The sequence below is a fragment of the Nocardia niigatensis NBRC 100131 genome (assembly GCF_000308655.1).
In the GTDB taxonomy this organism is placed as follows: Bacteria; Actinomycetota; Actinomycetes; order Mycobacteriales; family Mycobacteriaceae; genus Nocardia; species Nocardia niigatensis.
This window is the reverse complement of record NZ_BAGC01000043.1, coordinates 1-56312: the sequence shown is the minus strand read 5'-3', so window position 1 is coordinate 56312 and position 56312 is coordinate 1. Positions and strand designations below refer to the sequence as shown.

Below are 56312 nucleotides of genomic sequence, written 5' to 3'. Positions count from 1 at the left end.
CTGAGCCGCGGCCCGGCCCGCGGGGGCGTGCTGGGGCAGGGGGTGCGAAGTCGTCGTCGCGCGGGCCGTCCCGGCCGGGGCATGGCAAACTCGGTGGCGTGCGTGAGGTGGGACTGTGGCGATAACCGTGTTGATCGCCGACGACCAGGCGATGGTGCGGCAGGGGTTCGGGGCGTTGCTGGCGGCGCAGCCCGACATCAGCGTGGTCGGGGACGCGGCGGACGGGAAAATCGCTGTGGCCGAGGCGAAGCGGCTGCGCCCCGATGTGGTGCTGATGGATGTGCGCATGCCGGAGATGAACGGGCTCGACGCTGCCCGCTCGATCCTCTCCGCCGGTTTCGAACCGCCGGTGCGGGTGCTCATGCTCACCACCTTCGATATCGACGACTACGTCTATGAGGCCCTGACCATCGGGGCCAGCGGGTTCCTGCTCAAGGATGCGCCTGCCGAGGAACTGGTCCGCGCGGTGCGGGTGGTGGCCGCCGGTGACGCGCTGCTCGCCCCGACCGTGACACGCCGGCTGATCGCCGATGTCACGCGCCGCCGCGCCCGTCGTGCGCCCGCGCCGCAGCTGTCGGTGCTGACCCCGCGCGAGCGTGAGGTGCTGGAGCTGGTGGCGCGCGGCATGTCGAATGCCGAGATCGCCGAAAGCCTTTTTGTCGCAGAACAAACGGTCAAGACGCACGTGTCGAAGGTCTTCACCAAACTGAACCTGCGCGATCGTGCGCAGGCGGTGGTGCTGGCCTACGAATCCGGACTGGTGACCCCGGGCTGACCTGCCCGGACAGGGTTTCGACGGGTAGGCTCACGGACTTGTACGTCACCGGAAGGGGGTCGTAGCCAGTGCTGAATAGCGGTGACGTGTTCGCCGGGTTCACCATCGAACGACTGCTCGGTCAGGGCGGGATGGGTTCGGTCTATCTCGCCCGGCATCCCCGCCTGGGCAAGTTGACGGCACTGAAGCTGCTGAATCGGGAACTGTACGCGGACAGGGAGATTCGCGCCCGGTTCGAACGCGAGGCGGATCTGGTCGCGCGACTGGACCACCCCAATATCGTCGAGGTGTACGACCGCGGCACCGAGGACGAGATGCTGTGGATCTCCATGCAGTACGTGGACGGGGTGGACGCCGCCGGCATCAATGTCGCCACGCTGCCGCCCGAGCGCGCGGTGCAGGTGATCGAGGGGGTCGCCAGCGCGCTCGACTACGCGCACGGCATGGGCGTGCTGCACCGGGATGTGAAGCCCGCCAACATCATCCTGGCGCGGGCCGTGGCCGGTCACGGCGAGCGGGTCTTCCTCACCGACTTCGGCATCGCCCGGCTGCGCGAGGACTCCACCCACCTCACCCAGGCCGGCATGTTCACCGCCACCCTGGCCTATGCCTCGCCCGAGCAGATGACCGGCGCCCATCTCGACCCCGCCACCGACCAGTACTCCCTGGCCTGCGCCCTGTACTGGCTCCTCATCGGCGCGGGCCCCTACGACTCACCCCACCCCGCCGAACTGATCCGCGGCCACCTCCAGCTGCTTCCACCCCCGGTTTCTCTCCGCCGCCCCGGTCTCTCCCCGGCCATGGACGCCGTCCTCACCAAGGCCATGGCCAAGCGTCCCGCCGACCGCTTCCCCACCTGCACCGATTTCGCCAAGGCCGCGCGCCGAGCCCTCTCCGGCCCCCCGGCCCAGCATCCGGTCCACCAGCATCCCACCTACCCCAATCCCTCCGCCCCCCAGCCCAATTACGCCGCCCCCCAGCCCTACCCCGCCCCGGCGTACCCCGTTCCACCCCAGGGCTACCCGGCCACCGTCATCCCGCCCGGGTCCTACCCCCCGCCCCCGCACGCGCCCAATTACCCCGCACCGCAACCACAGTCCGCACCGCTGGGCGCCCAGCAGCCCGCCGCTCAGGGCTACCCGGCGCCCCCGCAGCAGCCCGCCGCACCGTCGGGCTATCCCGCGCCGCCGCCACAGCCCGCCGACGCCTCGGGTTACCCGACTCCGCAACCAGGCGCAGCGGTGCCCCCCACGCCACAGGACACCGATCGGGTCAGTTCCGGGCCGACCGTCCGGCCCTATCCATCGACTCAGGAACCCGCGCCCGCGGGTTACGCCGCACCGCCGCAGCCCCAGCTCGCCGGTGCGTCCGGCTACCCGTCTCGACCGCAGCAGCCGAACCCGATGGGGCATATCGGTTCCGGGCCGGTCGTCCGCGAGTTTCCGCAAACCGGCCAACCTGTGGCAGGCACCGGCTACCCTGCGCCGCAGGGACAGCCGGTGGCGACGGACGATGCGTCGCAGCGACCGACGGATATCGTGCCGCAGCCTGTGGTTTCAGCGCCCCGCCCGGATGAATCCCCCGCAGTGGAAAGGGGCGGGCTCGAAACGGCGCACGAGGCGTCGGCTACCGGCCGGCCAGAATGTGCGGGATCGGCAGCGCCGATGGAGGATTCGTCCGACCCGGCCGGAGCCGTCTCGCCAGGGGATTCGGATTCCGGTGAATCTGGCGACGCGGGCATGGCGAAGCCGAGTGGCGACGGGACTTCCGGGACACCCGGCTTCGAGGAGATCATCGCCGAGCCGGTGACGGTGCTCGCGCAGCCCGACGCGGTGGATGTTGCGCCGTCCGCTGCATCGGGTGAGGAGGCCGGGTCGACAGCGGTTGCGGCGGAAGCGGAGTCGGCTGGTACGCCACCCGGTGCAGCCGACGACGCGGGTCAGGTGGTTCCCGGTGGCGAAGCCTCTGGGTCCACGGGAGCGGAATCTGCTGCTGAGGGGGTACCGCCGGGCGCGGCTGCGGAGTCCGGTGCCGGCGCAGGGGCGGCGGATTCCGGTGGCGCCGAGGATGAATCGGGCGAGGTGTCGCGGCATCCGAATTCGGGGGCTTTCGTGCCCGGTGGGACCGAGATCGCCGGAGGGGCGGATGGCGTTGGCGGGCTGACGTTCGAGCCGGCCGCGCCGGATTTCGCTGTGTCCGAGCCGGTTTCGGGGGGTGAAATACCGGGATCCGGGGCGCCGATGTCGGGGATGCCGGGATACGCGAGTTATGGGGGTATGGCGCCGGGTGGGCCTGGGTACGGCGGTCCACCCTATCCGGGGAATCCGGTGCGGCCCGGGCTGATTCCGACGTCACAGCGGGCAGAGGCGTCGCAGTTGACCGCGTTGCTGGTACTGGGGCTGGCGGTGGCGGCGCTGGTGCTGATGGTGATCGTGGCCGTTGTCGTGGTGTCGGGGTAGGCAGGTCGGGGCTACGGGGCCCATTGGACTTCGGTCGCGGGCTCGGACCGGCCCGGTCGCCGAGGACCATTTGGTCCCGGTCGACCAGGATTTGGCGGGCGCGGCGGCGGACGAGGCAGTTGTCCACGGTGCGGAACTTGTGGATCTGCCTGGCCTGATGGGCCTGGGGCGGGAATTGGGTGCGCCCGGCTCGGGGACGAGTGGTCCAGAGATATCAGGGCTCCGGTTTCTCACCGGGCGCGCCTCCAGTCCAGCACCGTTTCGGCGAACCGGCAATCGAAGCCGCGGCGCGGTGGGAAACTTTCCGGAAGCGCCAGGTCAGCATTCATATCGCGTGGGAGCATCATTCGCAGTGAGCGAAAACCGTCTTCGTGGGGGAGGATTCGATGTCGGAGCATGGTTCGAGTCTGCCGCGTCGTCAACTGGGGCGATACCTGCGGGAAGGCCGGATGCAGTGCAATATGACGATCGCCGAGGCGGCGGCGCTGATGGAGTGGAGCGAATCGAAGCTGCAGCGCCTGGAAACCGGTAATGCCGAGAAGATCCGGGTGCTCGATGTCCGGGAATTGTGCCGGATCTACGACTTCGACGACGAGTTCAGTTCGGCGCTGACCGGCCTCGCGCAACAGGCCAGCGTCAAGTCCTGGTGGCACGAATACGACGATCTGATTCCCGAGGGTTTCAATGTGTATGTGGGCCTGGAGGCTTCGGCGCGAGCCCTCGTCTCCTATCAGCCGGAGATCATCCCCGGCCTGTTCCAGACCGCCGAGTACGCACGGGTGCTGATCAATGATTACTGGCCGGATGCTGCGCGGGACGAACTGGACCGCCGGGTGCAGTTGAAAACCCGTCGTCAAAGCCTCTTGACACGCAAGCGAAGTCCGGCCTCCTTTGACGTCGTGGTGCACGAAACCGCATTGCATCGCGTTGTCGGCGGCCCGCACGTGATGGCCGCGCAGCTGCGACGCGTCGCCGACATGTCGACACTGCCGTCGATCGCTGTTCGTGTACTACCCTTCTCGGCGGGCGTACCGATCGGCCACACCGTCGGCCCGTTCGTGATCCTGGACTTCGGCCGGGACGCGGGCAACCGGAGTGTCGAACCCACGGTCGTCTACCTGGAGAACTTCCTCGGCGACCTCTACCTGGAGAAGCGAGCCGCGGTCGACCGATACCGCGAGGCGTACCAAGCGATTCAGCGCGCCGCGCTGGACGAGACGACCAGCAGAGACCTCCTGCGGAGGGTAGCGAAGGAGTACGCGACGTGACCGTCGAACCCGGCGTCCGGTGGTTCAAGAGCGCCCGCAGCACCGGTGCGAAGGAATGCGTGGAAGTCGCCTTCCTGTCCGGTGGCGTCGGAGTCCGGGACAGCAAGAACCCCAGCGGTCCGGCGTTGATCTTCCCGCCGGCGGACTGGGATCGTTTCACCGCCGCCGTGTCCGCCGGGCGGTTCGACTACTGAACCTCGCCCGGCGGAGTCCGGTGGCGGCACAGGGGATTCAGGCCGCGCGCGCGGTGGCGGCGCGGGCGGAGTTGAGGGTGACGGCGGCGGCGTTCCAGATGGCGTAGATGCTCACCGAGTAGGGCACCCAGGTCGGGTGGTGGATGGCGAGCAGGACGATGGTGGCGACGGCCAGCGCCACCGCCCGGATGACGATGCCGTTGTGGAGCAGGCTGCGCAGCACCCGCGCGTCGACGAGGCTGGTGGTCTTGACGGCGTTCATGATTCCGACCTTAAGGATCCGCGCGGGGCTCCCGAGGGGGCCGACCACGCCAGGAATGAGACAGATTACGCGGCGGGCCAGTCGTTTTCGGTCTCGCCGACCTTGTTGACGTAGTTGGTCAGGGTCTGCAGGGCGACCAGGGCGACGATTTCGAGCACCTGCTCCTGCGTCCACCCCGCGGCCAGCGCGGCGGCCGGATCGGCCTTGCCCCGGCTCTCGGTCAGTTCGCGGGCGAAGGCCACGGCCGCAGCCTCTTTCGGGTCCGCGGAGGTGCCGCCCTTGGCAGCCTCCACCTCGGCGTCGCTGAGCTTGGCGACCCGCTTGCCGGTGAAGGTGTGCGCCGCGACGCAGTAGCCGCAGTCATTGGCCGCGCCGACGGTGAGGGCGATGCGCTCGGAGGTCTGGGCGGGCAGCGCGCCTTTCTTCAGCGCGCCGGACAGCCCGAGGTAACCCTCCAGTACCACGGGCGCGTTGGCCATCACCTTGGTCATGTTCGGGACCCGGCCCATCCGCTTCTTGACCTCGTCCAGCAGGGGTGCGTTCTCGATCGGGGTGATCATGGCGTCCTCATTTTTCTAACGGAAGATTGTGATTTCATACGTTAGAACATCATGGATTGAAAGCGCAATACCCGTTAGAATGTGGCTATGGTCGATCCCTTGGCGCTCCGTTTGGCGAACACCATCCGCGCCACCAGCCGTGGCCTGACGGACGCCTTCGGCACCCGCGAATCCACCCGGGAGTGGCTCGTCGCCAATGCCGCGAATGTCGGTGCGTACCTGGACCTCGAGGCCTACCTGCCCACCGAGGACGAGCGCGCCGCGCTGGTCGAGCTGCGCCAGCACGTGCGCGCGCTGTTCGCGGAATACGTTGCGCCCGAGCCGCCCAGCTCCGCCGACGCTGCCGTGCTGCCGCCCTTCCCGGACGCGCTGGCCGCCGTCAACCGCGCGGCCGCCCCCGCCCTGCGGCTGCTGGCCTGGGACGACACCGGCCCCCATGCCGAACCCCGGCTGCTGACCTCGGATGACCTGGGCACCGTCATGGCCGGACTGGCCGACGCCACCATCGAGTTCTTCTCCGGCCCGGAGGCCGCCCAGATTCGCACGTGTCCGGCCCCGCGCTGCGTGCGGTACTTCCTGAAATCGCATCCGCGCCAGGAGTGGTGCTCAGTGGCGTGCGGCAACCGCGCCCGCGCTGCCCGCCACTACGCCCAGCACCGCGAGGATTGAGCCCGGGCACCGGGAGGATTGAGCCCGGCACCGCGAGGACCGAGCCCAGCACCGCGAGGACCGAGCCCAGCACCGCGCGGGCCATCCCGGACCCGTGACGTGAAAAGGCCCCCGCACCAGCAGGTGCGAGGGCCGTATGCCGAAGGGTGTTCGGGCTCAGCCGAAGAAGGCGGCCCCCTCCCGGTACCGATCCGGCGGCACCAGCTTGAGCTGCTTGGTGGCCTCCGACAGCGCCACCAGCTCGATCTCGGTGCCGCGCAACGCCACCATCTGCCCGAATCGCGCGGCGTGCACGGCTTCCGCGGCATGCACGCCGAAACGCGTTGCCAGCACGCGGTCGTACGCGGTAGGTGTGCCGCCGCGTTGCACATGCCCGAGTACCGTCACCCGGACCTCCTTGCCGATGCGCCGCTCGATCTCCGGGGCGAGCTGCTGGGCCACCCCGGTGAACCGCACATGCCCGAATTCGTCGATGCCGCCGTCGCGCAGGGTCATGGAGCCGGGGTCGGGGTGCGCGCCCTCGGCCACCACGCAGATGAAGTGCGAATCCCCGCGCTGGAAGCGGCGTTTCACCATGGCGCAGACCTCGTCCACGTCGAACGGCACCTCGGGCACCAGGGTGAGATGCGCGCCGGAGGCGATGCCGGAGTTGATGGCTATCCAGCCGGCGTGCCGGCCCATCACCTCGACGAGCATGACGCGCTGGTGGGACTCGGCCGTGGTGTGGATCCGGTCGATGGCCTCGGTGGCGATGGAGACTGCGGTGTCGTGGCCGAATGTGGTGTCGGTGCAGTCGATGTCGTTGTCGATGGTCTTGGGCACGCCGACCACGGGCACGCCCTCGTCGGCCAGCCACGAGGCGGCCGTCAGGGTGCCCTCGCCGCCGATGGGGATGAGCGCGTCGATGCCGTTGTCGTCGAGGGTTTGCCTGATACGGGGGAGTCCGGCGCGCAGCACATCCGGGTTGGTGCGTGCGGTGCCGAGGATGGTGCCGCCCTTGGTGAGCAGGCGATCGGTGCGGTCGTTGTTGAGGATCTGGATCTTGCGATCCTCGAGTAGGCCGCGCCAGCCGTCCTGGAAGCCCACGATGGCATCCCCCCACCGACCGTTCGCGGTACGAACGACAGCACGGATCACGGCATTCAGGCCTGGGCAGTCTCCGCCTCCGGTCAAGACTCCGATGCGCATGATGCCCATCTTGCCCTGAGTTCGGCCGCCTGTGATCCCCGCCCCCGTGAACCCCGGGTTACGGTTTCCGCTAGCCGGCGGCGCAGGTACCGCCCTTGAGCTCGTCGAGGTGCTTGCCGATCAGGGTGGCGATCTTGGTGAGGATGACGGTGCCGTCATCGAAGGACCCCGAATTGGGCTGGGTGGCAACCGCGATCGCGATCTGGCCGCCGTCCACGGGGATCAGCCCGAACTGCCGGACCAGGTAGTTGCCGCTCGGATCGGGCCCCCAGCCGCCCTTGAAGATCGCGCCGTCCAGATTGCCCAGCCCCCAGCGCTGGGTGGAGCTGATCTTGCCCATCAGCGAGGTGACGACGTCGGATTGCGCCAGGCAGGGGAGTTTGGCGGCGAATTTCAGCTGATTCGCCAGCGACCAGTCGGCCTGACCGAAGGCGGAGTAGTCGGCGCGGGCGCGAGTGGCGGGCACCGTGGTGTCGGCGTCGCCGCCCTCGCGTAGCACGTCCTGGACGGTCTGGGCCGCGACCTCGGGGGTGCCCAGCGACTGCCAGAGGGTGTCGGCGGCGCTGTTGTCGGAGTACTCGATCGCGTTCACGGCCGCGACCTGATTGCCGGAGTTCTTGCGCAGCGCGGCCAGCGTCAGCGGGACCTTCATGGTCGACCAGCCGGGGCCCGTGCTCCAATCGCCCAGTGCCAGCACCCGATCGGTGCCCACCGGCATCACGGCCAGCCCGACCTTGCCGGTCAGTTCCGGCTTCAGGTCATTGGTGAAATCCCAGGCCAGGGTGCCGGGCAGGGCGAGGACCGTGGTGGCCGCGGGCGACGCGGGCGCCGCCACCATGGTCGTCTTGTCCGGGACCAGGACCGGTTGGCTGCTGCACGCGGTGAGCGTGCCGAACAGCAGCACCAGGGCGCCGCGACCGGCGGAACGGGCGAATCGCCGTCCGCGTGTAATCGGTGCCTGCACCAGTAACCTCCATCCGCCCCGGTTCCGGTGCGTTCCCTGTTCCTAGCGGACACACCTGGACCCGTCAATCGCAAGGATTGTTGTGCGTCGGGGCAGTGGGGGTCAAATGCGGTGGGTATGGGCCTTTTTCGCCACTATTTGCCCGATTCGGCGTGCGTACCGGGCATTTTGGCCCGGATTCGCGCCGAATGTGTTAGCGCGAGCAGAGTCCGCCGTGCAGGTCCGGTAGATGGTCGCCGACCAGCAGCGCGAGCTTGTCCATCATGTCGGTGGCGTCGTCGAAACTGCCCGAGGTGGGCTCGGCCGCCAGCGCCACCGCCACCGGTCCGTTCAGCGTCGGGACCAGCCCGAACTGGCGGACGGTGTACTTGCCGGTATCGTCGTCGGGACCCCAGCCGCCCTTGAATTCCGCGCCGATGAGCCGGCCCAGGCCCCAGCTCTGGCTGGGGGTGATCTCACTCATCAGCGAGACCACCGAATTGGCGCGCGGCAGGCAGGGCAGCCGCGACGCGAAATGCACCTGATCGGAAAGCGACCAGTCGGTGGCGCCGAAGGCGAGCAGATCGTCGGACTCCAGGGCGGCCAGCTTGGTGTGGCGAGCGGCGACGTCCGTGGTGGTGTCGCCGGCCTCGCGCAGCACCGCCTCGACCGCGTCGGCGGCCTCGCTGCCGGTGCCCAGCGAGGACCAGAGGGTCTGTGCCGCATCGTTGTCGGAGAAGGTGATGGCGGCCTCGGCGGTGGAGCGCATGCCCACCGGATCGTGGCGCAGCGCGGCGAGCGCCAGCGGCACCTTGATGGTGGACCAGGCGATGCCGGTGGTCCACTCACCCAGCTGGGTCACGTCGCCGCCGCCGACGGGCATGACGGCCACGCCGACGCGACCGTCCAGAGTGGCCTTCAGATCATTGAAATCCGCTGCGAACGCTACGGATTTCGGCAGCCCGAACAGCTCCGGCAGATCCGGGCCGATCATGCTCGGGACCGGCAGCGCGGCGCTGTCGCCGACCGGCCTGATCCCATCCGAATGCGCCGAAGCGCGATGTGCGGCACCGAGATTCGCGCTGCACGCCGAGACTGCCAGGACAGCCGCCAGCGCCAGCCCGTGCACGAATCTCTTGCGACAGGCCGGAATTGGATCAGTAGACATACACCACCGCGTTCTCACCGCCGACGCAGGTCACCAATTTGCCTGCGGCCGTACAGTTCATCGTGTAAGACCGGCCGGTCACCGGGCTCACTGCCACCACACTAACTGCCGAAGCCGGCCCGCCCGAAGTCGCGTCGGCATAAGCCCGGCGGACCGCTTCCGCGAAAGGACAAGTCGTGACGGTGTTTCCGATCGCGGAGTTGGCGTAGCCGCCGAGCGTCGCGTACACCGGTGGACACGACGTCGATCCGGCCGGCAGTTGCACAGTGGTGGGCGCCGGGGTCGCCGCGGCCGTGCTCGGCTGCTGCGAGCGCGGGGCGGTGGTGCCCGGAACACCCTGTGGTGCCGTCGATATGGATGCTTCGTTGCCGGGGCGGTCGAGGAGTTGCCAGCCCACCGCGCCGGCGATGGCGGCCGCCGCCACCACCAGCACGCCGATCGACAGCGGCGCCGCGATCGACTTGGCCTTGCGCCGCTTCCCCGGCTCGCGGGGCGGCGGCTGGACGATGGGGTGATCCGCGGTCGGGTACAGCGCGGGATCCGGCGCCGGCGCGTACGGGAAGTCCCGCTGCTGCGCCTGGGCGTGGCCCCAGACCGCCTGCTGGTGGGCGTCGGCCGGCAGCGGCGTGTAGTGGAAGTCGCTGACCCGCACCCGGGTCGGATCCGACGGCAGGATGACCGGCAGCTCACCGGTGGGCGAGGGTTCCTCGGCCGCCGGGAAGGACCCGGTGATGTAGGCCGGGATCTGCCCGGTGTTCAGCCCGAGCCCGGAACCGGGTTGCCGCACCGGAGGTTCGGAGGGGCGTGCGGTCGGATCGGACGGCCGCACAGTGGGGTCGGCATTCCGGCCACCCTGGCCCGCGGTGGCCGTCCCGCCGGGCATGACGGTGGTCGGCGGGCCCGCGGGCCCGCCGGTCGGCAGCACGGTGGTCGGGGGCGGGCCGACGGGCGGACCCGGCGGCACGGTCCGGCCCGGCCGGGGCGGTTCGCCGGACGGGGGTACCGGCTGACCGCCGGCCAGCGCCGCTCGGGCGGCCCGGGCGAATTCACCGGCGGTGAAGAATCGGGCGTTCGGATCCTTGGCCAGCGCCTTGGCGACCACGGCATCCAGCGCGGGCGGAATCCCCGTGTGCAGCATGCTCGTCAGCGGTGGCGGCTCCGACAGATGCGCGCGGATCAGCACGCTCATGTTCTGCGCCGGGAAGGGCTTGGCGCCGGTGAGGCACTCGTGCAGCACGCAGCCCAGCGAGTAGATGTCGGCGCGCCCGGACACCGGCCCGGCGTCGAAGCGCTCAGGGGCCATATAGGCGTAGGAGCCCACGGCCGTGCCGGTCATCGTGATGGTGGAGTCGCCCTCGGCCCGTGCGATTCCGAAGTCCGCGAGATATGCGAAATCCGCATCGGTTACCAGGATGTTGGCGGGTTTGACGTCCCGGTGCACCAGGCCCGAGTAGTGGGCGGCGTCCAGCGCCGCGGCGATCTGCTCGATGATCCCGATGACACGCAGCGGCGGCAGCGGGCCGAAGCGGTCCAGCAGCGACCGCAGATCCTGCCCGCGCACCAGCCGCATGTCGATGTAGAGCACACCGTCGATCTCGCCCCAGTCGTGGATGGGGATGATGTGCGGTTCCGCCAGCCGGGCCGCCGCCTGCGACTCCCGGCGGAAACGCTCCTGGTACGAGGGATCCTTCGCGAGTTCTTCCGGTAGCAGCTTGAGCGCGACGACCCGATCCTTGGAGGTGTCGTAGGCCTCGTAGACCTCTCCCATGCCGCCCCTGCCCAGCAGCGAGCGCAACTCGTACGGCCCGAACCTGCTTCCGGCCCGCGATGGCGGTGCATCCACCCCGTCCAACCTCCAACTCTCGGAGGGAAGCAGACGAGGACCCGCGACCCACCTTTAGAGGGTGGATTCTCCCGGTGCCACTACGCCGTGGTCAAACGCAAAGACGATGGCCGCGGCACGGTCGCGTAACCCGAGCTTCCCGAAGATATGTCCCACGTGGCTCTTCACCGTTACCTCCGAGATACCGAGTGTGCGCGCGATCTCAGCGTTGAGGCGGCCGCGGCCGATCAGCTCGAGCACCTCGAGTTCGCGAACGGTCAGCTCGGACAGGCGATTGCCGTCGGCCGCGGGGGCGGGACGGGCCGACCGGTAGGTGGTCAGGACCTGCGGCGTCACCGTCGGGTCGAGCCAGGAGCCGCCGGCGGCGACGGTCCGGACCGCGCGGATCAGATCCTCGGCGGGAGAGTCCTTGAGAATGAATCCGGCGGCGCCCGCCCGCAGGGCACCGGACAGCAACTGGTCGTCGTCGAAGGTGGTGAGCACGAGGACCGGTGGCGCGTCCGCGGCCGTCCGCAGCGTCCGGGTTGCCTCGATGCCGCCGATCCGTTTCATCCGCAGGTCCATCAGCACCACGTCCGGTCGGTGCGCGGTGACGGCGGTGGGCACCTCGTCCCCGTCCGCGCATTCGCTCACCAGGAAGCCGTCCCGTCGGCGCAGGATTCGGCGGAGTCCGCCGCGCACCAGTTCCTGATCGTCCACGACGAGCACGCCGATCAGCTCGTCGTCCGAACGGTCGCTCACGTACCCTCCTGGGGCGTTTTGTGATTCATCGATTCCAGGATGGCCTGCAGATGGTCCTCGACCGCATTGACCGGGCAGGACACGCCGCCGGTCAGCGGGATGCGGGCGTGCACCCGCCAGCCGTCTTTGTCGGGGCCCGCGGTGAACCGTCCGGCCAGGGGTGCGACGCGTTGCCGCATGCCGGAGATCCCCATGCCGTTCCCGGTGCGCTGACCCGCCCCGGCGGCCAGTGTATTGGCGACCGCGATGTCGATGTACTTGGGGCGCAGCCGGATTCGCAGGCGGGCGCGCTCGCCCGGGGCGTGCTTGGCGACATTCGCGAGGGATTCCTGGCAGATCCGGTACATGGCCAGTCCCACCGCGGCGGTGACCGCGGACCGGTCGCCCTCGATGCGGTAGTCGACCTCCACCCCCGCGCGCAGGAAATCGGAGACCAGATCGTCGATGTCGTTCAGGCCCGGCTCCGGAGCGACCGTGGCCGACGGCGCGCCGAGCAGGCCCACGGTGCGCCGGATGTCGGCCATGGCCTGGCGGCCCAGGCGTTCGGCGTCGGACAGCGCGTCCACGGCCTCGTCCACGTCCTGGTCGGTCTGCAGCGCGTGCCGGGCCGCCGTCACGTGCAGCAGTGTGATGCTCAGCGAATGCGCGATCACGTCGTGCACCTCGCGGGCGATGCGCCGGCGTTCCTCGTCGGCGGCCTGCAGCGCGCGGACCTCCTGATAGTCGCGCTCCTGATACAGGTAGCGGCGCTGGTAGTTCAGTAGCTGCCCGGTGAACCAGCCGAAGAGGATGCCGAGCGCGAACCAGGTCAGCCCGTCGATATGGCCGAGGTATCCGAAGAACATGATCTCCGCGAACATGGCCAGGGCGACCGCCGTGCTCACGGCCGTGCGGGTGATGGCCGCGACCTCGCCGGTCACCACGATCAGGAGTATCGGTGAGACGTCCAGCGGTACCGGCTGGACCAGGAACAACGCTACCGCCGCGATGGTCAGCCCGGCGAGCAGCACCGGGCGCGGAGGCAGGTTGAGCACCACGCACGGCGGTCCGGTGAGGTAGACGACCAGCAGCGCGGACAGGGCGAAGACGCTGGGGAAGTATCCCGCGGCCACCCGCTGGGCGAAGGCGATCGTGCTGACGGTGTACAGCATCACGTCCACCAGCACCACCATCGAGACCGGGTAGTCGAAGCCGGTCTCCTCCACCCAGCGCCGGTACTCGCGGACCGGGTTGCGCACGTACTCCCGGGATCGGACACCGGTCTCGTGCAGCCACTCCCGTAACTCCCGTAACGCCTGCCCGACCGCATCGGGGGTGGCGCCGGTCACGTTCATTCTGCAAGGCTATCCGTCGGAACAGACCGCGTACATCGTCCGGCGGCAGGGGCACGTCTCCTACCGGAGTAGGAGGTCAAGTCGCGTCCCCGGCACGACGACAGGGGCATCGCGGCGATCGTAGTTTGGGGACAACGGCACACGCGCCCACCCCCGATGAGGTGCGCGCACAACGAAAGGTTGGGGGCCATGTCCTGGGCAGACTTCCACGCTCGTACCGACATCCTGCACATCGTTCTCGATCGCGCGGCCCGAAATCCCGCTGATCCCAAGCTGTTCGACAATCTCCCGGAGCTGGAGCGACTGTTCGGCGGCCCCGGCGGCGTGCTGCTCGCGCTGCGCAATCGCTGGGAGAACCACTTGACCGTGAAAATGGAAAACGCAATGGAGAAGGGTGCTTTGGCGGTCGAGGTGTACGCGGAGCTGTGCGCCGAGCAGCCGGCGCTGCGCGCGATCCTCGACACTTACGACACCGACCGGTTGTATTTCGCCCGTCCGCGTGCGCGAGCGCTGGCCAGCTGATAGACACCGGCGGGTATTGATCATCAGAGGGGAACGACCAATGCTGGAATTGACCGACGTCACCAAGGAATACCGGGTGGGCGAGCAGACCGTGCGCGCCCTGGACGGGATCAGCCTGCGCATCGAGGCGGGGGAGTTCACCGCCATCGTCGGGCCGTCCGGTTCGGGCAAGAGCACGCTGCTGCACCTGCTCGGAGCGCTGGACTCGCCGGACACCGGGTCGATTCGCTTCCAGGACAAGGAGATCGGCGACCTGGACGACGACCGGCAGTCCGAATTCCGGCGGCACCGCGTCGGTTTCGTCTTCCAGTTCTTCAACCTGCTGCCCACGCTGACCGCCTGGGAGAACGTCGCCATCCCGAAACTGCTGGACGGCACCGGATTACGCAAGGCCAAGCCGCGGGCGCTGGAACTGCTCGACCTGGTGGGACTCAGCGAACGCGCCGAGCATCGGCCGGCCGAGCTGTCCGGCGGCCAGATGCAGCGCGTCGCGGTGGCGCGGGCGCTGATCATGGATCCGCCCCTGATCCTGGCCGACGAACCGACCGGCAACCTGGACTCCAAGACCGGCGCCTCGATCCTGCAGCTGCTCGCGGACATCACCGAGCAGGGCAACTCCGTGGTCATGGTGACCCACGATATGGGCGCGGTGCGGTACTGCGACCGGGTGATCAATCTGCGCGACGGGTTGATCGGGTCCATCGATCGGGTCGAGCGCGGCGACGACGGCGAGGTCCGCACTGTTCCTGAACCAGGGCGCAACGGCTCGGCTCCCGAAGTCGCCGCCGATGACGCCGGGGCGGTGCACGCATGATTCGCGCTGCCCTGGACCGGCTACGGCTGTTCAATATCGGCGAGCTCTTCGCCCACCGCGGCCGCACCACCATGGCCATGGTGGTGATGGGAGTGTCCGCGGGACTGCTGGTTTCGGTGTTCAGCATCTCCGGCTCCATCACCGGCTCGGTGGACAAGCTCACCCACAGTCTGGGTGGCAAGGCGGTGCTCGAGGTCAGCGGCATCACCGACGCGGGCTTCGATCAGCAACTGCTGCAACAGATCCGGTCCGTGCCCGGGGTCGGCACGGCGGTGCCGATGGTGCGTCAGTCCATCGGGGCCGACGACAATCGCGCCCTGCTGGTCGGCGCGGACCCGTCCGCCGCCCAGCTGGGCAGTGACCTCGGCGGGACGGTGACCGATCAGGCGAGCAAGCTGCTCACGGTCAGCAACGGCGTCCTGGTCGGCTCCGCCATGGGCTATCAGGAGGGCGACAAGTTCCAGCTCGGCACCGTGACCGCCACCGTCGCGGGCGTCATCGATGACTCGACGGCGGCCAAGATCAACGGCGGGCACATCGCGATGGCGCTGCTGCCGGTGGCGCAGAAGATCACCGGACGGGAGGGCCGGCTGGACTCGGTGCAGATCATCGCCGCGCCGAATGCCGATATCGGCCAACTGCGTTCGGATCTCACGAAGGCCGTCGCGGGACGGGCCGTGGTCGCCGATCCGGATCTGCGGACCGCGCAGGCCGGGGGCGCGGTCATGCTGGTGCGCTACTCGACGCTGGCCTCCTCGGCCTCGGCGCTCATCGTGTCCTCGTTCCTCATCTACAACGCCATGAGCATGGCCGTGGCGCAACGCCGCCCGACACTGTCGCTGCTGCGGGCCATGGGCGGCAAGCGCGGGCCCGTGGTGCGCGATCTGCTCGCCGAGGCCGCGATCCTCGGCCTGTTCGGCGCCATCAGCGGCTCCATCATCGGAATCTTCATGGGCCGCACCGCTATCCATCAGCTGCCCGCCGCCATCGTGAACTCCGTCGAATCGCGCACCGAGTACGAGGTGCCCGGGTACGCGGTACCGGTGGCGATCCTGGCCTGTGTACTGGCCAGCGTCGCCGCGGCCGCCATCGCCGCGCGGCAGGTGTACAAGGTCGCGCCGATCGAGGCGCTGGCCCCCATCGGCGTCGGCGCGGCCGACACCGTGAAACCGGTGATCCGCTGGATCGCAGCGATTCTCGGCCTGATCATGGTGTCCGGCGCCGTGGTGGTGGCCGAGGCGGATCTGGGCCGGCTCTCCATCGGGGCGATCTCGCTGTCCATCGCCGGCGCGGTCGTGCTGTGCTTCGCCGCCACCGAACCCATCGTGCGCGTGGTCGCCGCGGTGGCCCGGCTCTTCGGCGCGCCCGGCGCCCTGGGCGCCACCACCATCGAACGCGCCCCGCGCCGGGTGTGGGCCACCGTCATGACCGTCATGATCGGCGTGACCGCCATCGTCGCCATCGGCAATGCCAGCCGCAATATGGTCAGCGCCGCGACCGACAGCTTCGAGGGCCTGGCCCGCACCGACGTGTTCGTCAGCCCGACCGCCATGGAACAGTTCCCGACCGGGCCGCTGCTGCCGTCCGACCTGAAGCAGAAACTGAGCGCCATCCCCGGCGTCGGCGGTGTCGGTTCGGCCCAGATGGCTTTCGCGACCCTGGGCCGCGGCCGCGTCATGCTGCAGGCCTACGAGGGCGGCGTGGCGCGAACCTCGGTGCTGGACAGCGTGAGCCAGGCCGAGCAGGCGCGCATGGCCGCGGGCGAGGGCGTCGTCATCTCCCGGGACGTGGCCCGCTCGCTCGGCGTGCACGAAGGTTCCGACCTGACCCTGCCCACCCCGACCGGTGAACACCACGTGCAGGTGCTGAAGGTGGTGCCCTACTTCTCCGCCATCGCGGGCGTGGTGGTGCTGGACCTGAACATCCTGCGCGAGTGGTATCAGCGGCCGGGCGAAACCATCATCGGCATCGACTTCGCGCCCGGCGCGGACCCTGCCGCGGTGATGGCGGCCGTGCGCGCCGCGGTACCGGCCGATATCCACGTCAGCACCGGACGCGCTGCGGTGACCGCGATTTCGTCCAGCGTCCGGCAGGGCACCTCGATCAGCTCGGCCATCCTCTGGATCGTGGTCGTGGTGTCGGCGGTCGCGCTGCTCAACACGCTGATGCTGTCGGTGCTCGACCGCCGGCGCGAACTCGGGGTGCTGCGGGCCATGGGCACCAGCCGCCGCTTCCTGTTGCGCGCCGTCCTCACCGAGGCCGCCGGCATCGGAGTGACCGGCGCCGCACTCGGATTGGCGGTCGGCTCGGCCGTGCACTACCTGGCCACCGTCGCGCTCGGGCATGCCATCGCCATGGACATCCGCTATCAGCCCAGCCCACTGCTGGTCGCTTACGCCTTCATCGCGCTCGGACTGTCCCTGCTGGGTGCCATTCCCCCCGCCCTGCGCGCGGCCCGGCTGCCCATCGTGGAGGCCATCGCCGTGGACTGATCGGGGGGTAAATAGGATGGAGCGCATGAGCGCAGCGACCGTGGACTTGATGGACTACTCCGATGTCATCGACCGGTACGAACCGGTGCTCGGCATGGAGGTACACGTCGAGCTGGGCACCGCGACCAAGATGTTCTGCGGCTGCCCGACCGAATTCGGCGCCGAGCCCAACACCCAGGTGTGCCCCGTGTGCCTGGGCCTGCCGGGCTCGCTGCCGGTGGTGAACGAGAAGGCCGTCGAGTCCGCGATCCGCATCGGGCTCGCGCTGAACTGCTCCATCACCCCGTGGGGCCGGTTCGCGCGGAAGAACTACTTCTACCCGGACCAGCCGAAGAACTACCAGATCAGCCAGTACGACGAGCCCATCGCCACCAACGGCCACCTGGATGTGGTGCTCGATGACGGCACGGTCTTCCGCGTCGACATCGAGCGCGCCCACATGGAGGAGGACACCGGCAAGTCGCTGCACGTCGGTGGCGCGACCGGTCGCATCCACGGCGCCTCGCACTCGCTGCTCGACTACAACCGCGCGGGTGTGCCGCTCATCGAGATCGTCACCAAGCCCATCCAGGGTGCGGGCGAGCGCGCGCCCGAGGTGGCCCGCGCGTATGTGACCGCGCTGCGCGAGGTGCTCAAGTCCCTCGGGGTCTCCGACGTGAAGATGGAGCAGGGCTCGCTGCGCTGCGACGCCAACGTGTCGCTGATGCCCAAGGGCGCCAAGGAATTCGGCACCCGCACCGAGACCAAGAACGTGAACTCGCTGCGCAGCGTCGAGGTCGCGGTGCGCTTCGAGATGCGCCGGCAGGCCGCCGTGCTGGCCTCCGGCCGCGAGATCCTCATGGAGACCCGCCACTTCCACGAGACCGACGGCACCACCTCCGCCGGACGTGTCAAGGAGACCGCCGAGGACTACCGCTACTTCCCGGAGCCCGACCTCGAGCCCATCGCGCCCGACGCCGCCTGGGTCGAGGAGCTGCGCGGCACGATTCCGGAGTACCCGTGGCTGCGCCGCGCCCGCATCCAGTCCGACTGGGGCCTGTCCGACGAGGTGTTCCGCGACCTGGTCAACGCCGGTGCGCTGGACCTGATCATCGCGACCGTCGACGCCGGTTCCTCGGTCGACGCCGCCCGCTCCTGGTGGGTCGCCTACCTGACCGAGAAGGCCAAGGAGCGCAATGTTTCAGCGCTCGAGGACCTGCCCATCACCCCGAAGCAGGTCGCCGAGGTGGCCGGGCTGGTCGACGCCAAGACCATCAACAACAAGGTCGCCAAGCAGGTCGTCGACTTCGTCCTCGCCGGCGAGGGCGAGCCGGGCCAGATCGTCGAGGCCAAGGGCCTCGGCATGGTCTCCGACGACTCCGCCCTGCAGGCCGAGGTCGAGAAGGCCCTCGCCGCCAGCCCGGACATCGCCGAGAAGATCCGCTCCGGCAAGGTTCAGGCCGCCGGCAAGGTCGTCGGCGACGTCATGAAGGCCACCCGCGGCCAGGCCGACGCGGCCCGCGTCCGCGAACTGGTCCTGGCCGCCTGCGGTGTCGAAGGCTAGCCACCGGGCTTGACCCTCACACCGTGTGAGGTCCTACACCTGGAGGAGTCATGTTCAGTATCGGAGACTTCGCCAGGTTCGGGTCGGTGTCGGTGCGCATGCTGCGCCACTACGACGAGATCGGACTGCTCCCGCCGTCCGAGGTGGATCCGTGCTCGGGCTATCGGTTCTACGCGGCCGATCAGCTCGCACGGCTCAACCGCATCGTCGCGTTGAAGGATCTCGGCTTCACCCTGCAACAGGTGGCCGAGATGCTCGACGGGCAGCTGTCCGCGGAACGACTGCACGGCATGCTGCAACTGCGGCGCGCGCAGTTGGCCAATCAGTTGGCCGCGGACACCGCACGGCTCCTGAGCGTCGAGGCGAGGCTCCTGCGTATCGAGAAGGAGGGCGTCATGCCCGAGCAGGAAATCGTCGTGAAGCCACTGTCCGCCACGCTGGTCGCCGAAATGAGCGATGTCGCGGCCGAATCCGGGGAGGCCGCGGTGGGCCCGATCATCGAGCGGCTCTACGCCCGGCTCGGGAAGGCGATCCCGGAAGCCGGCCTCACCATCGCCGGCGCGCCGGTCGTGTACTACGAGGAATTGGACGAGGGCCTGCGCGTGCATGTCGCGCACCAGGTCGCGGGCACCGCCGCGCCGGGCACCGCCTTCGATCTGCGTCTGCTGCCGGAGATTTCGCAGGCCGCCACCCTCGTGCACCGCGGCAAGCTGGCCGAGCTGTGCGTGTCCTTCGAGGCGATGGGCCGCTGGGCCGACGAGAACCGTTACGCCCCTTGCGCTCCCATCCGTGAGGTCTACCTCGATGCGCCGGAGGATCCGACTTCGGATGGCTGGGTCGTGGAACTGCAGATGCCGGTCGCCGCTGCCGTGTGAACGGTTCGGGCCCGGCTCCGCTCCGGCGGCATCCTCAACTGCTCTGAAAAGGACTGCGGCGCACAGCTTTCGCTGTGCGCCGCAGTGGCATCCGGTGGCTAGTCCGGTCCGTTGCCCTGGCCCGCGGACGGCGGCGGGATCCGCACGACGCGGTCGTCGTACTGATTGGGACTGCCGTCGGGCTTGTTCACGGTGCCGACCCAGATATTGCCGTCCCCGCCGAGGGTCGCGCCGTCGAGACGACCGTACTTGTCCTGTGCCAGCAGCGCCGGCGCCGCGGTCACCGCGTGCGTGTTCTTGTCGGCCGTGGCGAGAGCCAGCGCCTTCTGGTTGGTCATGGAGATCGCGACACCGTCCGAGGCGGCGGCACAGCCCGCCACACCCGGGTGATCGGGCCAGGTCCACGCCTTCACCGCGACACCGTCGGGGCCGACCCGCTGCAGCCGGTCCTCGGTGGCGGTGCGGTCGGTGATCCAGATGGAGTCCTTGCCGTCCGAGCACACCCCGCCCGCCACACCGATGCCGGTCACCACCACGTCGGCGGCGGCGCCGGGCGCGGGGGAGTTGATGCTGAGCAGCTTGCCGGCCATCGAATTGGTGTCCGCCGCCAGCGACGGATTGCCGGCGTCGCCGGTCAGCACCAGCATGCGGTTCTGCGCCGCGAAATCGATGGAACCGCGATTGCCGTTGGCTCCCTTCGGGATTCCGGTCAGGATCGGCTTGGGCACGCCGCCGTCGGTGGAGATGCGCACCACCCGGTTGTCGCCGCCGGTGGTCACATAGGCGTAGATCAGTCCGTCCTCGGTGAACGTGGGCGACAGCGCCAGACCGGTGAGGCCGCCGTCCCCGGCCGGATCCACATCCAGCTTGGCGATCTCGATCGGCGCGGGCGGTTCACCCTCGTCGGTGGCGATCACCTTCAGGATGCGTCCCGTGGTGCGTTCGGCCACCAGCGCGCTCCCGCCATCCGGCAGCGCCACCAGGCCCGCGGTGGTGTCGAGGCACGAGACCACGACGGCCAGATCGGGATCCACACACGGCAGATCCGGGCGCTTGGCATTGGTCGGCGGGGCCTTGGGGGTGGTGGTGTTGGGTTCGGCGTCCTGCCAGGTCGGCTCCGTGGTGAACGGGCTCGAGGCACGATCGTCGAAGCGGGCGCAGCCGGACAGCAGCACGGCGCCGAGCGTCACGCCCAGCACAACACTCCGTGCACCCACCCTGACACGGCCAGCGGCAACCAAACTCATGGTTGAGACGTTACGGAAAACCTGCCGTCCACGCTCGGACGGGGTGTCCCAATCCTTCGCCGTGGCGCGAATCGGACGGCGGACACGCCCGCGTTCTGTGATGTGCCGAGCGGTCCCGGCTAATACTCTGACCCGGGTGACAGACAAGCCGAACGAGTCCGCCGTGGCGGGCGACCTGCCGCCCGCCGCACCGCGACCGGCCGGTGGACCGGTCCGCAGCCCCTTCGATTCGCCGACCGAACAGTTTCCCGCCACGTCCGGCGTCCAGACCACCGAGAAACTGCCCCGCACCGACGAGGAACTCGGTCTCGACCCGGAGGTCCCGCTCTACTCCCAGGTCAAGAACGCCATCCCCGGCACGGCCGACAGCACCACCACCACCGAGCCGTCCCCTGCCTACTCCTTCGCCAGCATCCCGCCGGCGCCCGCCGGCCCCGTCGAGAGCAACGGCCGCGTCCGCCGCCGCGACGACCGCCGCGGCACCCTGGACCTCGGACTCCTGCTGCTGCGCTTGGTCATCGGCGGCACCTTCGTCTACCACGGCCTGCAGAAGTCCGTGGGCTGGTTCCACGGCCCCGGCTTCGACGGCATCAAAACCTCCATGGAGAACGGCGGCTGGAAACACGTCGACATCGCCGCCCCCCTCCTCATTACCGGCGAACTCGGCGGTGGCATCCTGGTCGCCCTCGGCCTGGCCACCCCCCTCGCCGCCGGCGCCCTCCTCGCCGTCATCCTCGACGCCTGGATGTGGAAGCAAGGCATGGTCCCCGGCTTCCAATACACCGCCAAGGGCAACTCGGTGGAACTCGACTCGATCCTGGTAGGCATCACCACCGCCCTCCTCCTCACCGGCCCGGGCCGCCTCTCCCTCGACCGCAATCGAGGCTGGGCCACCAGACCCTTCTGGGGCTCTTTCGCCGCCTTCATAGCCGCCATAGCCGCCGCCCTCCTCACCTACATCTACCTCCACGGCGGCAACCCCCTGACCGGCATAGCCGGCTTGCACTAACCCCCCCGAACGCAGAGCGGCCGGGCCGATCCCAACGGATCGATCCGGCCGTTTCCTTGTAGACGTGTGAAGGTTCATCGACCTTCTGAGGCGTGGGGGGCTTGCCCCCCACCACCTTTCACCACTGACGCGTGGTCCAGGATTCCCATTCCTGGAAGGTCTCCTGGTGGAGCTGGAGGACCCGTCCCGACTTGATGTCGATCTCCTGGTGCAGCATCGCCCGATGCTGGCTGATCTTCACCTGCTCGTCCGGCGTCGCCATGAACTCGGCATGGTCGAGTTCGCGGACTTCGGCGGCCAGCTCTTCGGCCTCGGCGAGCAGCGCTTTCGCTTCGGCGTTGCGGGCGTCCGACCGCTGGAGCATGGCCGTGTAGTCGGCAAGCATGGAGTCGGCCTTGCCGATGTATTCGATTGTCATTCCCTTGCTTTCTTGAATTACGGCACGCGCCGGACGGCACCCTTGTCGGCGGAAGTGGCGAGCGCGGCGTAGGCACGCAGCGCGGTCGTCACCGGGCGCTCGCGGTTCACCGGCTGCCAAGGCCGTTCGGACGCTTCCATTTTCACCCGGCGCTCGGCGAGAACGTCTTCGGGGACCAGCAATTCGAGCGCGCGGGTGTGCACGTCGATGCGGATGCGGTCACCGTTCTCGATGAGGCCGATGGACCCGCCGCTGGCCGCCTCCGGGGAGATGTGGCCGATGGACAGGCCCGAGGTGCCGCCGGAGAAGCGGCCGTCGGTGATGAGCGCGCAGACCTTGCCGAGGCCGACGCCCTTGAGGAACGAGGTGGGGTGCAGCATCTCCTGCATGCCCGGGCCGCCGGAGGGACCCTCGTAGCGGACCACGACCACGTCGCCGGGCTGGATCTCCTTGCCCAGGATCTTGGAGACCGCCTCCTCCTGGGATTCGACCACCACGGCCGGGCCCTCGAAGGTGAACAGGTCCTCGTCGATGCCGGCGGTCTTGAGGATCGCGCCGTCGGGCGCGATGTTGCCGCGCAGCACGCACAGTCCGCCCTCGACGGTGTAGGCGTGCTCCTTGTCGCGGATGCAGCCGCCCTCGGCGTCGGTGTCGAGCGAGGACCAGCGGTTGTCGGTGGAGAACGGCACCGTGGTGCGCACCCCGCCGGGCGCGGCGTGGAACAGCTCGAAGGCTTCGTCGGAAGCCTTGCCGGAGCGGATGTCCCAGGTGTCGAGCCACTCGTCGAAGGACGCGGTGTGCACGGTGGTCACGTCGGTCTTCAGCAGGCCGGCGCGGCGCAGCTCGCCGAGGATGGCCGGGATGCCGCCGGCGCGGTGCACGTCCTCCATGTGGTAATCGGAGTTGGGCGACACCTTCGACAGGCAGGGCACCTGGCGCGAGATCTCGTCGATGCTCTGCAGATCGAACTCGATCTCACCCTCCTGCGCGGCGGCGAGGGTGTGCAGCACCGTGTTGGTGGAGCCGCCCATGGCGACGTCGAGGGCCATGGCGTTGTGGAAAGCCTTGGCATTGGCCACGTTTCGCGGCAGCACCGAGGCGTCGTCGTCACGGTACCAGCGGGTGGCGATGTCCACGATCACCCGTCCGGCCTTCTCGAACAGCGCGCGCCGCGCCGAGTGGGTGGCCAGGGTCGAGCCGTTGCCCGGCAACGACAGACCCAGCGCCTCGGTGAGGCAGTTCATGGAGTTGGCGGTGAACATGCCCGAGCAGGAGCCGCAGGTCGGGCAGGCGGACCGCTCGACCTCGGTGAGCCCGTCCTCGCTGACGTTCGGCGAGGCGCTGGCGGAGATGGCGGTGATCAGGTCGGTCGGGGCCTGGGCGACGCCGCCGACGACCACGGCCTTGCCGGCCTCCATCGGACCGCCGGAGACGAACACGGCCGGGATGTTGAGCCGCATGGCGGCATTCAGCATGCCGGGAGTGATCTTGTCGCAGTTGGAGATGCACACGAGCGCGTCGGCGGTGTGCGCGTTGGCCATGTACTCCACGGAGTCGGCGATGATCTCGCGCGAGGGCAGCGAGTAGAGCATGCCGCCGTGGCCCATGGCGATGCCGTCGTCCACGGCAATGGTGTGGAATTCGCGCGGCACGCCGCCGGCCGCCCGGACCGCCTCGGCCACGATCTCGCCGACGTCCTTCAGGTGCACGTGGCCGGGGACGAACTGGGTGTAGCTGTTCGCGATGGCGACGATCGGCTTCCCGAAGTCGGAGTCGGTGAGACCGGTCGCGCGCCAGAGGGCGCGAGCGCCCGCGGCATTGCGGCCGGCGGTGGTGGTGCGTGAGCGAAGCGGTGGCATTGGTCAGGTCCTCGGTTCGTGTCGCAGTGGGCTGTTGAGCGACTGTCCAGAAGTACGTCTCACAACGGTTTCCGGCGGGGCTCAACGTTACTCCCGGCCCATGACATCGATCACCGCCGGTAAGAACTCTGCACCCCCGGAACGCCTACGACTTGCCGGAATCAGCCTCAGGCTCGGTCGTTTCGGGCTCACGCTTCGTGGTCTCCGCCACAGATTCCGTGGTTTCCGCCACAGATTCCGTGGATTCGGCTTTGTCCGCTTCCTCTTCTTCCTCGGGCTCCGCGAACGGATCCGGGATGCGTCCGTTCGAGGCGGCGACGAGATCCGCGAGCCGGTTGTACCCGACCGCGGGCAAGGTCACATCGGAGTCGTCGGCCAGATGCAGCTGCAGGTACCCGCGCTTGGGAATGCGCAGCCCGCGCACGTCGGCCCAGTCGATGTGCTGCGAACCGAACAGGGTCCGTGTGTCGATTCCATTGTCCGAGACGGTCGTCCGCGTCCGCTCGATCCACACCACCACGACGGCCGGGATGACGAACAGGATCCACAGCACCTGCGGCCACCCGAAGAAGGCGAAGGCCACGCAGAACAGCAGGATGAACACCCCGAGGTGAGCGAGCCGAGGGACGCGGATCACGCGACCCGCGTCCGATTCGGCGCCGGGCGTGTGGGACGATCGAGCAGGTGGCACGGACTGATGCTGTGAGGACACACCCACATCCTTGCATCATGGTGAACGGACCCGATTAACCGCACTGTCTCACATAATGAGACCCCATAGGTCAGCTGTTTGACTGATCGACCCACGCGCGCATACCGTCGAGCGCGTGAATCGAACCGAGTTGCTCGTAATCGGCCGGCGCGTCCAGCGCTGAGCCGACGACTGTAGGTCATTTACGTCAGCTCGCAGCTGCGACGCGCCACCCTCGAACAGCCACTGGCTGTCGGGGGCTTTTTTGTGTTCAGGCAAGTCCCATGGACTGGAACGACAAGCAGTAAGGAACCAAGACGGTGAGCGCACCTACCGCACGGCCCGGGCCCTCGGCCCGCAAGCCAGCGCCTTCGGCCACTCAGCCGACCGCGGCTCCGGCCGCAACTCCGAACCGCCGCCAGGTCCCGCCGGAGCGGGTCACCGGCGCGCAGTCGGTCGTCCGTTCCCTCGAGGAGCTCGACGTCGACACGGTATTCGGCATTCCGGGCGGTGCGATTCTTCCTGTCTACGACCCGCTGTTCGATTCCACCAAGGTCCGCCACGTGCTGGTCCGCCACGAGCAGGGCGCGGGTCACGCCGCGACCGGCTACGCGCAGGCGACCGGCAAGGTGGGTGTGTGCATGGCCACGTCCGGTCCGGGCGCGACCAACCTGGTCACCCCGATCGCGGACGCGCAGATGGACTCGGTGCCGCTGGTGGCCATAACCGGTCAGGTCGGCCGCCCGCTGATCGGCACCGACGCCTTCCAGGAAGCCGACATCTCCGGCATCACGATGGCGTGCACCAAGCACAATTTCCTGGTCACCGACCCGATCGACATCCCGCGGATGATCGCCGAGGCGTTCCACCTGGCCTCCACCGGCCGCCCGGGCGCCGTCCTGGTCGACATCCCGAAGGACGTGCTGCAGGCGCAGACCACGTTCTCCTGGCCGCCGGAGATGAAGCTGCCCGGCTACCGCCCGGTCACCAAGCCGCACGGCAAGCAGGTGCGCGAGGCCGCCCGGATGATCATGGACGCCAAGGCGCCCGTGCTCTACGTCGGCGGCGGCGTCATCAAGGCCGACGCCAGCGCGGAACTGCTGGAACTGGCCGAGCTGACCGGCATTCCGGTGGTCACCACCCTGATGGCGCGCGGCGCGTTCCCCGACACCCACACCCTGAACATGGGCATGCCGGGTATGCACGGCACCGTGGGAGCCGTTGCGGCGCTGCAGCGTTCGGATCTGCTGATCACCCTGGGCGCGCGTTTCGACGACCGCGTCACCGGCCAGCTGGACTCGTTCGCGCCGAACGCCAAGGTGATCCACGCTGACATCGACCCGGCCGAGATCGGCAAGAACCGCCACGCGGACGTGCCGATCGTGGGTGACTGCCGCGAGGTCATCGCCGAGCTGATCGAGACCCTGAAGGCCGACCCGGCCGCCGCGGGCCAGGCGCCGGTGCTGGATCTGGGCGAGTGGTGGACCTACCTGAGCGGTGTGCGCGAGAGCTACCCGCTGGGCTGGAAGACCCCGTCCGACGGTTCGCTGTCGCCGGAGTTCGTGATCGAGAAGCTGGGCCAGATGGCCGGTCCCGACGCCATCTACTGTGCCGGCGTCGGCCAGCACCAGATGTGGGCCGCGCAGTTCATCAAGTACGAGCGCCCGCGCACCTGGCTCAACTCGGGTGGTCTGGGCACCATGGGCTACGCCGTGCCCGCGGCCATGGGCGCCAAGATGGGCATGCCGGACCGCGAGGTCTGGGCCATCGACGGTGACGGCTGCTTCCAGATGACCAACCAGGAGCTGGCCACCTGTGCCGTCGAGGGCGTGCCGATCAAGGTCGCGCTGATCAACAACGGCAACCTGGGCATGGTCCGGCAGTGGCAGACCCTGTTCTACGAGCAGCGCTACTCCAACACCGACCTGGGCACCCACACCCTGCGCATCCCCGACTTCGTGAAGCTGGCGGAGGCGCTGGGCTGCCACGGTATTCGCGTGGAGAAGGAAGAGGACGTGGAGGCCGCGATCCGCGAGGCGCAGTCGATCAACGACCGTCCCGTGGTGATCGACTTCATCGTCGGCAAGGACGCGCAGGTGTGGCCGATGGTCGCCGCCGGCACCTCCAACGACGAGATCATGGCCGCGCGTGGCATCCGCCCGCTGTTCGACGACGACGAGGCCGCCTCCGAGCCGGCCGTCATCCATGAGGCGATGTCGCACGAGAAGGCTTCTGTGACTGCTCACGAGCGCGCCTCCCAGAAGGGGACCAAGGAATGACCACCACCCACACCCTGTCCGTGCTGGTGGAGGACAAGCCGGGCGTGCTGGCCCGCGTGGCCAGCCTGTTCTCCCGGCGTGGCTTCAATATCCAGTCGCTCGCGGTGGGCGGCACCGAGATCCCCGAGATCTCGCGCATGACCATCGTCGTCACGGTCGAGGATCTGCCGCTGGAGCAGGTCACCAAGCAGCTGAACAAGCTGGTCAACGTCATCAAGATCGTCGAGCAGGACACGGACAGCTCCGTCGCCCGCGAACTGATCCTGGTGAAGGTGCGGGCCGACGCCAGCGTGCGCACCCAGGTGATCGAGGCCGTGAACCTGTTCCGCGCCAAGGTGATCGACGTGTCGCCCGATGCGCTGACCATCGAGGCCACCGGCACCCGCTCCAAGCTCGACGCGTTGCTGCGCATGATGGAGCCCTACGGGATCCGCGAGATCGTGCAGTCCGGAGTCGTCGCGGTGGGCCGCGGACCGAAGTCCATCACCGCGACTCGCTAGTATCCGGCCGCCACGACTCGCCGGTAACCGGAAGTCACAGCGGCCACCCGCCCGCTCGCCCGGCATTATTTCGCCCGGGAACCAACGCTTTAAACACAGAATCCAGAAGGAGCACCCAAAGTGGCAGTCGAGATGTTCTACGACGACGATGCCGATCTGTCGATCATCCAGGGCAAGAAGGTCGCGGTCATCGGCTACGGCAGCCAGGGCCACGCCCACTCGCTGAGCCTGCGTGACTCGGGCGTCGATGTGCGCATCGGCCTCAAGGAGGGCTCGAAGTCCCGTGCCAAGGCCGAAGAGGCCGGCCTGACCGTCGGCACCCCGGCCGAGGTCGCCGAGTGGGCCGACGTGATCATGGTCCTCGCGCCCGACACCGCGCAGGCGTCCATCTTCACCAACGACATCGAGCCGCACCTCGAGGACGGCGACGCGCTGTTCTTCGGCCACGGCCTGAACATCCACTTCGGTCTGATCAAGGCTCCGGCCAACGTCACGGTCGGCATGGTCGCCCCGAAGGGCCCGGGCCACCTGGTGCGTCGTCAGTTCGTCGACGGCAAGGGCGTTCCGGCTCTGATCGCCATCGATCAGGACCCGACCGGCAACGGCCAGGCGCTGGCGCTGTCCTACGCCAAGGGCATCGGCGGCACCCGCGCCGGCGTCATCAAGACCACCTTCAAGGAAGAGACCGAGACCGACCTCTTCGGTGAGCAGGCCGTGCTCTGCGGTGGCACCGAGGAACTGGTCAAGACCGGTTTCGAGGTCATGGTCGAGGCCGGTTACGCGCCGGAGATGGCCTACTTCGAGGTCCTGCACGAGCTCAAGCTGATCGTCGACCTGATGTACGAGGGCGGCATCGCCCGCATGAACTACTCGGTCTCCGACACCGCCGAGTTCGGTGGCTACCTGTCGGGCCCGCGCGTCATCGACGCCGGCACCAAGGAGCGCATGAAGGCGATCCTGACCGACATCCAGGACGGCACCTTCGTCAAGCGCCTGGTCGCCAATGTCGAGGGCGGCAACAAGGAGCTCGAGGCCCTGCGCAAGGCCAACGCCGAGCACCCGATCGAGGTCACCGGCGCCAAGCTCCGCGGCCTGATGAGCTGGGTCGACCGCCCGATCACCGAAACCGCCTAAGGGTTTCGCGACTTCGGACGACCCGCCGGACCCCGTGTCCGGCGGGTCGTTTCATGTCACGAGGTCGTTGGAGTACTGCGGACTACGATGGCGATGTCCTCGATATTCATTGGCTTGATCTGAGAGGTGCCGGTGACCGTATCGCCCGCAGATGAGAGCCGCTATCTGACGGCCGAGGAGTTTCTCGCCGCCGAACCGGATGCGTTCGGTGATACCGCCGGTGATATCGAGATCGTGGACGGTCGGCTGGTCAGACTGATGTCCCAAAGTGGCGCTCACAGCCGAGTGGTGCGTCGACTGGCATCGATGATCGAAGCCGCGCGCCACCCGTCCGGACCGTGCCTCGTGGTGGATTCCGATGTCGCGGTTCGACTTCCGGACTCCGAAGATCAGCGTGCCGACCGTCGGCTGAATGTCCGGTACCCCGACATCATGGTCCGTGACTGCGAGCCATACGACGTCAACACCGTGCGAGATCACATCCAGCTCGTGATCGAGGTGGCCTCGAAGGAGACCGTCGATACGGATATCGGCATCAAACGGGTCCTCTACGCACGCGCGAGAATTCCCGTCTATCTCATCGTGCATTTCGACAAGAGCTGGGAGATCATCGACCGCATCGAGGAATACCGTCTGGACTGGTCGGGTCTGAGGTACGAACCGCATCACGTCCACCGAACCGGCTTGGTTCTCGACTCCCCGGTCACGCTCGCCGTTACGTTCGAGAGCCTGCAAGCGCCGTGACGGCCTGAGGTTCCGGGATTTCAGCCGTGAAGGCCCGCCAAGATCTTTTCCTGGCGGGCCTTCGCTGTTCGCGCGTGAGGGGGGATCGCGCGAGGTGTGGTCGTGTCTCGGGTTTACCAGCTGCCGAAGCTGCCCGGCAGCGCGTTGCGCCACCAGCAGTCGTCGTTGTCGTGACGCCAGCCCTGGTTCCAGTCGTCCCGGTCGTGGTTCCAGTCGTCGCGGTCGTGGCGGTGCCGCCAGTCGTCGCGATCCCACCAGCCGTTCTGGTGGTGCGGCCACGCCACATCACCGGGGGCGTTGTCCAGCGGAACGTCCGCCGATGCCGGAATGGTCACTGCCGCAAGAGGAACCAGGGCGATCGCACCGGCGACAGCCACACGGGCTGTGATCCGGCGTAGAGATGTCGACTTCATGGTCAGCACTGTGCCCGACCGGTGTCCGTTTGCGATACGGATTCCCTGTGAATTCAGGGCCGAATGGTCCTCATGTATGACACCGCACCCTGAACGACCCTGAAACCCATTGCACGGCAACGGCCCCGCAGGAATTCTCCGGTAGGGCCGTTCGCAAATGCGGCTCGATCCGCTACTTTCGCGGCCGTCGAATCGAAAGTAGCGTCGCAGTCTCAGTAGTGAGTGCCGCCGTCGATCCGAATCTCGGTACCCGTGATGAACGCACCGTCATCCGACGCCAGCATGGCGACCACGCCCGCCACGGTGTCGGGCGACGCGAAGCCCTGCCCGATACCCGGAGCCAGCTTCATGAACAGGCTCAGATCGGCGTCCGCCGGAAGGCCCGGACCGCGCCCGTCGGTCATATCGCTCGAAATCGACCCCGGCGCAACGGCGACCACGCGCAGACCCTGCTTGGAGTACTCCGCGGCGAGCGCGTGGGTCATGGACATGATGCCGCCCTTGGACGCGGCATACGCGGACATGTACGGGTGCGCGAAGAACGCGGACGTGGACGTGAAGTTCACGATCACACCCTTGTCCGAAGCCAGCAGCTGCGGCAGCGACTCCCGAATCATCAGGAAGGTACCCGTCAGGTTGATGGCGATGATCTTGTTGAAATCAGCCAGCGGCATCTCGTGCGTATGCGCCGACCGCAGAATCCCCGCCGCATTGATCAGCGCATCGATCCCACCGAGCGCCTCGACCGCGGCGGCAACGCCGGCCTTCACCGACTCCTCATCGGAGATGTCGACCACGACGGTGGTCAGCCGATCCCCATTCCCGTTCTCCGCCGCCTGCTTGGCAGTCTCGGCCAGCCCCGCCTCATTCACATCGGCCCCGACAACCTGCCCACCCTCGGCCAGAATCCGATGCACGGTAGCCCGCCCGATCCCCGACCCCGCCCCGGTGATCACTACTCGCCGCCCGTCAAAACGCTCCATCGCGGTTCTCCTTACCTAGGTTCTCAGCCTCTCTCGGCACGCTACGCCTACATGGCACGTCATGCCATCATGGCATCCCGTCAACTAGGATTGTCCCAACGTGCCCGCCCAAAGGAGGTGAAAATGTCCGCCCAGCCCCTCCCACGCCCCACCCTCGCCGAACGCCGCAAACAAGAAACCCGCATGGACATAGCCCGAACCGCAGCCCGGCTGTTCGCCGAACACGGCACCTCCGAGGTAACCGCAGATCAAATAGCCGCCGAATCCGGCGTAGCCCTCCGCACCTTCTACCGGTATTCGCGCACGAAGGAAGAAGCTGTCGAGCCGATGCTCGCGGCAGGCGCCCAACGCTGGCTCGCCGACATAGCCGCAGGCCCCCACCGCCTCCCCACCCCGGAAGAATTCGAAGCCGCCGCCGTCCGCTCCTTAACCCTCGGCGACAGCCCGGAAGACCTGGAAATCACCCGCGGCCTCCTCCGAGCCATGGAAACCGACCCAGCCCTCCGCGCCATCTGGCACCGGATCAACATGGAGGCTGAGCGCGATCTCCACCGAATCATGATGGAATTGGCGTGCGGCTCAGCAGATTCATTCGAGGTGAGGATTACCGCCGCCGCAACCGCGGGTGCGATCCGTGTGGCACTTGAACTTTGGGCCGCTGAGAGCGGTCCACTCGAGGGCGAAGGTTCTCCTGCCGACCTAGTTGTCCATTGTATGCGTCGACTGCACGTGGCCGAGTAGCATCACGTCATGGTCGGTGTTCTTTACTGCGAGAACAGTTTCGAACTGTCGGCAACTTCGTCCAAGCCTCTGGATTGCGCCGAGCTCGATGCCACAATCCATTCGGCACCGGACAATAGTTCGTCAAACGTCAGCACTTCCGGTTCGACCAGTTCTCGCCGGAACAGTTCGAACGAACGGATTTTGTCCTGATGGAACCCACCCTTTTCACCTCGAAGGCTATTGAGGCTCCCGATTACCAGATAGGTGCGAGGCCGTAGCAGGTAGGTGAACTCATCAGGAAGGTCGCTGCCGTCCTGTGCCTTGTCCTGGAGTCGGTCCCCGATCTGCATCACTGCGCGATGAACAGTTCCTTGAACCTGAACGATTCCACCGGACAGCTCGGGGGACGGTGCCCAGCATCCGGATCGATACGCCTCTTTTGTCCACTCTAACAGCTCTTTTCGATGTGTTTTGATCTCGGCGAAGACCATTGATCTAACCCGCCCGGATGTCCGAAGCAGTGCATCGGTGCGCTTGCCTACACCCGCGATAGAGTGCCCAGCGACTACCTGCTCGAGTCTCTCATCGCTCCACGACGTCAGTAGTTGCCCAGACAGCGAGACGCCAAAGATCCACGGGTTCTTCTCAAAGAACTGTTGCCAGACAGCCTCTTTCCCTCGACCCGCCAGCTTGCTCGCCTCGGCATCGAAGAATTCCTCGTCCGTCAGCAGCCGTCGGAAGTGCTCAAGTTGCTCCCGTCGATAGGCCATGGCGACTACGTCGCTCGATGCCGCGTCGCTCCGGATGAGTTCCTTGAAAGCCTCCGGGTCCTTCTTGTATGCATTCCTGAGCAGGTCTTCATCGATCTCGCTCTCCTCGGAACGACTCTCACCATCGACCTGGCCAGACCGAATGCGAAGTGCCTTGTCCCCGAACGTCTCTCGCATAACACGGACGATCTCGGCCGCTATCGCTGCGTCAATCTGGAGTGACTGACTGCTCTTGGGATCTGAGACTCGGTCCTTGGAGCCGAACGTTGACAGATGTAGCAGCCGCGTGCCATCTGGCGCATCGATTGCCTGATGCTCGCACACCACCCCCTTGTGTGGACTATGCGCCCTGATTCGCTGCCCGTTCGGCCCCATCTCAAGAATCCGCGCCATGGCCCTGATTCTGAAACGCGACCGCGCAGTCGTCAACCTCGCCAGGGAGACTTCCTGGTGGTCGAACTTGAGTGGAGGTGACGCGAATTGAGTTGAGCAACTTGCTAATTGGATGTGATGTGGATAGATTCGTGATCATGCCTGGGGGTCGTGCGTGGCTGCAAGAATCGCTGATCCTGCCGCCCGGTTTGGTGCGCTTCGCCTGCCGAGGGCGAGCTGATCCTCGTTCCCCGCAGATGCGGCGGTGGCAGCGGATAGAATGAATGCTCTCGCTGCAGAGCTTGACCTTCAAAAGTCTCCAAGGTCCTCCTATTTGCTGATCCTGTGGCCCGATGGGCGCACGCTCTATGTCTTTCTCCCGAGCAGCTTTCGGAGGTTTCGAGAATAGTCAGGACCTTGTTGAGGCTGATTCATTGGATCCGTCCAGCAGTGTTCCTGGTGCGCTGCTGCGAAGCGGCGCTGATTTGCTGGCTTCAACGCTAATGAACCGCGGCTAGCTGGCGGCCTCGAATTCTGCGAACCGGACAGCCAGGCGGTCGGAACTGGGTTTGTCCTTACCTCTTGCCGGTGTGAACAGCTGTCGGCCATTCATTTCCTGGAGACCATGACGGAGCATCGGACCGTCGATCTCATCCATGAGAGATTGGTTGATCCGTATCTGGTAATCAGGTGTGATGCCGAGGAAGTTCTCGTCATATGCCGCGTGGTGGATCTTGCACAGACTCAGACCGTTGTCGACGGTCGGGGTGCCGTTCGGCTTGCCGTCGGCGATGATGTGGGCGGCATCGAGAAGCTTGGCGTGCTTGAGATGGCAAACGGCGCAGCGGCATTCGTAGGCGCGGAGGACTCGGCCTCGGAACTCGGGTTGGTGCAGGCGCTGTTTGGTCACTCGTTCGACGTATTCGCGTTCCAGGGGCTGGAGTTCGAGAGGGTTTTCGACCAAGCGGAGGCTGTCATGAAGGGCGATCAGAAACTGTCGGTTCTCTTGGTCGTCGGCGACCACGTACACACGAGGCACTGGGACGAAGACGCCGTCGGCGATCTTCCGGAGTAGTAGGAGCGGTAGGTCGAGGTCCAGCGCGGCCCGGAGCTTCTTGTTGTCGCCGTTCACGCTGCCCTCGCGGTAGGCGTAGGCGAAAAGTGAGTCCTGTAGTTCTTCGTCTGCGTACTTGCCCTTGGGATCGGACAGGATCGACAAAGTGGCCAGCATGTCCTTGGGATTGCGGATGCCGCGGTTACGGTCGATGAGGCGGTGAGTCGCGCCGTTCAGGGTGAAGTCCCACAGTTGTTCGCGGGTAACGACTCCGGTGTCACCGACCAACTCCTCCAGGTGTAGGAAGATCTCCTCGCGGAGGATGGCCTCGGCATCCCTGTCCATGGAGAGAGTCTGTCATGGACCCGAACCCGAAGAGATGATCTTCAACGGATGCGTTTCAGTGTGCCGTTTCCGTTGTGCTGGCTGAGATGCTGGCCAGGGCTTTCGGACCGTGGCGGAGGATCGTGGCGAGAGTTGCTGCGTCCAGGCAGATCTCGAACTCGCGGCTGGTTTCGCCGAGGATGAGGGTGACGCGGTGGTCTTGGGGGTTGGGGACGAAACGGACTGGGCAGTCGGCGGTGGTGATTACCCAGGCTCCGATGGTGAGTTGGTCGAACATGGTGGGCTCCTCGGTGTTGGGCGGGTTATGTAGAAAGTGCATCACTCGCGCGGGCTGGTGGTTAGCCTGAACTGGGTAAACCAGTGGCTTCTCGTCGAAAGCCCTGGACCGCTGGCAGTTTGGGCGTTCGCGTCACCCAGTACGGGTGCATGTTGATGAGGAAGCGCGTCATGTCGGAGACTGGCTCGACCTTGCCGAGGCGGCAGCTTGGGCGGTACTTGCGGGAGGCGCGGAGCGCGCTGGGGATGTCACAGGATCGGGTGGCGAAGGCTGCAGAAGTTAGTACGTCGGTGTTGCAGCGGTTGGAGCGCGGGATACCTACGCGGCTGAAAGTTCGAGATCTGCAGGCGATTTGCGATGTTTTGGAGCTGTCCGGCGATACCGCGGAGGCCATGGTTGGGCTGCTTCGTCAGGCGGCGGAGACCAGCTGGTGGCATGAGTACGGAAGCGTGATACCGGCGAACTTCGACGTATATGTCGGGCTCGAGACCGCGGCTCGGAAGTTGACGACCTACCAGCCGGCACTCGTTCCCGGGCTGCTGCAGATCCCCGAGTACGCTCGCGCGCTAATTCGAGCCGTGAAGCCTGAAGAGACGGCAGCGGACCACGAGCGTCGAGTCGAGCTGCGGACGCGGCGGCAGGCAACGGTGTCTCGGAGGTATCAGCCTCTGTCGCTCGATGTTGTCCTCCACGAGGCGGCGCTGCGGTGCAATGTGGGCGGTCCAATGGTGATGGCCGCTCAGCTGAGGCATCTCGCCGAGATCGGCAAATTGCCGAACGTCTCGGTTCGAGTGCTGTCTTTCAAGGCAGGAGCCCCGGTCGGTGATCCCGTGGGGCAGTTCGCGATTCTCGAGTTCGACGAAGATACCGGAGGCGAACGAGTATGGCCTCCCGTGGTGTATCTGGAGACCTTCATCGGGTGCATGTACCTGGAGAAGGACGCCGATGTGCGGCGGTACTATCGGGTTCTCGATAGCCTTCAGCGGGCAGCACTGGACGAGGCGGTCAGCCGTAACCTGCTGCGGCAGGTGGCAAAGGAGTTTTCAGCGTGACTGACGACCTATCCGCAGCCGAATGGTTCAAGAGCAGCTACAGCGGCGACAAGGCTGACTGTGTCGAGACAGCACATCTGCGAGACGGTTCGGTCGGGGTTCGCGATTCGAAGAACGCCAGCGGTCCCGTGCTGGTCTTCACACCGAAGCAGTGGGACGCGTTTGTTGCAGGTGTCGTGCGCGGAAAGCTGACATCGGAGCAGGCTTAGGTCGACTTCCAGGATTTGGTGCGCCGGGCGGGTTAGCGTGGGCTATGGCTGCTGATCAGGATCCGCCCGTTATCCCCGGTGTCAGTCGGACCTTTGTCGAGGCTCGGGGTGTTCGATTCCATGTGACCGAGGCGGGGGAGGGGCGGCCTGTGCTCGTCCTGCATGGGTGGCCGCAGCATCACTATGTCTATCGGGATCTGCTCGCGAACCCGCCGGAGGGGTTGCGGATGATCGCGCCGGATCTGCCGGGGTATGGATGGTCGGGCGCGGCGCCGCATCGGTGGGCGAAAGATGATGTGGCGTCGGATGTCCTTGCGTTGATGGATGCGTTGGGGTTGGACAAGGACGTGTTGTTGGTGGGGCATGACTGGGGTGGGTTTGTGGGGTTTCGGATGGTGTTGCGGGAGCCGGGGAGGTTCAGGGGGTTTCTTGTTTTGAATATGGCGCATCCTTGGGCGCCCAAGGGGGTTGTGGCTCGGCATGCTTGGCGGTTGTTGGCTTATCAGCCGTTGATGGCGAGTGTGGGGGTGCCGTTGCAGCGGCGGACTCGGTTCTTGGAGTGGCTGTTCGGGGCTGCTACCTCGGAGGGGCATGCGATGGATACGGCGACGATCAAGGTCTTCGCGGACAGGTTCAGGGATCCGGTGGTGGCTCGGGCTGCTACTGACACCTATCGGACGTTTCTACTGAAGGAAGTGCCGGCTTCCGTGCGGAATCCGGAGACGCGGCGGGCCACCGTGCCGATTCGGGCGCTGTTCGGGAAGGACGACTCGGCGGTGCACTACTCGCTCGCCGCGGCGGAGACGGCTCGGGCGGATGACTACAGGCTGGAGTTGGTGGAGGGGTGTGGGCATTTCATCGTTGATGAGCGGCCGGAGTTGGTGCGGGAGAGGTTGATCGAGTTGGCTGGTGAGACCGCGTAGGTGAGGACGGTGCAGGCTCGCGCCAGTGGGTGACTTTCGGTCGAAAGTGCGGTCGGAGAGGGGGAAAGTGCGAGATCTGATCGGTTATCGTCTGCGCCGCCGGATTACAGCCGCAACCTCGTCCACGCACTTGTCGACGGATTCGTACACGTCGGCGGCCGCGTACCTCAGCACGAGCCAGCCATCGAGCAGCAGTTCGTTCTGGCGGCGCCGGTCGTGTCGGAATGCTATGGAGCCGCTGTGGAATTCGCGGCCGTCGATCTCTATGACGGTGCGCGAACGCTCGTCGACGAAGTCGCAGCGATACGGGCCGATCGGGTGATTGCAGAGCAGGCGCAGGCCGCGGCGGTTCAGGGCCCGTGCGAACAGGCGTTCCGGTTCCGATGCCGCGTGGATCGCGGCCGCGCGCAGTTGTCGGCGGACCGTCGAAGAACCATGGAGGTGGGAGTCGCAGAGGTCGAGCAATGCGTGTCCCGGAACGTGCCGGCCCACGTGCCGATCGATCAGTATGTCCGCATCGCGCTCGGGAAGGACCGAGGCGCAGTCGAACACGGTCAATGCGGCAGTCGTGAGGGGCAGGTCGTAGCGTTCGTCGATCCATTCGGGACGGAGACGGCGGCGGTAGAGCCGCAGCCAGTCCGGTGTGCGGCGGTCGGAGTCCATGGGAATGGTCGCCTCGATACGGGTCGGCTCATCCGGCAGGAGTCCGTGCAGCCAGGCGGCGGTGCGGTGGCTGAGGACCGCGCGTGGCTGCCAAGCGACGACTGCATGGCATCGGTCGAGAGTGGTTGGCGCGCCGAGGCAATACGTACTGGGAAGCAGTCGCTGGTAGATGCCGCGCCGGCAACGGGCGTTGATCGTGCCGACCGGGACGCCCTCCGCCAGGAGTTCGCTGCGTGTTCGAATCATCCAGCGAGCGTGTCACCGCGCCCGGACATCGCTGGGGCGGCGAACCGCGATTACGCGCGGACTGTGGATGGGCGCGGCCGCTGTGGAAATCGGTTGATTCAAGTGAGCCGGCCTTCTTCGCGGAGGCACCAGCCGGACGCCGATCGAGGGTCGTCGACGAAGCATTCGAGACCGGCTCGGCGAGGTTTCCACTGTGCAAACTCTTCCGGGGATGCGGGCGGGCGCGGTCGGTGGCCGGCATCGGGGAAACACGCTTTGACCTAGTGGGATCAACGTGTGAAGTGAGCGTCGGGTGGTCGCGGACGACAAGGTGGCGGGCGCGATCCGGCGGTTTCGGCTAGAAATTGGTCAAGTGACCGACTAGTCTGCGGGAAACCTGAAATGGAACAGGTTCACTCTTTGGCGGGTGCGGGCTGGGTTCGCGTTCTCGCTGGTGCGGAAGTGAGGATGCGATGAGTCTGTCCCGGCGGGCTGTGCTGGTGGGGGCTGCGGTGGGCGGCGTGGGGGCCAGTGCGGCATTTGGTGCGAATATGGTTGGGGCGCAACCTGTTCGGCATCGGGATGCTGGGCCGGGGTACCTTGTCGGCGTCGGGATCGCGGACATCACCGGCGCCCCGGCGGGGCAGGGGATGATGGGGTATTCCGAGGCCGATCAGGTGACGACGGGGCTGCTGTCGCGGTGTTACGCGCGAGCCTACATCGTGGTGGATCAGGCTACGGGGGATCGGGTGGCGTTCGTGAATACGGACAATGCCTGCTTGTTCCAGTCGGTGCATCTGGTGGTGATGCAGCAGTTGCGGCAGCGGTTCGGGGATCTGTATTCCGAGCGGAACGTCAATCTCAACGCGACGCACAACCACAACTCGTGCGGTGGGACCGCGCGGGAGTACGCGTATTCGCTGGCGGCCATGGGGTTTCAGCAGAACTCGCATGATGCCGAGGTGAACGGGATCGTGAAGGCGATCGTCGCGGCGCACGAGAATCTCGGGCCGGGCTCGATCATGCTGGGGCGGGGGGAGTTGCACGATGCCAGCGCGAATCGGTCGCGGGCTGCGTTCGAGGCCAATCCGGACGAGGACAAGGCGGCGTTTCCGGACGCCATCGACCCGCAGGTCACCGTGCTGCGATTCCGGCAGGGCGGCAAGGATGTCGGGGCGATCACCTGGTTCGCCACGCACGGCACCTCGCTGACCGACCGAAACACCCTCATCTCCGCGGACAACAAGGGTTACGCCAGTTACCGCTGGGAGCACGACGAGATGGGCGTGCGGCACCTGGACGGTGCGCCGTCGTTCGTGGCCGCGTTCCCGCAGACCAATGCCGGCGACATGACGCCCAACCTGTGGACCCGGCCGATGCATCCGTCGGGGCCCACCGACGACAATCGCACCAACTGCGCCATGATCGGTGAGCGCCAATACCAGGCGGGCCGAAAGGCTTTCGACGCCGCGACGTCCATGGGCAGCACAGGCGTCGACTCGGTGCTGCGCTATGTGGACCTGTCCGACGTCGCCATCGACGGCGACTACACCCCGGACGGCAAGCCGGCCCGCACCTCGCCCGCCATGATGGGCGCGGCGGCCATGGCGACCAGTACCGAGGACAACTGGAACTCGCAGCTGTCGTTCCTGCAGGAGGGCGACTCCAATCCGATGGTGGCCGCGCTCGGCGGCATCAACTCGCCGATCGAGCAGTGGATGCGGGATGTGCAGGCGCCCAAGATGATTCTGGCGCCGCTCGGAATTCTGCCGCCGCGGCCCTGGTGCCCGCAGATCGTGCCGCTGCAGCTGATGCGGATCGGCGATCTGGTGCTCGCCTCGGGGCCCTCGGAGTACACGGTGGTGTCGGGGCTGCGGATTCGACGGCTGGTGGCGCGGGCGCTGAACGTGCCGCTCGAGAACGTGCTGCTGCAGGGTTATGCCAACGGCTACTGCGGGTACGTCACCACCCCGGAGGAGTACGTCGCACAGCAGTACGAGGGCGGCGAAACCCTGTACGGGCGTTGGACGCTCTCCGCGCACATGCAGGAATTCGACCGGCTGGCAAAGGCTTTGGCCGCGCGCATCGACCTCGGCCGCGGACCCGCCCCGCTCGACTGGGCCTTCGGATTGCAGCCCAATCTGCTGGCGCCGGTCCCGGCCGACCTGCCGCACGCGGGCCGTGCCTATGGCGACGTTCTCACCCAGCCGGGCGCGAACTACGTTGCCGGACAGACCGTTTCGGTGGAGTTCGTCGGCGCTCACCCCAACAACGACTTCCGCCTCGACGGCACCTACTTCGAGGTTCAGCGGGCCTCCGGCAACGATTGGCAGCGCGTCTACGACGACAACGACTGGTGCACCGAACTGCACTGGTCGCGCCCGGACGGCCAGCCCGCCGCCTCCACCATCGCCATCCAGTGGACGGTGCCCGACAGCGCCCCGTCCGGCCGCTATCGCATTCAGTACACCGGCGACAGTCGCGACGGCGCCGGAACGATCAGCGAATTCACTGGAACATCAGCCGAATTCGTGATCGGCTGAGGCATGGTATTTGTCCGGCCGGCCGAAGTGACCGACGAGAAGTTCCTGTGGGCCATGCTGTTCGAGGCGTCACACGCCCGTGACCGGGGCCTGACCTCGCCCGAGCAGCTGATGGATCAAGCGAATGTGGCGCGATACGTCCAAGACTGGGGCGCCGCAGGCGATCTCGGTGTGGTCGGCGGGGCCGACGGGGTGCTGTTGGGCGCCGCCTGGCTGCGCAGGTTCACCGCCGAGAACGCCGCCTTCGGCTATGTCGATGACGACACTCCGGAGCTGGCAATCGGTGTCGCGCCCGAGAGCCGTGGCACCGGACTCGGGACGAAGCTGATGACCGCGCTGCTCGACACCGCCCGCGAGCAGTGCGACGCCGTGAGTCTCAGTGTCCGCCTGGAGAATCCGGCCCGGCGGCTCTACGACCGCCTCGGCTTCGTCGACGTCCCGGGAGCGGAGCGGACCAATCCGGCCGGTACCACCAGCATCACAATGCTTCTCCGCTTCCGCTGAATATCGCTGCTCAGGCGGTGTGCCAGGTGACCACCTCGTCGAGCCCGGCGCGCGCGGTTCGGAAACTGTTGGCGGCGTGCCCGGGATCGGCGTAGCCGAACGACACTCCGGCGATGATCCGGCGATTCGCCGGTAGCGCGAAGTAGTCGCGCAGGAACGGCGAGTAGGTGGCCAGCGCGGCCTGGGGCGCCGCCGCCACGCCGAGGCTCTGCGCCGCCAGCAGGAAAGACGTCAGATACAGCCCGCAGTCGACCGCGCCGTACGTGCCGAGATCGGCTTCCGTGGTCAGGATGGCGACGTGCGGCGCGTCGAAAAGCTCGTAGTTGCGCACCATTTGGCGCATGCTGCCCGCGTGGTCGCCGCGCTCGACCCCGACCGCGGCGTAGAGCGCCCCACCGCACTCACGGCGGCGATCGCGGTAGACGCCCTGATAACCGGCGGGAAACGGGATGTCGGAGGCGATCGGCGCACCGTCGATGTGATCCAGTAGCGCCTTGCGAAACCGATCGGTGGCGGTCGGGTCGTCGGTGATGACCAGCTGCCAGGGCTGGGTGTTGCACCACGAGGGCGTGCGCTGGGCCAGGCGCAGGATCGATTCGATGTCCGCGCGGGGGACAGGGTCGGGCAAGAAAGCCCGGCAGGTATAGCGATCTGCCAGCAGTGATTCCAATACGGCATAACTGTCGGACATGTGTCCCTTTCTCAATGTGGTCCCATTTCGAGACCAATCCAATGTGGTCTCATATTAGGACCAGATGGGTAGAATCGGAAGATGCGCTACGAGGAACTGGCCGAGGAACCGTGCTCGATCACGCGGTCGCTGGTCGTCTTCGGCGACCGGTGGACGCTGCTGATCCTGAAGGCGGCCTTCTCCGGAGTGCGCCGATTCAACGGCTTCCAGGCCTACCTGGGAATCTCCCGGGGGCGGCTGCAGGACCGCCTGGACCGCCTGGTGGAGCACGAGATTCTGGTGAAGCAGCCGACCACGGCCGGAACCTACGAGGAATACCGGCTCACCGCCAAGGGCCACGACGTGTACCCGATCCTCATGGCTTTCCGGGACTGGGGCGACAACCACATGGCCCCGGCCGGGCCGCCGGTGCGCTACCGCCATCGCGACTGCCCGGGGGAGGCGCACATTCATCTCGACTGTGATTCGTGCGGAAAGGAACTCACCGCGCGCGACATCGCGCCCGAAGCCGGACCGGGCATGAGGGCATGACCCGATCCGGCTGGGCGCCGGCCGATCAGGTTGCGGAACTCAGGGTTTCACGAGGCCGAAGGCCAAGCGGCCCGGTGCGAGGTAGTCGTCGCGGTCCAGCTGCATCCGGACCTCCGGCCGCCTGCTTTCCGGCAGGCGGGCCAGCTCCTCGTGTAGCGGTGTCCGGAACGCCTCGCCGCGGGCGGTGATCAACGGCAGCCAGTTGTCGTGATGGTTGGGCACGAACACCCTCGGCCGCAACGCCTCGATATAGCTGCGCGGGTCACGCAGGCCGTTGGTGAACTGGTTGTGGCCCTGCACCGCGCCGATATGCACGTCCGAGGCGGGCAGTGTGCGCAGTACATCCAGGACCCGCGGCGCCTTGTCCAGCAGCGGGCCGGAGGAATCGTGCCAGGTCAGCACGAAATCGCCCAGCCTGAACTGATACAGCAGCACGCCACCTTCCGGTGCGAGCAGGTTGCGCGCCAGGTGCCCGGAATCGGCCCGCCCCGGCGGGTAGGCGCGGATATCGGACAGGCAAGGCTTGGGCCGCACCGGCGCTGAAGCGTCCGCTCCCTCGTGCCGCGCCGTCCGCGCTGAATGCAGGTGGCGCACCGCGGTTACCGAGAGCCCCGTCGCGAGCTCGAAGTCGTAGCGGTCACCCGGCGCGGACTTGCTGGAACCCAGTTCCTGGCAAGCCAATTCGGCCCCACCGACCTGCTTGCGCGCCGTCGCGCAATGCTCGGCGGTCCCATGCACGACAGCCCCGCTCGCCCGCGCGATGGCCCCCGCATCGGCCGCGTGATCGAAATGCCCGTGCCCGATGAAGATCGCCGCCGGATCCAGTGCCGCGACCTCCTCCGGCGTTGTCGGCACATACCCGGAGGTCGCCCCGCGCGGCACCCACGCGTCCAGCAGAAACACCACGCCGCCCATGGCCACCGCGAAACTGGCACATCCGAACCAGGACACCAGCACCTGATCCTCGCGCACGGCCCCGCTCACCGGATCCACCGCCGCCTCTCCGAAGAAGCGCTGACGTGCGGCGATGGTCTGACTTCTGGCCACCCGGTACCCCTTTGTCTCGCGTCGCGGCGGGCGCCGCCCGCCGCTGCCACGCATTCTGCCTCCCGCCGCCTGACCTGTCACCCAGCAGCCCGCCGATCACTCACGAAGCTCGGCACTTGGTCCGGCGGCCGACGCGTCGATGCGACATCCTGGCGAGTGCGGGCCAACGCCCGGGGCGGGTTGTCAAGGCGCGCTCGCAGTCTCGCGGAGGTAACCGAGACCTTGCCGTTGTCGTGGGCTGTCGGTCGGTGAATCCTGGAATCACACCGTGACGAAGCGGTGGGCAAATGTTCAGCCTGCTGTTAATCAATCAGCGTTGCATCGTATTCAGAGGTAGCTGAACGACGGCTGCCCGAGGGTAATTGGGGGCCCACCATGTACAACGACGTGCATGCGGCCACGCAGGAACGCGATGACCACAAGTACACGATGCGGATCAGTCGGCTGGCGATCGACAAACTCGGCATCCGGCTCTACGACCGGGTGTCGGCGGTGCTGGCCGAGCTGATCGCGAATTCCTATGATGCGGACGCCACCGAGGTGGAGGTCGTGCTGCCGTGGGGCGCGATGCTGGCCGGAACCGTCAGGGCCGCAGACGAACCGGCCTACGAGATCGTCGTCTCCGACAACGGGCACGGGATGACGGCCGAGGAGGTCAACGAGCACTATCTGATGGTCGGATCCGACCGTCGCGTGCGCACCGGATCCGATCTGTCCCGGGAGCGGCGGCGACCGGTCATGGGGCGCAAGGGAATCGGGAAGCTCGCGGCCTTCGGCATCTGCCGCACCATCGAGGTGATCACGGCGGGCAGCCGCGACGAGGACCGAACACCGCTGGGCTGGAGCGTCTCCCACATCGTGATGGACCTCGACGACATGCTCTCCGACACCGAGCGCGACTACTTCCCTCGCCCCGGCCGCCTGGACGGCACCTGCACCTCCCGGCGCGGCACCACCATCATCCTGCGGAATTTCCTTCGCAAGCGGGTGAATACGGGGACCGAGCTGAACCGGCAGCTGGCGGCCCGCTTCGGTATCGAACGCGCGGACTGGCGGGTGGAGGTGCGCAATGCCATCGGCCAGGAAAGCTTCATCCTCAGCCAGTTGCCGATCGACGTCATGGAGGAGACACGCGTCGACGTCGGCCGGGTGCCGGTGCGATTCGGCCGGCAATTCCTGCCGGTGACCGGGTGGATCGCCTACTCGAAACAGCCGTACCGCGATGAGGCGATGGCCGGGGTCCGCATTTACGCGCGCGGCAAGATCGTCGCTCAGACAAGAGATTTCGGTATTTCCTCCGGATTCACCGGCGAATTCAAACTGCGCTCCTATCTGGTCGGCGCGATCCATGTGGATTGGCTCGACGATGACGACGATCTCGTCCGTTCCGACCGCCAGGACATCATGTGGAGCTCCCCGCGCGGCGAAGCGCTCGCGCAGTGGGGCCGGGCGTTGATCAGGGAGATCGGCAGGCTCGGCGAGAAATCCATCCGTCGCCGCGTCTGGGAGGAGTTCGTGGAACGCTCGCGCATCCACGAGACCCTCGACGCCATCGCGCCCGGCGACCGCGTGTTCCGCGACTCCGTCCTGGACGCGGCACGAATCCTGGTGGCGCACAAGGACCGAGCCGCCATGGACGATCCCACGCACATCGAGAACATGCTGCGGCTGGCGCTGTCGCTGGGCCCGCAGCGCAGCCTGCTCGACACCCTCAAGGAGATCGCCGAGGACGCCGACCCCGCACTGGACGTGGTGGTCGCGCTGTTCGAGCGGGCCCGGGTGGCCGAGATCTACTCGCTGGGCCAGATCGCCAGTGAGCGGGTCGCCGTGGTGAACCGGCTGCGCTCGCTCATCGCCGAACGCCGCTCCCTGGAACGACCCTTCCAGGAGCTCATCGAATCCGCGCCCTGGCTGCTCGCTCCCGAGTGGACGCCGCTGGGCATGAACGAATCCCTCAAGCGCGTGCGCGCCAGCTTCGAACGCTGGTACGCGCAGAAATTCGGCACCCCGCTGGTGACCACATCCATCGGCAGCGAGAAGCGCGAACCCGATTTCGTCCTGCTGCACGACTCCGGCGAGCTCTGGATCGTCGAGATCAAGCGCATGGATTACCACCTCACTGACGAGGAGTACAACCGCGCCGTCAACTACCTCTACGAGCTCGACCACTTCCTCGACGAGAACCCCCGTATCGGCGCCCAATTCCCGCGCCGCAGGCTAACTTTCATCGTCGATCACATCGACAGGCTCGGCCCCGCATCGCTCTCCTCCCTGGTCAGCGACCAGCGGGTGGACCGCCGCACCTGGCGCGAACTCCTCGACGCCACCCTCCGAGCCCACCGCGACTTCCTCGAACGCGTCTACGCCATGCGCGATCCCGAACCCGCCGAGGAAGCCCCGCCGCGAAACATGCGTGCCGGCTGAGGAAGACCGCCGGGATCACCCGCGACGCACTGTCAGCGCCGGGCCGAACGGGCACGGCCCGCGTGACGCGGCGGTGCACGACGCGGGGCGCGGTGCCCGGGCCGAAGCAGGGCAGGTCCGGGCACCTGCTGCGCGGCGGGTGAGTGATACGCGGAGGCAACGGAATTCGATAGGGAGATAAGGGCCGTACGGGCTCGTCGTGGCGACGCGGGTGGCCGGGGCGGGCGTGGCGGCCGACCCTGCGGACCCGGAGCGTGACACCATGGACCGCGGCACGCGCGGGGGCGTGGGAGTCCCGTCGGTTCGAGAAGGTTTGGGTAATGGTGCACGGCACGGTGAAATGGTTCGACAGCGAAAAAGGGTTCGGTTTCCTGAGCCCCGACAGTGGCGGGCCGGACGTGTTCGTGGAGTACACCGCCGTGGAAGGCGAGGGGTTCCGGTCGCTCGCGGAGGGGCAGCGGGTCGAGTTCGAGGTGCGACGCACCAAGCCGGGGCCCGAGGCGCTGGTCGTGCGGGTCATCGCACGAGTCGAGTACTGAGACACCGGCCCCCGACGCGGTGCGGCCGCGGTTCCGAGGTGATCGGGGCGGCCGCCGCCACGTGATGCGCGAGGATTTCTTTCAGCGGCGCAGTCGCAGCCGGAAGAATTCCGCTGCCAGAGCCTGTGCGTGTCGCCGCTGGGTGGGGTCGCCGGCCGCGAATTCCGTGGCAGCTCGATCGAACTCCCCCGAAATGAAATCCGCGATCGGACCGGGCACGCTTCCGGAACCCATTTCACGGGTGCGGGATTTCAGTTCCGTCAATTCCTGTACTGCGTTTATGAAATCGGCGGGCAGGTCGCATTCATCGAGCAGTGTCGGCAAGTGCATCGGCGCCACCGCCTTATCGGGATGTTCGTGCAGCCATCGCAATGCCATGGCCGGGCGAAGCGAATAGAACACCTTCTTCAAGGAACGATTGGTGTCGAAGAGTCGCCACTGCCGGCGTCCCAGGTGAAGGTAGTGCCGGGCCACCCGGTTGCGGTCGGCGACGTCGTCGGCCAATGCGCGCAATTCGTCGCGGAATTGCGCGTCACCACGATAGGCGATGGGCGACATCAGCCATTCGATGAGGACCGCGTTGCCGTTCACGAGCAGCCGCAGCGCCTTCACGAGATCCCAGCCGTTGACATCGAGCAAGCCGACCAAGGGTGTCTCGATGACATCGCGACCGGGCCAGGGGGTGAGGTAGTCGTCCCTCGGCCGGAGGTAGACGAAGCGGCAGTCGTAGTCCGAGTCGGGGGAGGGGAAGCCCCAGGCGCGGCTGCCGCTCTCGATGGCGAGCAGCACGTCGACGCGGTGTTCGCGCACGATCCGGTCCAGTTCGCCGTCGATCGTGGCGACCACCGCCGGGTCCATGGAGGCGGGGATCGAGCGCAGGGTCATGGCGGTCGACGTTAGCGCCCGCGATCTCGCTGGTCCACGGCTTTTCCCGCGCTCGAAGCCCCCAGAAATAGGGGCGTGATAGCAATGTTATATGGCGGGAATTCGACATGCATATGAACGAGGCCACAGAATTCTGATGGCGTGACGCCGGTCACATCGTGTAAATCCTCCGTAACGGCTTGTGAAACGGCCCCGATAGGCTGCACGTCGGAAAGTTCGTACGGAATTCAGAAGAGGTATTTCCATGATCCCCGTTATCATCGACACCGGTTCCGCTGCTCTGAGTGGCCTGCTCGACACCGGCTCGGCCGCGCTGCACGGTCTCCTGAACACCCTGTGGACCGGTTCTTTCGGTCGCTGAGGAACTACTGACGTCGATTACTCGACTTTCGAAAGCCCGCCCTCGGGCCCCGCAGCTCCGAGGGTGGGCTTTCGGCTATCCGTCCCGGTGTTTCGATGCCTCGCATTGCGGCTCCGGAGTGCGCTATTCGCTCAACGTGAGCCGAAAGTCGCGGCCGCACTTCTGCTTGGACACACCCCGAGGCGATGCCCTGTGCTCGCAGCTATTCGGGCAGTCGCCCCAATAACTGAGAAGTGCTGTGCGGACCCGCACTGCGGATCCGTCGTCCGTGCAGCAGCTGGGCGTCCACCACGCTCCCGGCGTCGTCGCCGACCACTATCCGGCGCCTGGCGCCTTGCCGCTCGCCACCTGAGCCGTGCTCACGAAGCCGGTTCCCGGACCCCGACACGGGCTTTTGTAAACCCGCAGTTCACAGCTTTGATGGCAGTTGCCTACCAGGCGGTAAAACAGCCCGGAACCGAGCGCACTAAGCTGACGCCCGTAAATCCCGGAACCCTTCCTCAGGAGTACCCCACCGTGAGCCAAGCAGGCCGTCCTGTTGTTCTGATCGCCGACAAGCTCGCCCAGTCGACCGTCGACGCGCTGGGCTCCGACGTCGAGGTGCGCTGGGTCGATGGCCCCAACCGCCCCGAGCTGCTCGCGGCAGTGCCGGAAGCCGATGCGCTGCTGGTCCGTTCGGCCACCACCGTCGACGCCGAGGTGCTGGAGGCGGGCAAGAACCTCAAGATCGTCGCCCGCGCCGGCGTCGGCCTCGACAATGTCGATGTCCCCGCGGCCACCGAGCGCGGCGTCATGGTCGTCAACGCGCCGACCTCCAACATCCACACCGCCGCCGAGCACGCCGTCACCCTGCTGCTCTCGGCCGCCCGCCAGATCCCGGCCGCCGACGCCACCCTGCGCGAGCACACCTGGCAGCGCAGCAAGTTCAACGGTGTCGAGATCTTCGGCAAGACCGTCGGCGTCATCGGCCTGGGCCGCATCGGCCAGCTGTTCGCGCAGCGTCTCGCCGCCTTCGAGACCAAGGTCATCGCGTACGACCCCTACACCTCCCCGGCCCGCGCCGCCCAGCTGGGCATCGAGCTGCTCACCCTGGACGAGGTGCTCGAGCGCGCCGACTTCATCTCCATTCACCTGCCCAAGACTCCTGAGACCAAGGGCATGCTGAACAAGGAGACCCTGGCCAAGACCAAGCCGGGCGTCATCATCGTCAATGCCGCCCGCGGCGGTCTGATCGACGAGCAGGCCCTGGCCGACGCCATCACCTCCGGCCACGTGCGCGCCGCCGGCATCGACGTGTTCGAGACCGAGCCGTCCACCGACAGCCCGCTGTTCGAGCTGCCGCAGGTCGTCGTCACCCCGCACCTGGGCGCCTCCACCGCCGAGGCTCAGGACCGCGCCGGCACCGATGTGGCCCGGTCCGTGCAGCTCGCCCTCGCCGGCGAGTTCGTGCCGGGTGCGGTGAACGTCACCGGTGGCGCGGTCAACGAGATCGTCGCCCCGTGGCTGGACATCGTCCGCAAGCAGGGCGCGCTGCTGGGCGCCCTCGCCGACGAGCTGCCGGTCTCGCTCGAGATCCAGGTGCGCGGCGAGCTGTCCTCGGAAGACGTTGCGGTACTGGAGCTCTCGGCGCTGCGCGGTGTTTTCTCCGCCCTCATCGAGGACTCGGTCACCTTCGTCAACGCCCCGTCGCTGGCCAAGGAGCGGGGCCTTGAGGCCTCCGTCACCACGCACACCGAGAGCCCGACCCACCGCAGCCTGGTCGACCTGCGCGCCGTGTTCGGCGACGGCCGCACCCTGAACGTGGCCGGCACCCTGACCGAGCCCGCCCAGGTCGAGAAGATCGTCAACATCAACGGCCGCAACTACGACATGCGCGCCGAGGGCCTGAACCTGGCCGTCCTCGCCTACGAGGACAAGCCGGGTCAGCTGGGCCGCCTGGCCACCAAGCTCGGCGACGCGGGCATCGACATCCTGGCCGCCCAGCTCACCCAGGACCTGAGCGACGAGGGTGCCACCGTCATCCTCCGCGTCAACAAGGAGGTTTCGGCCGACATCCAGACCGCCATCGCCGAGGCCGTCGGCGCGGCCAAGGTCGCCCTGGTCAGCCTGGACTAGCCGACTCGAAGAGCCCGACCGCCGCGCCCCCGCCCGCACTCGCGGACGGGGGCGCGGCGCGTCCGGCGACGGGCAGCCCACCGATTCCGCCGCCGACATGCCGCCCCGGGCCGCCTGGTCGGGATCGCAGAACTGGAAGGCGCTGCTGTTCGGCTCGCTGGATCCGGGCAATTTCATCACCGTCGACAAGCAGCCGGTGTCGCAGTGGGATCGTCGATGTCGGTGTCGGGAATGTCGATTGGAACGGCTCGGCGGGGGTCTCGACTCGCCCGCGGTGCCGGACGCGAAAAGGCGGTGGGCCGAACCGGGCCCGAGGCCGGGGTCGCGTGCGAAACTGGCTGGGATGCAGCTGCGCCGGAGTCCAGGGGAGGCGTCATGCGCGGGAAGACGCCGCCGACGGAACCACTGAGCGCGCCCGAGCGCCGAAATCTGCTGATCGGTGTCGCTGTGGTCGCCGGGCTGATCGTCGCCGGCACGGTGGCCTGGGCGCTGCTCGACCATCGGCCCGACTACAGCCGTTCCGAGAATGGTTGTGTCGCAGTGCTTTCCGCCGGGACGATGGGTGGTCAGCAGCAGCGGGCATGTGGCACGCAGGCGCAGGAATGGTGTCGGACGGTGGCGGGCCAGCAGGACGCGCTTTCCCTGCGCGTGCAACAGCAGTGCCGCCGCGCGGGAATTCAGCCCTAGCCCGCGTGTCGCCGTGGCCGGCGGCGCGATCCGGTGCGACGGGGCGGTGATCCCACTGGTTGGGAGCGATTCGCCCTGGTGAAAGGGGTTGCGGGCCTACCCGCTAGGGTGGCCGGTGACTCTCCTGCCAGCGCGGAGAGGATCACCCGCGCACTATCGAACGGAGCATGGATTTCATGAAACTCGCTGTCATTCCGGGCGACGGTATCGGCCCCGAGGTCATCGCCGAGGCCCTCAAGGTGCTCGATGTGGTGGTGCCCGGTGTCGAGAAGACCGAATACGACCTGGGAGCCAAGCGGTTCCATGCCACCGGCGAGATCCTCCCGGACAATGTGATCCCGGAGCTCAAGCAGCACGACGCCATCCTGCTCGGCGCCATCGGCGACCCGTCGGTGCAGAGCGGCCTGCTCGAGCGCGGCCTGCTGCTGCGCACCCGCTTCGAGTTGGACCACCACGTCAACCTGCGGCCGTCCAAGCTGTACCCGGGCGTCACCAGCCCGCTCGCGGCCAACCCGGACATCGACTTCGTGGTCGTGCGCGAGGGCACCGAGGGTCCGTACACCGGCACCGGCGGCGCGATCCGCGTCAACACCCCGCACGAGGTGGCCACCGAGGTCTCCACCAATACCCGCTTCGGCGTCGAGCGCGTCGTCCGCTATGCGTTCGAGACCGCGCGCAAGCGCCGCAAGCACCTGACCCTGGTGCACAAGAACAATGTGCTGGCCTTCGCCGGTTCGCTGTGGTCGCGGACCGTCGCCGAGGTCGGCGCCGAGTACCCGGACATCGAAACCGCCTACCAGCACATCGATGCCGCCACCATCCACATGGTCACCGACCCGGGCCGCTTCGACGTGATCGTCACCGACAACCTGTTCGGCGACATCATCACCGACCTGGCCGCGGCGGTCTCCGGTGGCATCGGCCTGGCCGCCTCCGGCAATATCGACGCCTCCGGCACCAACCCGTCCATGTTCGAGCCGGTGCACGGTTCGGCCCCGGACATCGCCGGTCAGTCCAAGGCCGACCCGACCGCCGCGATCCTGTCGGTGTCGCTGCTGCTGAACCACCTCGGCAAGGCCGAGGAGGCCGCGCGCATCGAGGCCGCCGTCGCCAAGGACCTGTCCTCGCGCTCGGGCGCCGCCTCGACCGTCGAGGTCGGCGACCGGATCGCCGCCTCGCTCTAGGTTTCACGGTCAAGCCCCCGTGCCCGCGACCGCGGGGACGGGGGCTTTTCGGTGTGTATCGCCGGATATCGAGCCGGACAAGGTGATTCGCTGGTACGTACCAGCTGGCGAATCGCCGAAACCCGACTACTTCACACGCTTCGTCCGTTCCCTCCGCGGTGCCGAAATGGAATCCTGAGAGGTGCTCGTGCGAAACATATTGGGCCAGTGAGGCATATCGCACTTTTGCATTCGTATGCGAAAACGTAACGGGCGCAGCTCTTCCGGATTTGCCGAAGATCAGCCGGTCACCGGGAACCCCTGGGTACCAACGGGACTGCCGCCAGCGCCACCAGCCCCGCCAGCAGGTAGGTGATCGGAAAACCGGCCGCGGTGATCAAAGCGCCGAAGGCCGGGGCGATCACGGCCGCCGCCAGATTCTGGCCCGTGTTCTGGATGCCCAGCCCGCGACCCGACCAATAGGGACCGGCGATCTCGGCCACCGCCGTGAACGCCAGGCCGTTGTCGGCTACCGTGATCACCGAGGCCGCGACCAGAATCGGAATCGCCGCCCACCACTGGTGCATCCAGGCCGCTACGGCCAAGGCGGACATGGAGATAACGGCCGCGATCGCCACCGTGCGCAGCGGCCCCAGCCGGCTGCCCGCCCGGTCCGACCAGACGCCCGCGCCGATTCGCCCTCCCGCGCCCAGGATTTGGGTCGCCGTGACCAGTGCGCCCGCCACCGCCAGCGACATCCCGACATCGCGGTGCAGCCACAGCAGGCCGAAGGTCCAGATGGTGGCCTGTGGGATCACCAGCAGAATCGACACCCCGTGAATGCGCCACAGCGTGGAGTCGCCGCGGTACGGGTTGACGGGACGCCCTGTGCCCCCGGCGGATTCAGGCCGCGGCGGATCCACAATCCCGACCAGGCAGCCGATCGCCGCCGCGCCCGCCATCGCCGCGGGGACCAGCACCGCCGCCGAGAACCCGTGTGCCGCAGCGACGGCCGGGATGGTCAGCGCGCCCAGCGCCACGCCCAGCGGCTGTGCCGTCTGCCGGATCCCCATGGCCAGCCCGCGCTGATCCGGTGGGAACCAGCCCACGATGACGCGCCCGCTGGCGCCGTTAGTGCTGCCCGCCCCGGCCCCGGCCAGGAACAACAAGGCCCCGAGCGCAATGTAGTTGGAGACGGCCGCCGCGGCCGCGCCCGCCACGAACATCAGCGCGGGACCGGCCACCAGCGCCTTGCGCTCGCCCACGTGATCGACGATCCAGCCCCACGCGATCAGCGTGCAGACCAGCCCCACCATGGGCATCGCCACCAGCAGACCGGCCGTGGCCAGCGACAATCCGCGCCGGGTCAGCGCCGGCAGCAGGAAGGCGGTGCCGTGCACCAGGACCGCGCTCGAGCTCTGGGCGAAGACGCCGAGGGCCAGCATGGTCCACCGCCGAGTCGTCCTCATCTCCGTCACGGTGGTCATGACCTCACCTCGCGTCTCATTATATGGAACGTGCATCCTACTCTGTGAACATCGGGCCTTACGGTACACCTGATGCGCAAGATGATTTCCGGGGCGAGCTGTCTGTTTGCTAACATTTGCGAGGTGATCTTGTGAGCCCACTGGCCGGACCCGAGTTCGCTTGCGTATAAGGGCTTTCCACATTTGGATCGGGATGATGCGGGCCGGGATGCCACCGGCTCCCGCGGCCCCGGCGGGCGCTCCGCCCGCCGCCGGCCCGCGCTCCCGTCCCGCCCCGCGGTCGGGCGCGTTCGGGCAGGTCGAGGCCGGTCGATAGGATGCCAAGCATGCGCCTAGGTCGAGTTGCCAGCCCAGATGGAGTCGCTTTCGTCAGCATCGAAGGAGACGGTTCCGACGCCGTCGTCCGGGAGATCGCCGAACACCCGTTCGGGAACCCGACCTTCACTGGCCGCAGCTGGCCGCTGGCCGACGTGCGCCTGCTGGCGCCCATCCTGGCCAGCAAGGTGATCTGCATCGGCAAGAACTACGCGGCGCACGCCGAGGAGATGGGCGGCCCGGCGCCCGCCGACCCGGTCATCTTCATGAAGCCGAGCACCTCGATCCAGAGCCCCAACGCCCCGATCATCCTGCCGCCCAGCTCTTCTCAGGTGGACTACGAGGGCGAACTGGCGATCGTGATCGGCCGCCCCTGCAAGGACGTGCCCGCCGCCCGCGCCAACGAGGTCATCCTGGGCTATACCGTCGCCAACGACGTCACCGCCCGCGACCAGCAGCGCCACGACGGCCAGTGGACCCGCGCCAAGGGCTACGACACCTTCTGCCCGCTCGGCCCGTGGATCGAGACCGCACTGGACCCTTCGGATCTGGAGATCGTCACCGAGATCGACGGCCAGGTCAAACAGCGCAGCCGCACTTCACTTCTGCTGCACGATATTCCGAAGCTGATCGAGTGGGTCACCGCCGTAATGACCTTGCTCCCGGGCGATGTCATCCTCACCGGCACCCCGGAGGGCGTCGGCCCGCTGCAGGCCGGCCAGACCGTGTCGGTGACCGTCTCCGGCATCGGCACCCTGTCCAATCCCGTTGCCGCCAAACGCTGAACGAAAGAGAGCCATGACCGACGTCCGGGTTCGCTTCTGCCCGTCACCCACCGGCACACCGCATGTGGGTCTCATCCGTACCGCCCTCTTCAACTGGGCCTTCGCGCGCCACCATGGCGGCGCCTTCGTCTTCCGCATCGAAGACACCGACGCCGCACGCGATTCCGAGGAGTCCTACAACGCCATCCTCGACGCGCTGCGCTGGCTCGGCCTCACCTGGGACGAGGGCCCCGAGGTCGGCGGCCCGTACGGCCCCTACCGGCAGTCGCAGCGGCGTGACATTCATCTCGATGTGGTGCAGCGCCTGCTGGCGGCGGGGGAGGCCTACGAATCCTTCTCCACCCCTGAGGAAGTCGAGGCCCGTCACAAGGCCGCCGGCCGCGACCCGAAGCTCGGCTACGACAACTTCGACCGCGACCTGACCCCCGAGCAGATCGCCGCCTACAAGGCCGAGGGCCGCGGCGCGGTGGTGCGCCTGCGCATGCCCGACCGCGACCTCACCTGGAACGACCTGGTGCGCGGCGAGACCACCTTCCGTGCAGGCGTGGTCCCCGACTTCGCGCTCACCCGCGGCAATGGCGATCCGCTCTACACGCTGGTCAATCCGGTCGACGACGCCATGATGAAGATCACCCACGTTTTGCGGGGCGAGGATCTGCTGTCGTCCACTCCGCGGCAGCTCGCGCTCTACGATTCGCTGAAACGAATCGGCGTCGCGGACTTCACCCCGGAGTTCGGTCACCTGCCGTTCGTGATGGGTCAGGGCAACAAGAAGTTGTCCAAGCGTGATCCGGAGTCCAATCTCTTCCACCACCGCGACCGCGGGTTCATTCCCGAGGGTTTGCTGAATTATCTGGCGCTGCTCGGCTGGAGCATCGCCGATGATCATGACGTGTTCTCCATGGCGGAGATGGTGGCCGCCTTCGATATCTCGAAGGTGAATTCGAATCCGGCTCGATTCGATCAGAAGAAGGCCGACGCTCTGAACGCCGAACATATTCGGTTGCTGGCCCCCGGTGATTTTGCTCACCGGCTGCGGGAACACCTCACCGAACACGGGCATATCGGCGCCGAGATCGATGACAAGTTGTTCGAAACGGCGGCCGATCTGGTGCAGACCCGGATCAAGGTGCTCAGCGATGCCTGGGATCTGCTGAAGTTCCTGTTCATCAACCCCGAAGAGTTCGCCATCGACCCCGCCGCGCAGAAAAAGAACCTGGGCCCGGACGCGATACCGGTGCTGCAGGCGGCGGTAAAGGCTCTCGAAGGCGTTTCGGAATGGACCCCGGAACCCCTCGAGGAAGCGCTCAAGGGCGCGCTCATCGACGAGTTGGGCCTCAAGCCGAACAAGGCATTCGCACCCGTGCGCGTCGCGGTGACCGGATCCCACATCAGCCCGCCGCTCTACCAGTCGCTGGAGCTGCTGGGCCGTGAGCTCACCATGGACCGCATGCGGGCCGCGCTCGCGGAGATTGCCTGAGTGCTCGCCGGTATCGCCCGAGATCGGTTCCGCGAAGGCCTCGGGTAATCCGGAAATGATGCACAAACCGGCCTCTGACCAGCCGGTTTGTGTATCTACCGGGGGATGCTGCTAATCTTCTTCTCGGCCGGAAAGCGGTCGGGAGCTTCCCCCGGGAGGAACTCGAAAGCCCAGGTCAATGGGGTATGGTGTAATTGGCAACACAGCTGATTCTGGTTCAGCCATTCTAGGTTCGAGTCCTGGTACCCCAGCTACGAGAGCTCCGGCTCTCGAATTCGAGAAGCTTCGGCGGGCCGCAAAGTCCGCCGAAATCTCATCCTGGTCCCGTCGTCTAGCGGCCTAGGACGCCGCCCTCTCAAGGCGGTAGCGCGGGTTCAAATCCCGTCGGGACTACAAAGCGAAGGCCCCCAGCCAACCGGCTGGGGGCCTTCGCTCTTCTCATCCGTGATTCACGGCTGCTGACCGGCCGTGGTGCCGCCCAGCGGCATCGCGGGCAGGCCGAGTTTGCGGTGATCCCAGCTGCGGAGGCGCTCGGGCACCACGCGCACGGCCACCCGCTTGTTCAGCATGGCCTCCACGAACGGCTTGGCCTCCTCGCTGTACGGCCCGGTGTAGCGCTCCCAGACGCTGATTCCCACCTTGAACAGCGCCTCGGGGTCCTCGATGACCTCCGCGCGGCCCTCGATGGAGACGCCGCGCAGCTGGTCGTAGGTGTCGCCGGCCTCGAGCATCACGGTGATGCGCGGATCGCGGCGCAGGTTCACCGTCTTCTGGGCCTTGGCCTTGGTCTCGAACCAGATCTCGCCGTCGATCACCGCGTACCACATGGCGACCAGATGCGGCGCGCCCGTGGCGCCCAGCGTGGCCATGGTGGCAATGCGGCTGCGCTCGATGAATTCGGTGATCTCCTGTTCGGACATCACGATCTGCGCGCGTTGATTTACTCCCATGGGCCGACTGTAATTTACGGCGTATGAGCGCGGTCACACTGGCCATTTCCGGCCAGATCGCGCACCGCGCCGGGCGCGGGCCGGAACGCCGCAGCCCCCGCCCGATAGCGGGCGGGGGCTGCGGCGTTCCGGGATCTGGTGGCTGAGCGGCCCGTGGGGCTGTCGTGACGGCTGTGGCCGCCTCGAAGGTCGGCTGGGGCCCGCAAAGTCCGTCAGGGGCGCGTCAGAGGCGTTTGTGGAGGGCGTCGGCGGCGGCCACGAGGTC

53 protein-coding genes and 2 tRNA genes (1 of these 55 running past the window's edge) are annotated in these 56312 nt (G+C 67.2%); 32 read left to right on the top strand and 23 right to left on the bottom strand.

Annotation, left to right across the window (positions count from 1 at the left end):
* The 5 genes from ON33_RS17595 to ON33_RS17575 form a co-directional block, all read left to right on the top strand.
* On the top strand, window positions 1-4 hold the 3' end of the coding sequence (locus ON33_RS17595) for a sensor histidine kinase (protein ID WP_040860063.1). Its footprint begins 1220 nt before the window's first position; the window shows 4 of its 1224 coding nt (coding positions 1221-1224); its start codon lies beyond the left edge, outside the window; the stop codon is at window positions 2-4.
* A gap of 111 nt (window positions 5-115) precedes the next feature.
* A complete protein-coding gene (locus tag ON33_RS17590; RefSeq protein WP_040860062.1) occupies window positions 116-775 on the top strand; it encodes a response regulator in 660 nt (219 codons plus the stop codon).
* 68 nt (window positions 776-843) lie between these two features.
* Window positions 844-3234 carry a serine/threonine-protein kinase gene (locus tag ON33_RS39745; protein WP_083869052.1) on the top strand — a complete coding sequence of 797 codons (2391 nt, stop codon included), beginning with the start codon at window positions 844-846 and terminating at the stop codon, window positions 3232-3234.
* A gap of 386 nt (window positions 3235-3620) precedes the next feature.
* Window positions 3621-4502 carry a helix-turn-helix domain-containing protein gene (locus tag ON33_RS17580; RefSeq protein WP_040860061.1) on the top strand — a complete coding sequence of 294 codons (882 nt, stop codon included), beginning with the start codon at window positions 3621-3623 and terminating at the stop codon, window positions 4500-4502.
* Window positions 4499-4696, top strand: coding sequence for a DUF397 domain-containing protein (locus ON33_RS17575; protein ID WP_040860060.1), 198 nt, complete (start codon window positions 4499-4501; stop codon window positions 4694-4696). Before ON33_RS17580 ends, ON33_RS17575 begins: the two co-directional genes overlap by 4 nt.
* A 37-nt stretch (window positions 4697-4733) precedes the next feature.
* On the opposite strand, the gene ON33_RS17570 is transcribed toward ON33_RS17575, so the two are convergent.
* Entirely contained in the window at window positions 4734-4958 is a 225-nt protein-coding gene (locus ON33_RS17570) for a hypothetical protein (RefSeq protein ID WP_040860059.1), read from the bottom strand.
* A gap of 65 nt (window positions 4959-5023) precedes the next feature.
* The gene (locus ON33_RS17565) at window positions 5024-5518 is read right to left on the bottom strand and encodes a carboxymuconolactone decarboxylase family protein (protein ID WP_040860058.1); all 495 of its coding nucleotides are present in this window, start codon (window positions 5516-5518) and stop codon (window positions 5024-5026) included.
* Window positions 5519-5605: 87 nt separating this feature from the next.
* Here ON33_RS17565 and ON33_RS17560 point away from each other — a divergent pair, with 87 nt between their 5' ends.
* Window positions 5606-6187 carry a CGNR zinc finger domain-containing protein gene (locus ON33_RS17560; RefSeq protein ID WP_040860057.1) on the top strand — a complete coding sequence of 194 codons (582 nt, stop codon included), beginning with the start codon at window positions 5606-5608 and terminating at the stop codon, window positions 6185-6187.
* A gap of 156 nt (window positions 6188-6343) precedes the next feature.
* Here ON33_RS17560 and ON33_RS17555 read toward each other — a convergent pair whose 3' ends face one another.
* The 6 genes from ON33_RS17555 to ON33_RS17530 form a co-directional block, all read right to left on the bottom strand.
* Complete coding sequence (locus tag ON33_RS17555; protein WP_040860505.1) at window positions 6344-7375, bottom strand: ATP-dependent 6-phosphofructokinase; 1032 nt, start codon at window positions 7373-7375, stop codon at window positions 6344-6346.
* A 70-nt stretch (window positions 7376-7445) separates the two neighbouring features.
* Entirely contained in the window at window positions 7446-8339 is an 894-nt protein-coding gene (locus ON33_RS17550; RefSeq protein WP_085996781.1) for a serine hydrolase, read from the bottom strand.
* Window positions 8340-8532: 193 nt separating this feature from the next.
* A complete protein-coding gene (locus ON33_RS17545; RefSeq protein WP_051152405.1) occupies window positions 8533-9486 on the bottom strand; it encodes a serine hydrolase in 954 nt (317 codons plus the stop codon).
* Window positions 9476-11329: a serine/threonine-protein kinase gene (locus ON33_RS17540; protein WP_040860056.1), complete on the bottom strand. Its 1854-nt coding sequence runs from the start codon at window positions 11327-11329 to the stop codon at window positions 9476-9478. The genes ON33_RS17545 and ON33_RS17540 overlap by 11 nt, the downstream gene beginning before the upstream one ends.
* Window positions 11330-11383: 54 nt before the next feature.
* Window positions 11384-12037, bottom strand: coding sequence for a response regulator (locus ON33_RS17535; RefSeq protein WP_040860502.1), 654 nt, complete (start codon window positions 12035-12037; stop codon window positions 11384-11386).
* A 29-nt stretch (window positions 12038-12066) separates the two neighbouring features.
* Complete coding sequence (locus tag ON33_RS17530) at window positions 12067-13404, bottom strand: sensor histidine kinase (protein ID WP_051152403.1); 1338 nt, start codon at window positions 13402-13404, stop codon at window positions 12067-12069.
* Between the two features lie 189 nt (window positions 13405-13593).
* Here ON33_RS17530 and ON33_RS17525 point away from each other — a divergent pair, with 189 nt between their 5' ends.
* Genes ON33_RS17525 through ON33_RS17505 form a run of 5 tightly spaced genes read left to right on the top strand, consistent with a single transcriptional unit; the run spans window position 13594 to window position 19650 of the window.
* Window positions 13594-13926 carry a hypothetical protein gene (locus tag ON33_RS17525; protein WP_051152402.1) on the top strand — a complete coding sequence of 111 codons (333 nt, stop codon included), beginning with the start codon at window positions 13594-13596 and terminating at the stop codon, window positions 13924-13926.
* Between the two features lie 40 nt (window positions 13927-13966).
* Window positions 13967-14740, top strand: coding sequence for an ABC transporter ATP-binding protein (locus tag ON33_RS17520; RefSeq protein WP_083869050.1), 774 nt, complete (start codon window positions 13967-13969; stop codon window positions 14738-14740).
* Window positions 14737-17232 carry an FtsX-like permease family protein gene (locus ON33_RS17515; RefSeq protein ID WP_040860055.1) on the top strand — a complete coding sequence of 832 codons (2496 nt, stop codon included), beginning with the start codon at window positions 14737-14739 and terminating at the stop codon, window positions 17230-17232. The genes ON33_RS17520 and ON33_RS17515 overlap by 4 nt, the downstream gene beginning before the upstream one ends.
* A gap of 25 nt (window positions 17233-17257) precedes the next feature.
* Window positions 17258-18775, top strand: a complete 1518-nt coding sequence (gene gatB, locus ON33_RS17510) for an Asp-tRNA(Asn)/Glu-tRNA(Gln) amidotransferase subunit GatB (RefSeq protein WP_040860498.1) — start codon at window positions 17258-17260, stop codon at window positions 18773-18775.
* A 50-nt stretch (window positions 18776-18825) separates the two neighbouring features.
* Complete coding sequence (locus tag ON33_RS17505; RefSeq protein ID WP_040860054.1) at window positions 18826-19650, top strand: MerR family transcriptional regulator; 825 nt, start codon at window positions 18826-18828, stop codon at window positions 19648-19650.
* A 98-nt stretch (window positions 19651-19748) separates the two neighbouring features.
* Here the strand turns inward: ON33_RS17505 and ON33_RS17500 are convergent, their stop codons facing one another.
* Window positions 19749-20897, bottom strand: a complete 1149-nt coding sequence (locus ON33_RS17500; protein WP_040860053.1) for a PQQ-dependent sugar dehydrogenase — start codon at window positions 20895-20897, stop codon at window positions 19749-19751.
* A gap of 136 nt (window positions 20898-21033) precedes the next feature.
* Between ON33_RS17500 and ON33_RS17495 the strand changes: the two genes are divergently transcribed.
* The gene (locus tag ON33_RS17495; RefSeq protein ID WP_051152401.1) at window positions 21034-21906 is read left to right on the top strand and encodes a DoxX family protein; all 873 of its coding nucleotides are present in this window, start codon (window positions 21034-21036) and stop codon (window positions 21904-21906) included.
* Between the two features lie 118 nt (window positions 21907-22024).
* Here ON33_RS17495 and ON33_RS17490 read toward each other — a convergent pair whose 3' ends face one another.
* The 3 genes from ON33_RS17490 to ON33_RS17480 all read right to left on the bottom strand — a co-directional run bounded on the left by ON33_RS17490 (window position 22025) and on the right by ON33_RS17480 (window position 24895).
* Window positions 22025-22324, bottom strand: a complete 300-nt coding sequence (locus tag ON33_RS17490) for a hypothetical protein (RefSeq protein WP_040860052.1) — start codon at window positions 22322-22324, stop codon at window positions 22025-22027.
* Window positions 22325-22341: 17 nt separating this feature from the next.
* Window positions 22342-24183, bottom strand: a complete 1842-nt coding sequence (gene ilvD, locus ON33_RS17485; RefSeq protein ID WP_040860051.1) for a dihydroxy-acid dehydratase — start codon at window positions 24181-24183, stop codon at window positions 22342-22344.
* A 145-nt stretch (window positions 24184-24328) separates the two neighbouring features.
* Window positions 24329-24895 carry a PH domain-containing protein gene (locus ON33_RS17480; RefSeq protein ID WP_063711035.1) on the bottom strand — a complete coding sequence of 189 codons (567 nt, stop codon included), beginning with the start codon at window positions 24893-24895 and terminating at the stop codon, window positions 24329-24331.
* A gap of 299 nt (window positions 24896-25194) precedes the next feature.
* On the opposite strand from ON33_RS17480, the gene ON33_RS17475 reads away from it, so the two are divergent.
* From ON33_RS17475 to ON33_RS17460, 4 genes are all read left to right on the top strand, one after another.
* Window positions 25195-27153, top strand: coding sequence for an acetolactate synthase large subunit (locus ON33_RS17475; RefSeq protein WP_040860050.1), 1959 nt, complete (start codon window positions 25195-25197; stop codon window positions 27151-27153).
* Window positions 27150-27653 carry an acetolactate synthase small subunit gene (gene ilvN / locus ON33_RS17470; RefSeq protein ID WP_040860049.1) on the top strand — a complete coding sequence of 168 codons (504 nt, stop codon included), beginning with the start codon at window positions 27150-27152 and terminating at the stop codon, window positions 27651-27653. The genes ON33_RS17475 and ilvN overlap by 4 nt, the downstream gene beginning before the upstream one ends.
* 132 nt (window positions 27654-27785) lie before the next feature.
* Window positions 27786-28787, top strand: coding sequence for a ketol-acid reductoisomerase (gene ilvC / locus ON33_RS17465; protein ID WP_174391548.1), 1002 nt, complete (start codon window positions 27786-27788; stop codon window positions 28785-28787).
* Window positions 28788-28919: 132 nt separating this feature from the next.
* Window positions 28920-29531, top strand: coding sequence for a Uma2 family endonuclease (locus ON33_RS17460; protein WP_040860495.1), 612 nt, complete (start codon window positions 28920-28922; stop codon window positions 29529-29531).
* 113 nt (window positions 29532-29644) lie between these two features.
* Here the strand turns inward: ON33_RS17460 and ON33_RS41330 are convergent, their stop codons facing one another.
* Together ON33_RS41330 and ON33_RS17450 are read right to left on the bottom strand one after the other, a co-directional pair.
* Window positions 29645-29866 (bottom strand): hypothetical protein, encoded by a 222-nt coding sequence (locus tag ON33_RS41330; RefSeq protein ID WP_157184585.1) that lies wholly within the window; start codon window positions 29864-29866, stop codon window positions 29645-29647.
* Between the two features lie 290 nt (window positions 29867-30156).
* The gene (locus ON33_RS17450) at window positions 30157-30927 is read right to left on the bottom strand and encodes an SDR family NAD(P)-dependent oxidoreductase (protein ID WP_040860046.1); all 771 of its coding nucleotides are present in this window, start codon (window positions 30925-30927) and stop codon (window positions 30157-30159) included.
* 123 nt (window positions 30928-31050) lie between these two features.
* On the opposite strand from ON33_RS17450, the gene ON33_RS17445 reads away from it, so the two are divergent.
* Window positions 31051-31668: a TetR/AcrR family transcriptional regulator gene (locus tag ON33_RS17445; protein WP_040860045.1), complete on the top strand. Its 618-nt coding sequence runs from the start codon at window positions 31051-31053 to the stop codon at window positions 31666-31668.
* A gap of 23 nt (window positions 31669-31691) precedes the next feature.
* Here the strand turns inward: ON33_RS17445 and ON33_RS17440 are convergent, their stop codons facing one another.
* The 3 genes from ON33_RS17440 to ON33_RS17430 form a co-directional block, all read right to left on the bottom strand.
* The gene (locus ON33_RS17440) at window positions 31692-32813 is read right to left on the bottom strand and encodes a Shedu immune nuclease family protein (protein ID WP_157184584.1); all 1122 of its coding nucleotides are present in this window, start codon (window positions 32811-32813) and stop codon (window positions 31692-31694) included.
* Window positions 32814-33306: 493 nt separating this feature from the next.
* Window positions 33307-34191 carry an HNH endonuclease gene (locus tag ON33_RS17435; RefSeq protein ID WP_040860044.1) on the bottom strand — a complete coding sequence of 295 codons (885 nt, stop codon included), beginning with the start codon at window positions 34189-34191 and terminating at the stop codon, window positions 33307-33309.
* Between the two features lie 55 nt (window positions 34192-34246).
* Window positions 34247-34468: a hypothetical protein gene (locus ON33_RS17430; protein ID WP_157184583.1), complete on the bottom strand. Its 222-nt coding sequence runs from the start codon at window positions 34466-34468 to the stop codon at window positions 34247-34249.
* 170 nt (window positions 34469-34638) lie between these two features.
* Here ON33_RS17430 and ON33_RS17425 point away from each other — a divergent pair, with 170 nt between their 5' ends.
* Genes ON33_RS17425 through ON33_RS17420 form a run of 3 tightly spaced genes read left to right on the top strand, consistent with a single transcriptional unit; the run spans window position 34639 to window position 36652 of the window.
* Window positions 34639-35520: a helix-turn-helix domain-containing protein gene (locus ON33_RS17425; RefSeq protein ID WP_040860493.1), complete on the top strand. Its 882-nt coding sequence runs from the start codon at window positions 34639-34641 to the stop codon at window positions 35518-35520.
* Complete coding sequence (locus ON33_RS39740) at window positions 35517-35729, top strand: DUF397 domain-containing protein (protein ID WP_083869048.1); 213 nt, start codon at window positions 35517-35519, stop codon at window positions 35727-35729. Before ON33_RS17425 ends, ON33_RS39740 begins: the two co-directional genes overlap by 4 nt.
* A gap of 44 nt (window positions 35730-35773) precedes the next feature.
* On the top strand, window positions 35774-36652 hold the full coding sequence (locus ON33_RS17420) for an alpha/beta fold hydrolase (RefSeq protein ID WP_040860042.1): 879 nt from the start codon (window positions 35774-35776) through the stop codon (window positions 36650-36652).
* A gap of 84 nt (window positions 36653-36736) precedes the next feature.
* On the opposite strand, the gene ON33_RS17415 is transcribed toward ON33_RS17420, so the two are convergent.
* Complete coding sequence (locus tag ON33_RS17415) at window positions 36737-37561, bottom strand: DUF559 domain-containing protein (protein ID WP_085996779.1); 825 nt, start codon at window positions 37559-37561, stop codon at window positions 36737-36739.
* A gap of 452 nt (window positions 37562-38013) precedes the next feature.
* On the opposite strand from ON33_RS17415, the gene ON33_RS17410 reads away from it, so the two are divergent.
* Both ON33_RS17410 and ON33_RS17405 read left to right on the top strand, forming a co-directional pair.
* A complete protein-coding gene (locus ON33_RS17410) occupies window positions 38014-40083 on the top strand; it encodes a neutral/alkaline ceramidase (RefSeq protein WP_040860041.1) in 2070 nt (689 codons plus the stop codon).
* Between the two features lie 27 nt (window positions 40084-40110).
* Window positions 40111-40587 carry a GNAT family N-acetyltransferase gene (locus ON33_RS17405; protein ID WP_218001455.1) on the top strand — a complete coding sequence of 159 codons (477 nt, stop codon included), beginning with the start codon at window positions 40111-40113 and terminating at the stop codon, window positions 40585-40587.
* Window positions 40588-40597: 10 nt separating this feature from the next.
* Here ON33_RS17405 and ON33_RS17400 read toward each other — a convergent pair whose 3' ends face one another.
* Window positions 40598-41278: a nitroreductase gene (locus ON33_RS17400; protein ID WP_040860039.1), complete on the bottom strand. Its 681-nt coding sequence runs from the start codon at window positions 41276-41278 to the stop codon at window positions 40598-40600.
* An 81-nt stretch (window positions 41279-41359) separates the two neighbouring features.
* Here ON33_RS17400 and ON33_RS17395 point away from each other — a divergent pair, with 81 nt between their 5' ends.
* Complete coding sequence (locus ON33_RS17395) at window positions 41360-41809, top strand: winged helix-turn-helix transcriptional regulator (RefSeq protein ID WP_040860038.1); 450 nt, start codon at window positions 41360-41362, stop codon at window positions 41807-41809.
* A 39-nt stretch (window positions 41810-41848) separates the two neighbouring features.
* Here the strand turns inward: ON33_RS17395 and ON33_RS17390 are convergent, their stop codons facing one another.
* A complete protein-coding gene (locus ON33_RS17390) occupies window positions 41849-42856 on the bottom strand; it encodes an MBL fold metallo-hydrolase (protein WP_157184582.1) in 1008 nt (335 codons plus the stop codon).
* A gap of 375 nt (window positions 42857-43231) precedes the next feature.
* Between ON33_RS17390 and ON33_RS17385 the strand changes: the two genes are divergently transcribed.
* Window positions 43232-45280 (top strand): ATP-binding protein, encoded by a 2049-nt coding sequence (locus ON33_RS17385; protein ID WP_063711022.1) that lies wholly within the window; start codon window positions 43232-43234, stop codon window positions 45278-45280.
* Window positions 45281-45600: 320 nt separating this feature from the next.
* A complete protein-coding gene (locus ON33_RS17380) occupies window positions 45601-45819 on the top strand; it encodes a cold-shock protein (RefSeq protein WP_040860037.1) in 219 nt (72 codons plus the stop codon).
* A gap of 81 nt (window positions 45820-45900) precedes the next feature.
* On the opposite strand, the gene ON33_RS17375 is transcribed toward ON33_RS17380, so the two are convergent.
* Window positions 45901-46704 (bottom strand): nucleotidyltransferase domain-containing protein, encoded by an 804-nt coding sequence (locus ON33_RS17375; protein WP_085996778.1) that lies wholly within the window; start codon window positions 46702-46704, stop codon window positions 45901-45903.
* An 877-nt stretch (window positions 46705-47581) separates the two neighbouring features.
* Between ON33_RS17375 and serA the strand changes: the two genes are divergently transcribed.
* From serA to ON33_RS17360, 3 genes are all read left to right on the top strand, one after another.
* On the top strand, window positions 47582-49180 hold the full coding sequence (gene serA / locus ON33_RS17370) for a phosphoglycerate dehydrogenase (protein ID WP_040860036.1): 1599 nt from the start codon (window positions 47582-47584) through the stop codon (window positions 49178-49180).
* A 375-nt stretch (window positions 49181-49555) separates the two neighbouring features.
* Complete coding sequence (locus ON33_RS17365; protein WP_040860035.1) at window positions 49556-49867, top strand: hypothetical protein; 312 nt, start codon at window positions 49556-49558, stop codon at window positions 49865-49867.
* A gap of 176 nt (window positions 49868-50043) precedes the next feature.
* Window positions 50044-51051 carry a 3-isopropylmalate dehydrogenase gene (locus ON33_RS17360; RefSeq protein WP_040860488.1) on the top strand — a complete coding sequence of 336 codons (1008 nt, stop codon included), beginning with the start codon at window positions 50044-50046 and terminating at the stop codon, window positions 51049-51051.
* Between the two features lie 287 nt (window positions 51052-51338).
* Here the strand turns inward: ON33_RS17360 and ON33_RS17355 are convergent, their stop codons facing one another.
* Window positions 51339-52517, bottom strand: a complete 1179-nt coding sequence (locus ON33_RS17355; RefSeq protein ID WP_040860034.1) for an MFS transporter — start codon at window positions 52515-52517, stop codon at window positions 51339-51341.
* A 326-nt stretch (window positions 52518-52843) separates the two neighbouring features.
* On the opposite strand from ON33_RS17355, the gene ON33_RS17350 reads away from it, so the two are divergent.
* From ON33_RS17350 to ON33_RS17335, 4 genes are all read left to right on the top strand, one after another.
* Complete coding sequence (locus ON33_RS17350) at window positions 52844-53617, top strand: fumarylacetoacetate hydrolase family protein (protein WP_040860033.1); 774 nt, start codon at window positions 52844-52846, stop codon at window positions 53615-53617.
* 13 nt (window positions 53618-53630) lie between these two features.
* Window positions 53631-55097, top strand: a complete 1467-nt coding sequence (gene gltX, locus ON33_RS17345) for a glutamate--tRNA ligase (protein ID WP_040860032.1) — start codon at window positions 53631-53633, stop codon at window positions 55095-55097.
* 179 nt (window positions 55098-55276) lie between these two features.
* Window positions 55277-55348 (top strand) — tRNA-Gln (locus ON33_RS17340).
* 69 nt (window positions 55349-55417) lie between these two features.
* Window positions 55418-55490: transfer RNA gene (locus tag ON33_RS17335), tRNA-Glu, on the top strand.
* Between the two features lie 56 nt (window positions 55491-55546).
* Here the strand turns inward: ON33_RS17335 and ON33_RS17330 are convergent.
* Window positions 55547-56047 carry a pyridoxamine 5'-phosphate oxidase family protein gene (locus ON33_RS17330; protein ID WP_040860031.1) on the bottom strand — a complete coding sequence of 167 codons (501 nt, stop codon included), beginning with the start codon at window positions 56045-56047 and terminating at the stop codon, window positions 55547-55549.
* Window positions 56048-56312: the final 265 nt, after the last annotated feature.

What these genes read in the sequence shown, in the direction of transcription:
- ON33_RS17580 (WP_040860061.1), top strand. Translation starts at nt 3,621, where the DNA reads ATGTCGGAGCATGGTTCGAGTCTGCCGCGTCGTCAACTGGGGCGATAC.
- ON33_RS17570 (WP_040860059.1), bottom strand. Translation starts at nt 4,958, where the DNA reads ATGAACGCCGTCAAGACCACCAGCCTCGTCGACGCGCGGGTGCTGCGC.
- ON33_RS17565 (WP_040860058.1), bottom strand. Translation starts at nt 5,518, where the DNA reads ATGATCACCCCGATCGAGAACGCACCCCTGCTGGACGAGGTCAAGAAG.
- ON33_RS17560 (WP_040860057.1), top strand. Translation starts at nt 5,606, where the DNA reads ATGGTCGATCCCTTGGCGCTCCGTTTGGCGAACACCATCCGCGCCACC.
- ON33_RS17555 (WP_040860505.1), bottom strand. Translation starts at nt 7,375, where the DNA reads ATGCGCATCGGAGTCTTGACCGGAGGCGGAGACTGCCCAGGCCTGAAT.
- ON33_RS17545 (WP_051152405.1), bottom strand. Translation starts at nt 9,486, where the DNA reads ATGTCTACTGATCCAATTCCGGCCTGTCGCAAGAGATTCGTGCACGGG.
- ON33_RS17530 (WP_051152403.1), bottom strand. Translation starts at nt 13,404, where the DNA reads ATGAACGTGACCGGCGCCACCCCCGATGCGGTCGGGCAGGCGTTACGG.
- ON33_RS17525 (WP_051152402.1), top strand. Translation starts at nt 13,594, where the DNA reads ATGTCCTGGGCAGACTTCCACGCTCGTACCGACATCCTGCACATCGTT.
- ON33_RS17520 (WP_083869050.1), top strand. Translation starts at nt 13,967, where the DNA reads ATGCTGGAATTGACCGACGTCACCAAGGAATACCGGGTGGGCGAGCAG.
- ON33_RS17515 (WP_040860055.1), top strand. Translation starts at nt 14,737, where the DNA reads ATGATTCGCGCTGCCCTGGACCGGCTACGGCTGTTCAATATCGGCGAG.
- gatB (WP_040860498.1), top strand. Translation starts at nt 17,258, where the DNA reads ATGAGCGCAGCGACCGTGGACTTGATGGACTACTCCGATGTCATCGAC.
- ON33_RS17505 (WP_040860054.1), top strand. Translation starts at nt 18,826, where the DNA reads ATGTTCAGTATCGGAGACTTCGCCAGGTTCGGGTCGGTGTCGGTGCGC.
- ON33_RS17500 (WP_040860053.1), bottom strand. Translation starts at nt 20,897, where the DNA reads ATGAGTTTGGTTGCCGCTGGCCGTGTCAGGGTGGGTGCACGGAGTGTT.
- ON33_RS17490 (WP_040860052.1), bottom strand. Translation starts at nt 22,324, where the DNA reads ATGACAATCGAATACATCGGCAAGGCCGACTCCATGCTTGCCGACTAC.
- ilvD (WP_040860051.1), bottom strand. Translation starts at nt 24,183, where the DNA reads ATGCCACCGCTTCGCTCACGCACCACCACCGCCGGCCGCAATGCCGCG.
- ilvN (WP_040860049.1), top strand. Translation starts at nt 27,150, where the DNA reads ATGACCACCACCCACACCCTGTCCGTGCTGGTGGAGGACAAGCCGGGC.
- ilvC (WP_174391548.1), top strand. Translation starts at nt 27,786, where the DNA reads ATGTTCTACGACGACGATGCCGATCTGTCGATCATCCAGGGCAAGAAG.
- ON33_RS17450 (WP_040860046.1), bottom strand. Translation starts at nt 30,927, where the DNA reads ATGGAGCGTTTTGACGGGCGGCGAGTAGTGATCACCGGGGCGGGGTCG.
- ON33_RS17445 (WP_040860045.1), top strand. Translation starts at nt 31,051, where the DNA reads ATGTCCGCCCAGCCCCTCCCACGCCCCACCCTCGCCGAACGCCGCAAA.
- ON33_RS17440 (WP_157184584.1), bottom strand. Translation starts at nt 32,813, where the DNA reads ATGGCGCGGATTCTTGAGATGGGGCCGAACGGGCAGCGAATCAGGGCG.
- ON33_RS17435 (WP_040860044.1), bottom strand. Translation starts at nt 34,191, where the DNA reads ATGGACAGGGATGCCGAGGCCATCCTCCGCGAGGAGATCTTCCTACAC.
- ON33_RS17430 (WP_157184583.1), bottom strand. Translation starts at nt 34,468, where the DNA reads ATGTTCGACCAACTCACCATCGGAGCCTGGGTAATCACCACCGCCGAC.
- ON33_RS17425 (WP_040860493.1), top strand. Translation starts at nt 34,639, where the DNA reads ATGTCGGAGACTGGCTCGACCTTGCCGAGGCGGCAGCTTGGGCGGTAC.
- ON33_RS17420 (WP_040860042.1), top strand. Translation starts at nt 35,774, where the DNA reads ATGGCTGCTGATCAGGATCCGCCCGTTATCCCCGGTGTCAGTCGGACC.
- ON33_RS17415 (WP_085996779.1), bottom strand. Translation starts at nt 37,561, where the DNA reads ATGATTCGAACACGCAGCGAACTCCTGGCGGAGGGCGTCCCGGTCGGC.
- ON33_RS17410 (WP_040860041.1), top strand. Translation starts at nt 38,014, where the DNA reads ATGAGTCTGTCCCGGCGGGCTGTGCTGGTGGGGGCTGCGGTGGGCGGC.
- ON33_RS17400 (WP_040860039.1), bottom strand. Translation starts at nt 41,278, where the DNA reads ATGTCCGACAGTTATGCCGTATTGGAATCACTGCTGGCAGATCGCTAT.
- ON33_RS17395 (WP_040860038.1), top strand. Translation starts at nt 41,360, where the DNA reads ATGCGCTACGAGGAACTGGCCGAGGAACCGTGCTCGATCACGCGGTCG.
- ON33_RS17385 (WP_063711022.1), top strand. Translation starts at nt 43,232, where the DNA reads ATGTACAACGACGTGCATGCGGCCACGCAGGAACGCGATGACCACAAG.
- ON33_RS17380 (WP_040860037.1), top strand. Translation starts at nt 45,601, where the DNA reads ATGGTGCACGGCACGGTGAAATGGTTCGACAGCGAAAAAGGGTTCGGT.
- ON33_RS17375 (WP_085996778.1), bottom strand. Translation starts at nt 46,704, where the DNA reads ATGACCCTGCGCTCGATCCCCGCCTCCATGGACCCGGCGGTGGTCGCC.
- ON33_RS17365 (WP_040860035.1), top strand. Translation starts at nt 49,556, where the DNA reads ATGCGCGGGAAGACGCCGCCGACGGAACCACTGAGCGCGCCCGAGCGC.
- ON33_RS17360 (WP_040860488.1), top strand. Translation starts at nt 50,044, where the DNA reads ATGAAACTCGCTGTCATTCCGGGCGACGGTATCGGCCCCGAGGTCATC.
- ON33_RS17355 (WP_040860034.1), bottom strand. Translation starts at nt 52,517, where the DNA reads ATGACCACCGTGACGGAGATGAGGACGACTCGGCGGTGGACCATGCTG.
- ON33_RS17350 (WP_040860033.1), top strand. Translation starts at nt 52,844, where the DNA reads ATGCGCCTAGGTCGAGTTGCCAGCCCAGATGGAGTCGCTTTCGTCAGC.
- gltX (WP_040860032.1), top strand. Translation starts at nt 53,631, where the DNA reads ATGACCGACGTCCGGGTTCGCTTCTGCCCGTCACCCACCGGCACACCG.
- ON33_RS17330 (WP_040860031.1), bottom strand. Translation starts at nt 56,047, where the DNA reads ATGGGAGTAAATCAACGCGCGCAGATCGTGATGTCCGAACAGGAGATC.